The sequence below is a fragment of the Nocardioides asiaticus genome (genome assembly GCF_040049175.1).
Taxonomy (GTDB): Bacteria; Actinomycetota; Actinomycetes; order Propionibacteriales; family Nocardioidaceae; genus Nocardioides; species Nocardioides cheoyonin.
Genome location: NZ_JBDZDM010000009.1, coordinates 1 through 56968 on the forward strand (window position 1 = coordinate 1; position 56968 = coordinate 56968).

The 56968-nt window shown below is 69.5% G+C and carries 56 protein-coding genes; 14 read left to right on the forward strand and 42 right to left on the reverse strand.

Annotated features, from left to right (window positions below):
* Positions 1–112 precede the first annotated feature (112 nt).
* From ABLE53_RS24240 to ABLE53_RS24255, 4 genes are all read right to left on the reverse strand, one after another.
* Complete coding sequence (locus ABLE53_RS24240; RefSeq protein WP_348861760.1) at positions 113–397, reverse strand: FHA domain-containing protein; 285 nt, start codon at positions 395–397, stop codon at positions 113–115.
* A 278-nt stretch (positions 398–675) separates the two neighbouring features.
* A complete protein-coding gene (locus ABLE53_RS24245; RefSeq protein ID WP_348861761.1) occupies positions 676–1296 on the reverse strand; it encodes a 4Fe-4S single cluster domain-containing protein in 621 nt (206 codons plus the stop codon).
* Positions 1293–3173, reverse strand: coding sequence for an AAA family ATPase (locus ABLE53_RS24250; RefSeq protein WP_348861762.1), 1881 nt, complete (start codon positions 3171–3173; stop codon positions 1293–1295). The genes ABLE53_RS24245 and ABLE53_RS24250 overlap by 4 nt, the downstream gene beginning before the upstream one ends.
* Positions 3173–4336: a hypothetical protein gene (locus ABLE53_RS24255; protein WP_348861763.1), complete on the reverse strand. Its 1164-nt coding sequence runs from the start codon at positions 4334–4336 to the stop codon at positions 3173–3175. Before ABLE53_RS24255 ends, ABLE53_RS24250 begins: the two co-directional genes overlap by 1 nt.
* A gap of 156 nt (positions 4337–4492) precedes the next feature.
* On the opposite strand from ABLE53_RS24255, the gene ABLE53_RS24260 reads away from it, so the two are divergent.
* From ABLE53_RS24260 to ABLE53_RS24295, 8 genes are all read left to right on the forward strand, one after another.
* Positions 4493–4780 (forward strand): hypothetical protein, encoded by a 288-nt coding sequence (locus ABLE53_RS24260; protein WP_348861764.1) that lies wholly within the window; start codon positions 4493–4495, stop codon positions 4778–4780.
* An 875-nt stretch (positions 4781–5655) separates the two neighbouring features.
* Complete coding sequence (locus ABLE53_RS24265; RefSeq protein ID WP_348861766.1) at positions 5656–5874, forward strand: hypothetical protein; 219 nt, start codon at positions 5656–5658, stop codon at positions 5872–5874.
* Positions 5871–6266: a hypothetical protein gene (locus ABLE53_RS24270; protein ID WP_348861767.1), complete on the forward strand. Its 396-nt coding sequence runs from the start codon at positions 5871–5873 to the stop codon at positions 6264–6266. Before ABLE53_RS24265 ends, ABLE53_RS24270 begins: the two co-directional genes overlap by 4 nt.
* Positions 6259–7308 (forward strand): tyrosine-type recombinase/integrase, encoded by a 1050-nt coding sequence (locus ABLE53_RS24275; RefSeq protein WP_348861768.1) that lies wholly within the window; start codon positions 6259–6261, stop codon positions 7306–7308. Before ABLE53_RS24270 ends, ABLE53_RS24275 begins: the two co-directional genes overlap by 8 nt.
* Positions 7305–7985 carry a hypothetical protein gene (locus tag ABLE53_RS24280; RefSeq protein WP_348861769.1) on the forward strand — a complete coding sequence of 227 codons (681 nt, stop codon included), beginning with the start codon at positions 7305–7307 and terminating at the stop codon, positions 7983–7985. Before ABLE53_RS24275 ends, ABLE53_RS24280 begins: the two co-directional genes overlap by 4 nt.
* Positions 7986–8035: 50 nt before the next feature.
* Complete coding sequence (locus ABLE53_RS24285; protein WP_348861770.1) at positions 8036–9349, forward strand: hypothetical protein; 1314 nt, start codon at positions 8036–8038, stop codon at positions 9347–9349.
* A gap of 85 nt (positions 9350–9434) precedes the next feature.
* Complete coding sequence (locus ABLE53_RS24290) at positions 9435–9689, forward strand: hypothetical protein (RefSeq protein WP_348861771.1); 255 nt, start codon at positions 9435–9437, stop codon at positions 9687–9689.
* Positions 9690–10373 carry a hypothetical protein gene (locus ABLE53_RS24295; RefSeq protein ID WP_348861772.1) on the forward strand — a complete coding sequence of 228 codons (684 nt, stop codon included), beginning with the start codon at positions 9690–9692 and terminating at the stop codon, positions 10371–10373.
* On the opposite strand, the gene ABLE53_RS24300 is transcribed toward ABLE53_RS24295, so the two are convergent.
* A complete protein-coding gene (locus ABLE53_RS24300) occupies positions 10370–11020 on the reverse strand; it encodes a hypothetical protein (RefSeq protein WP_348861773.1) in 651 nt (216 codons plus the stop codon). The two genes, ABLE53_RS24295 and ABLE53_RS24300, sit on opposite strands and share 4 nt — an antisense overlap.
* Before the next feature lie 38 nt (positions 11021–11058).
* Positions 11059–11820, reverse strand: coding sequence for a hypothetical protein (locus ABLE53_RS24305; RefSeq protein ID WP_348861774.1), 762 nt, complete (start codon positions 11818–11820; stop codon positions 11059–11061).
* A gap of 79 nt (positions 11821–11899) precedes the next feature.
* Here ABLE53_RS24305 and ABLE53_RS24310 point away from each other — a divergent pair, with 79 nt between their 5' ends.
* The 3 genes from ABLE53_RS24310 (at position 11900) to ABLE53_RS24320 (ending at position 13906) form a co-directional block, all read left to right on the forward strand.
* Positions 11900–12094 (forward strand): hypothetical protein, encoded by a 195-nt coding sequence (locus ABLE53_RS24310; RefSeq protein ID WP_348861775.1) that lies wholly within the window; start codon positions 11900–11902, stop codon positions 12092–12094.
* A gap of 125 nt (positions 12095–12219) precedes the next feature.
* The gene (locus ABLE53_RS24315; RefSeq protein WP_348861776.1) at positions 12220–12618 is read left to right on the forward strand and encodes a LexA family protein; all 399 of its coding nucleotides are present in this window, start codon (positions 12220–12222) and stop codon (positions 12616–12618) included.
* 7 nt (positions 12619–12625) lie between these two features.
* Complete coding sequence (locus ABLE53_RS24320; RefSeq protein WP_348861777.1) at positions 12626–13906, forward strand: Y-family DNA polymerase; 1281 nt, start codon at positions 12626–12628, stop codon at positions 13904–13906.
* A gap of 15 nt (positions 13907–13921) precedes the next feature.
* Here the strand turns inward: ABLE53_RS24320 and ABLE53_RS24325 are convergent, their stop codons facing one another.
* From ABLE53_RS24325 to ABLE53_RS24375, 11 genes are all read right to left on the reverse strand, one after another.
* Positions 13922–14236 carry a hypothetical protein gene (locus tag ABLE53_RS24325; RefSeq protein WP_348861779.1) on the reverse strand — a complete coding sequence of 105 codons (315 nt, stop codon included), beginning with the start codon at positions 14234–14236 and terminating at the stop codon, positions 13922–13924.
* A gap of 93 nt (positions 14237–14329) precedes the next feature.
* Positions 14330–15022: a prepilin peptidase gene (locus tag ABLE53_RS24330; protein ID WP_348861780.1), complete on the reverse strand. Its 693-nt coding sequence runs from the start codon at positions 15020–15022 to the stop codon at positions 14330–14332.
* A gap of 29 nt (positions 15023–15051) precedes the next feature.
* The gene (locus ABLE53_RS24335) at positions 15052–15429 is read right to left on the reverse strand and encodes a hypothetical protein (protein ID WP_348861781.1); all 378 of its coding nucleotides are present in this window, start codon (positions 15427–15429) and stop codon (positions 15052–15054) included.
* Between the two features lie 109 nt (positions 15430–15538).
* Entirely contained in the window at positions 15539–15874 is a 336-nt protein-coding gene (locus tag ABLE53_RS24340) for a hypothetical protein (protein WP_348861782.1), read from the reverse strand.
* Entirely contained in the window at positions 15874–16104 is a 231-nt protein-coding gene (locus ABLE53_RS24345; RefSeq protein WP_348861783.1) for a hypothetical protein, read from the reverse strand. The genes ABLE53_RS24340 and ABLE53_RS24345 overlap by 1 nt, the downstream gene beginning before the upstream one ends.
* Entirely contained in the window at positions 16104–17954 is a 1851-nt protein-coding gene (locus ABLE53_RS24350) for a DNA cytosine methyltransferase (protein WP_348861784.1), read from the reverse strand. The genes ABLE53_RS24345 and ABLE53_RS24350 overlap by 1 nt, the downstream gene beginning before the upstream one ends.
* The gene (locus ABLE53_RS24355; RefSeq protein ID WP_348861785.1) at positions 17951–18214 is read right to left on the reverse strand and encodes a hypothetical protein; all 264 of its coding nucleotides are present in this window, start codon (positions 18212–18214) and stop codon (positions 17951–17953) included. The genes ABLE53_RS24350 and ABLE53_RS24355 overlap by 4 nt, the downstream gene beginning before the upstream one ends.
* Positions 18211–18570 (reverse strand): hypothetical protein, encoded by a 360-nt coding sequence (locus ABLE53_RS24360; protein WP_348861786.1) that lies wholly within the window; start codon positions 18568–18570, stop codon positions 18211–18213. The genes ABLE53_RS24355 and ABLE53_RS24360 overlap by 4 nt, the downstream gene beginning before the upstream one ends.
* Before the next feature lie 276 nt (positions 18571–18846).
* On the reverse strand, positions 18847–19422 hold the full coding sequence (locus tag ABLE53_RS24365) for a thermonuclease family protein (protein WP_348861787.1): 576 nt from the start codon (positions 19420–19422) through the stop codon (positions 18847–18849).
* Complete coding sequence (locus ABLE53_RS24370; RefSeq protein WP_348861788.1) at positions 19419–20264, reverse strand: hypothetical protein; 846 nt, start codon at positions 20262–20264, stop codon at positions 19419–19421. Before ABLE53_RS24370 ends, ABLE53_RS24365 begins: the two co-directional genes overlap by 4 nt.
* A gap of 187 nt (positions 20265–20451) precedes the next feature.
* Entirely contained in the window at positions 20452–20856 is a 405-nt protein-coding gene (locus tag ABLE53_RS24375) for a hypothetical protein (RefSeq protein WP_348861789.1), read from the reverse strand.
* 255 nt (positions 20857–21111) lie between these two features.
* On the opposite strand from ABLE53_RS24375, the gene mobF reads away from it, so the two are divergent.
* The 3 genes from mobF (at position 21112) to ABLE53_RS24390 (ending at position 31426) form a co-directional block, all read left to right on the forward strand.
* Complete coding sequence (mobF, locus tag ABLE53_RS24380) at positions 21112–27039, forward strand: MobF family relaxase (protein WP_348861790.1); 5928 nt, start codon at positions 21112–21114, stop codon at positions 27037–27039.
* Positions 27040–27254: 215 nt separating this feature from the next.
* On the forward strand, positions 27255–28727 hold the full coding sequence (locus ABLE53_RS24385) for a hypothetical protein (RefSeq protein ID WP_348861791.1): 1473 nt from the start codon (positions 27255–27257) through the stop codon (positions 28725–28727).
* The gene (locus tag ABLE53_RS24390; protein ID WP_348861792.1) at positions 28724–31426 is read left to right on the forward strand and encodes a hypothetical protein; all 2703 of its coding nucleotides are present in this window, start codon (positions 28724–28726) and stop codon (positions 31424–31426) included. The genes ABLE53_RS24385 and ABLE53_RS24390 overlap by 4 nt, the downstream gene beginning before the upstream one ends.
* A gap of 90 nt (positions 31427–31516) precedes the next feature.
* Here the strand turns inward: ABLE53_RS24390 and ABLE53_RS24395 are convergent, their stop codons facing one another.
* From ABLE53_RS24395 to ABLE53_RS24515, 25 genes are all read right to left on the reverse strand, one after another.
* Positions 31517–32014, reverse strand: a complete 498-nt coding sequence (locus tag ABLE53_RS24395) for a hypothetical protein (RefSeq protein WP_348861793.1) — start codon at positions 32012–32014, stop codon at positions 31517–31519.
* Positions 32015–32062: 48 nt separating this feature from the next.
* Positions 32063–32779, reverse strand: a complete 717-nt coding sequence (locus ABLE53_RS24400; protein WP_348861794.1) for a hypothetical protein — start codon at positions 32777–32779, stop codon at positions 32063–32065.
* Between the two features lie 13 nt (positions 32780–32792).
* Complete coding sequence (locus ABLE53_RS24405) at positions 32793–33527, reverse strand: helix-turn-helix domain-containing protein (protein WP_348861795.1); 735 nt, start codon at positions 33525–33527, stop codon at positions 32793–32795.
* 6 nt (positions 33528–33533) lie between these two features.
* Positions 33534–34223, reverse strand: coding sequence for a hypothetical protein (locus ABLE53_RS24410; protein WP_348861796.1), 690 nt, complete (start codon positions 34221–34223; stop codon positions 33534–33536).
* A gap of 28 nt (positions 34224–34251) precedes the next feature.
* Positions 34252–35730 carry a type IV secretory system conjugative DNA transfer family protein gene (locus ABLE53_RS24415; RefSeq protein ID WP_348861797.1) on the reverse strand — a complete coding sequence of 493 codons (1479 nt, stop codon included), beginning with the start codon at positions 35728–35730 and terminating at the stop codon, positions 34252–34254.
* Positions 35727–36209: a hypothetical protein gene (locus ABLE53_RS24420; RefSeq protein ID WP_348861798.1), complete on the reverse strand. Its 483-nt coding sequence runs from the start codon at positions 36207–36209 to the stop codon at positions 35727–35729. The genes ABLE53_RS24415 and ABLE53_RS24420 overlap by 4 nt, the downstream gene beginning before the upstream one ends.
* Positions 36206–36796 (reverse strand): ATP-binding protein, encoded by a 591-nt coding sequence (locus ABLE53_RS24425; protein ID WP_348861799.1) that lies wholly within the window; start codon positions 36794–36796, stop codon positions 36206–36208. The genes ABLE53_RS24420 and ABLE53_RS24425 overlap by 4 nt, the downstream gene beginning before the upstream one ends.
* A gap of 114 nt (positions 36797–36910) precedes the next feature.
* Positions 36911–39628: an endonuclease/exonuclease/phosphatase family protein gene (locus ABLE53_RS24430; protein ID WP_348861800.1), complete on the reverse strand. Its 2718-nt coding sequence runs from the start codon at positions 39626–39628 to the stop codon at positions 36911–36913.
* 15 nt (positions 39629–39643) lie between these two features.
* Complete coding sequence (locus ABLE53_RS24435) at positions 39644–41179, reverse strand: ATP-binding protein (protein WP_348861801.1); 1536 nt, start codon at positions 41177–41179, stop codon at positions 39644–39646.
* Positions 41180–41265: 86 nt separating this feature from the next.
* Positions 41266–42801 carry an SCO6880 family protein gene (locus tag ABLE53_RS24440; protein ID WP_348861802.1) on the reverse strand — a complete coding sequence of 512 codons (1536 nt, stop codon included), beginning with the start codon at positions 42799–42801 and terminating at the stop codon, positions 41266–41268.
* Positions 42798–44174: a TrbL/VirB6 family protein gene (locus ABLE53_RS24445; RefSeq protein WP_348861803.1), complete on the reverse strand. Its 1377-nt coding sequence runs from the start codon at positions 44172–44174 to the stop codon at positions 42798–42800. Before ABLE53_RS24445 ends, ABLE53_RS24440 begins: the two co-directional genes overlap by 4 nt.
* Positions 44171–45013, reverse strand: a complete 843-nt coding sequence (locus ABLE53_RS24450; protein WP_348861804.1) for a hypothetical protein — start codon at positions 45011–45013, stop codon at positions 44171–44173. The genes ABLE53_RS24445 and ABLE53_RS24450 overlap by 4 nt, the downstream gene beginning before the upstream one ends.
* Position 45014: 1 nt before the next feature.
* Complete coding sequence (locus ABLE53_RS24455; RefSeq protein ID WP_348861805.1) at positions 45015–45347, reverse strand: hypothetical protein; 333 nt, start codon at positions 45345–45347, stop codon at positions 45015–45017.
* 20 nt (positions 45348–45367) lie between these two features.
* A complete protein-coding gene (locus ABLE53_RS24460; RefSeq protein ID WP_348861806.1) occupies positions 45368–46261 on the reverse strand; it encodes a hypothetical protein in 894 nt (297 codons plus the stop codon).
* The gene (locus tag ABLE53_RS24465; RefSeq protein ID WP_348861807.1) at positions 46258–46506 is read right to left on the reverse strand and encodes a hypothetical protein; all 249 of its coding nucleotides are present in this window, start codon (positions 46504–46506) and stop codon (positions 46258–46260) included. Before ABLE53_RS24465 ends, ABLE53_RS24460 begins: the two co-directional genes overlap by 4 nt.
* Before the next feature lie 75 nt (positions 46507–46581).
* Positions 46582–47475, reverse strand: a complete 894-nt coding sequence (locus ABLE53_RS24470; protein ID WP_348861808.1) for a hypothetical protein — start codon at positions 47473–47475, stop codon at positions 46582–46584.
* Between the two features lie 302 nt (positions 47476–47777).
* A complete protein-coding gene (locus tag ABLE53_RS24475; RefSeq protein ID WP_348861809.1) occupies positions 47778–51035 on the reverse strand; it encodes a LysM peptidoglycan-binding domain-containing protein in 3258 nt (1085 codons plus the stop codon).
* 21 nt (positions 51036–51056) lie between these two features.
* Entirely contained in the window at positions 51057–51434 is a 378-nt protein-coding gene (locus ABLE53_RS24480; RefSeq protein ID WP_348861811.1) for a hypothetical protein, read from the reverse strand.
* Between the two features lie 110 nt (positions 51435–51544).
* The gene (locus ABLE53_RS24485) at positions 51545–52018 is read right to left on the reverse strand and encodes a TadE family protein (RefSeq protein ID WP_348861812.1); all 474 of its coding nucleotides are present in this window, start codon (positions 52016–52018) and stop codon (positions 51545–51547) included.
* Positions 52015–52440, reverse strand: a complete 426-nt coding sequence (locus ABLE53_RS24490; protein WP_348861813.1) for a TadE/TadG family type IV pilus assembly protein — start codon at positions 52438–52440, stop codon at positions 52015–52017. Before ABLE53_RS24490 ends, ABLE53_RS24485 begins: the two co-directional genes overlap by 4 nt.
* An 86-nt stretch (positions 52441–52526) precedes the next feature.
* A complete protein-coding gene (locus tag ABLE53_RS24495; RefSeq protein WP_348861814.1) occupies positions 52527–52721 on the reverse strand; it encodes a hypothetical protein in 195 nt (64 codons plus the stop codon).
* Between the two features lie 63 nt (positions 52722–52784).
* Positions 52785–53732 carry a hypothetical protein gene (locus tag ABLE53_RS24500; protein ID WP_348861815.1) on the reverse strand — a complete coding sequence of 316 codons (948 nt, stop codon included), beginning with the start codon at positions 53730–53732 and terminating at the stop codon, positions 52785–52787.
* On the reverse strand, positions 53729–54625 hold the full coding sequence (locus ABLE53_RS24505) for a type II secretion system F family protein (RefSeq protein ID WP_348861816.1): 897 nt from the start codon (positions 54623–54625) through the stop codon (positions 53729–53731). The genes ABLE53_RS24500 and ABLE53_RS24505 overlap by 4 nt, the downstream gene beginning before the upstream one ends.
* A complete protein-coding gene (locus tag ABLE53_RS24510; RefSeq protein ID WP_348861817.1) occupies positions 54625–55989 on the reverse strand; it encodes a TadA family conjugal transfer-associated ATPase in 1365 nt (454 codons plus the stop codon). The genes ABLE53_RS24505 and ABLE53_RS24510 overlap by 1 nt, the downstream gene beginning before the upstream one ends.
* Entirely contained in the window at positions 55989–56837 is an 849-nt protein-coding gene (locus ABLE53_RS24515; RefSeq protein ID WP_348861818.1) for a hypothetical protein, read from the reverse strand. The genes ABLE53_RS24510 and ABLE53_RS24515 overlap by 1 nt, the downstream gene beginning before the upstream one ends.
* Between the last annotated feature and the right edge of the window lie 131 nt (positions 56838–56968).

Genomic DNA, 56968 nt, shown 5'->3' on the forward strand with positions numbered 1-56968 from the left:
CGCCGGGTACCCGGTGCGCCGGGGACCTCGCGACGCGTGGCCTCGGCCCCGAGCGGCGTCGATGACTCGCGCCGCGTCGCGTCATCGTGGCCTTCCCGGCGTGTCGGATCAGTCATGACAGACCTCCCGCGATTAGTGCGAGTTCTAGTTCTTTGCCGAAGCGCAGCCGGACGCCTTCGCCGATTGGGATGGTGGTTTCGGGGCTGACGGGGATGTCGTTGACAAAGGTCCCGTTGGCTGAGCCGAGGTCGCGGATTCGCGCGGCTGTGCCGGTGATCAGGAGCTCGGCGTGGCGTCGGCTGACCTGGTCGTAGGGCGCAAGGGCTCCCCTGATGGCCGGGTCTGGTGCGTGACGGCCGAGCAGGATGGTTTGGTCGCGGGGAAGCAGGACGACCACGTTTCCTGGAAGGACGAGCCGAACATCCGGTGCCGCGGTAGAGATTGCGGGGAGTGGGTCGTTGCACCGGAAACAGCTGGTGGCGCCGGGTGTGTTGGCCCTTCCGCATCCGGGGCAAGTAACGTCAGAGCCGACGTTCGGCGGCGCAGCCCCTGCATCAGCGGGGTTGTAGCTGGGTCGCTCCTCGGCGGTCGGGGCGGTTTCGGGGCGGGGTATTCCGTCGAGTTCGCACACGGTCACGTCGTTGGGGTAGGTGGTGCCGCATAGGCACACCCAGGTCATGCCCGCCATGACACCCCTTCGAGGTGGATGCCGGTGGTTCTGAGTTCGTCTTCGAGCCGTTGCAGGTCTCCGGCCTCTGGGAGGCCGAGAATGAAAACTTGGTCTTCGGTCGCTGTGACCTGGAGACGCGGCCCGCTCAGTTGGGTGAACCGCTGGCGGCCCAGCTCGGTGAGGAGTGTGACTTCCTGATTGTCGGAGGCGAGCAGCGGTCCGCCTGAAGGCCTCGTCTGGTCGTAGCGGCCGGCGATGAGAATGTCGAGCCGGTTGATGAGTTCCGGCGATCGACGGCGAGCAACTGCCGTCGTGTAACCGGTGAAGGCAAGGACGTCGGTGTTGGGCGCCGCTTCCTTCACGGCGTCGATTACCACTGTGAGGGCGTCAGGTTGCTGGAATGGCTCGCCACCGGAGATGGTGAGTCCGGTCAGATTGTGGGCGCGGACGTGGCTGAGGACCTGGTTGGCGACGTCAGTTTCATGGATCTCGGTCCCCGCGTAAGGGTTCCAGGTATCGGTCGAAGCGCATCCCGGGCAGGCGAGGTCGCAGCCCTGGACCCAGAGGCCGACACGGCGACCGGGGCCGAGGGCGGTGACCGGAGCGAGGATGCGGCTGATTCTCATCCCAAGATGACCTCGTAGCGGCCGTCGCGTTCGGTTATGGCGGTGATTTTGGCGTTCTGTCGGGTCTCGATGGCGAGCGCGCGGGCGAGGGGGTTGACCAAGTGGGTGTCGAGCTCCTGCCCAACGCCGCGCCCGCCGAGGGTCATGTCATGCGTGCATGCGTCGGCGAGCTGGGCGAGGACAGGTTCGGCGATAGTCAGCTCGATGTCGTGCTCGGCCTGCACCCGGCTCAGGACGTTGGGGACGTAGCGGTCGCGGACGAGGGCGCGGCCGATGTCGCGCGTGAGAAAGTCAAAGACGACGATGTTGTCACCGATCCGGCCGAGGAGTTCGGGCCGGTTGAGGTCATCTCGAAAAGAGCGTTCGACCGATTGGAGAACCTGGCTGTTGTACTCAGGTGAGGCTGGGTCGACGCCGGCAACGCCGAGGTTGGACGTGAAGATGACGATCGTGTCGGTGAAGTAGACGGTGGCGCCGCTGCCGTCGGTGAGCCGTCCGTCGCTGAGGATCTGCAGGAACTTGTCGAGGATGCGGGGCGCGGCCTTCTCAATTTCGTCGAATAGGACGACGGACATGGGTTTGCGCCGTACGGCGTCGGTGAGTTCCCCCCCATGGCCGTGACCGATGTAGCCGGGTGGTGCGCCGATCAGCCGTGCCTCGGTGTGCTCACTGGCGAACTCGCTCATGTCGAAGCGGATATAGGCATCTGGGTCGCCGAAGACGAGCTCAGTGATCGCTTTGGCGAGTTCGGTTTTGCCGACGCCAGTAGGGCCAGCGAAGAACATTACGCCGCGGGGGCCGGAGGAGCGAGGACCTTGCCACGCCCCGGAGAGTGCCATCGTGGAGCGGATGAGCACGGCGGCGGCGTGCGCGACGGCGCGGGGTTGACCGAGCACCTTGGCTGCCAGGGTTTGTTCGGCTTTGGCGACTCGGCGGCGCAGTGCGTCTTGCTTCCACTTGTTCTCGATGAGGCCGAGCTTGTAGGCACGGGCAGCGTCGTCGACATGGGCTGCGTCGAGGCCGGCGTCCTGAGAGAGCCGATTGATGACGCTCATGGCCCGGAGGCTGAGACCCTCTGTGCTCTCTGCATAGACCGTGGCCAATTGGTCGAACTCATTTAGCACCTTGGCAGCAGCCGGAGTGAGGTCGGGGCGGGGGCTAGCAAAACGTGCGGCGAGGGCTTCGCGCCTGGCGTCGGGGCTGTCGGCCCCCGGCGACCCGGGCAGGGCGGGCCCGAATAGCAGCGCGGCGCGGCGTCTCAGGTCGAGGTCGGGGGCGGGAATTGATATCTGCCGGATGCCATCGCTGCCTCCCACCAGCCACGTTGGGAGGTCTGAGGGTCGGTCTACCAGCCAGACGACGGGGTTGTAGATAGGGGAGGGGCTGCTTTGGTGAACGCTGGCGAGGGCACAGAGCATGAACTCGTGCAGGTCGTGGTCGGGCGGATCGCCGGCGGGGCGCTGTTGTGATTGGTAATCGAGGATCAACGCAGCCGATCCGGGTGCGGTTGTCGCGCCGTGTCCTCTGCGGGTTAGCCGCGTGAGGACAGTGCCGAGTTCTGTCCAGCTGATCGGCTCGCCGAGGGCGACTCCGCACTGCTTGAGGAAGTCGACCGCGGCCGCCTCTGCCTCTGGGTTACCGGCTGGCTCGACGCACAGTCCAGTAGGAGGGGAGTGGTACAGCGCAAAGGTGAAGCCTCGTTCGGCGAGACCCGCCCAGAGGCTCTCGACAGTCGTACGTGGTTGGGGCAGCGGTTGACCTGCGGGCTGGATCAGGTGGAGGTCGCGGATGTTGCCGTGGACGACATACTGCGGGGTAACGACAAGGTTTGCGTCGATGTCTCGCAGCCAGTGCGGCCAGTCGCCGGTCAGCGCCATCAGAGGTGGCGCTCCTGCTGAAGCGGGCGCCGCCGCCGGCGTGCTGCCTCTCGGGCGTTGACCTCTTTCCTGACCTCTCGCTGCATGGGCATCTGGCCAGGACGTGCGGTGTAATACCGGTCGAGTCGGACCCCGGCCGCGGCAAGTTCGGCGCTCAGCTGGTCGACAACATCGCAACCGGCGGCTTGAGCGTCGAGGTCACCCCGGGTGTCGGCAGTCAGTGCAATGGTCTCGGTCAGAAGGCGCCTGCGGCCGTCTTGAAGCTGGAGTTCGATGCCGTAGCCAGGCAGGTCCGGTGGCTCGATGATCGTTCGGCCGGAAGTGAGTGCATCCTCGAACTCCTCGCCGATCTCATAACCCATGCGGGTCAGTGCTGCCGTCAGTTCCCGAATGGCGACCCGACGATCCTCCTGCGCCATGTCCAGTTTGCGTTCACTGTCTATCGCCGCCTGGATCGCGGCCAGGTCAGCTGGCGTGCGCGCCGAGGCCGCCATGGCTGCGACGCGTGAGCTCGCTTCGGAGGGGAGACCTGACGCGTCGAAGAGTAGCTCCTGCACCTTGGCTTCGAGCTTCTCCCGACGGGCCTGTTCGGCGAGGTCCCTGTGGATCTCGGTGCGAAGGATCGCAAGTCTGCCGCGAGCGGCTCGGAGATCGGTGGCCAGAAGCCGGAGGGCGTCTTCGGCAATGGTGACCAGACGCGATCGACATTGCGCGTCGGTGATGAACGCCGCTTGCGCGAGGGCGGCCTCCAAGCTGGACTTGAGTTCATCTGCGGGCGATGCGAACGCACCAACTTGGCTCGATGCGTGATCGCCCGCGGATTCGGCCGGCCGGATGTCGAGAGTGATGCCGGCCGCGATTCCAGCCAGGTGGTTACTGATCTCCTCGACCCAGGTGACTCGTTGAGCGTGCTGGACCGCGGCCTGGGCGATGGATACCTGTGCAGCTAGGTGGCTCGCATGAGCGGTCCACTCCTCGAGGTCGTCGGTGACGGGGGCTCGAAGCTCGGCAGGTACCGGCGCACCAAGCGCGGCAGCTTCTGCCTTGGCCCGTGCAAGCCGTTCACCTAGTGCGCTGCAGCGTCGTCGTTGCTCGGTGAGGGCTCGCCGTCGAAGCTCCTCCGGTGAGACCACCACGAAGTAGGACCCGGTGCCGTGACTCATCCGCCCCCCTTGCCCTGATTCTCGTCGCCACAAAGCGGCACTATCCTGTCAGGGGCCGATCGGTCCTGTCCCGCGATTCGGGGATGGGGGGACGGTCTGCTCCGCCCCGGGGAGGAGGGGACAGACCGGCCGCTCCACGCGTAGGAAGGCAACTCATTGGCCATCGAGTACATGTTCGTGAGAATCGTGAAGAGCGGAGGCTCCGGACAGGAGCGCATGGAAGCGAGTGGACTGGTTGCCGGTGTGGAGACGTTCGCCCGCAGCGATGACCAAGCACCGCAGGACTACAACTCCCGCGATGGATGGGTCCGCGCCTTCGTCAGCCGCGTCGTGAGCGAACTCGGCGACGATGACTGGACGGTGGTCACCACGAGCGACCTCCGCCAGGCGCGTGCATTCCAGTCCGTTTGCGAGCTGGAACTCGTGATGAGTCGGACCCGATGACCTCAGGTAGCCGCGCCAGCCAAGTGGAGCACATGGTTGCCGGGCTGGTTCTGAGTTCTCCCACCAACTTCAACGCATACGTTGATGGCGAGCACATGATCACCCGTGAGGCCCCCGACTTGTGGCAGGGACTCGCCATGCTGAGCAGCACGCTCGCCGATCTCGGCCGAGACGGTTGGAGGGTCGACGCCGTCATCGACACTGGCTACGTAAAGACACTCTTCCTCAGCCGAGAGAGCAGTTGGTAGGGAAGATCCGGCCCTACTTCCAGTGACCGCCGTGCTCGTTGCAGACCGAACCGGTGTTGTTGCACTTACTGCAGGTGAGCTTGCCAAACGCTCCACTGGCTCGGCCGCCGTTGCAGGCCTGGCAGTCGTGGACGGGCCGGCTGCACTTCTTGCACTTCATCGGTTTGCTCCGTTCGCGAAATGTGGGCGAGGGTCCCGAGTAGCGCTAACACTACTTCAGCCATACACAAACCGGCGGGGCTCTGATCAAGTTTGAGGGGCTACGATGGTCCGCTTGCGACGGGCTCGTTCATCAGCCGCCAGCCTCGCTCGGATCTTGACCGTTGGGAACAGGATGCAGTTCGGGCCGAACCGGTTCGCCGCCGTGCTCCCGGCAGGGGAAGCCGCAGGCCGTTGACCCTGCGTCACGCCCTTGTGTCAAGCGCGCGACTGTCGTAGCGGCTTGTGGTGCGCGGGTCTGCTGTCGTCGTCCTGTCGCACCACCCGATCTGACTGACTTCGACGACGACAGATGGCTGGGTCGTCGCAATCAGTCGGCCCCACACATAGCCCACGAGAATGCCCATTCCCACAGACTATGAGCGTGTCGCGGGCCGAAGTGTCGCCCCCGTCGCCTACCGTCGAAGGGTGGACACGCTGCCGACCGGACCCATCGAGTCCGACCCGATCGACTACTACCGCGGCCGGGACTTCGCTGACCTGCGCGCGCTGCTCGACGAGGCCCTCGACGGTGTCGAGTTGGGTGCGTACGACCGCCGCATCGTCGACTGGGCCAAGCAGACGTGGGACCAGCCCACCATGGTCACCATCGCGAGCCTGATCCAACGAGCCCGGGCACTTCGATGACCGCAGCAGGGGCGACGGCCGAGCCGAACATCGCTGCCCTGCTCACCGGGCCGGGCTGCGACCCGGCCTGCGACCTACACACCGAGCACGTCTACGTGCTCTGCTACGGCGAGCCGACCTTGATCACCGACCGCGACTGGGCCGCCTACGACCCGCGCGGAGAGGATGCCAACTACCCGATCAGCCACTACGTCGGCTGGACCCGCCGCCGGCCCCCGGTCGCCCGGGTCCGCCAGCACGGCGCGCGATCGGGGCACTTCATCGCCAAGATCGTTCCGGGCGACAGGCACGACGAGGTCCTGGTCAAGGCGACCGGGCGGTGCCCACGCTGCTCCGGGTCGCTGGACTACCACGCCGAGAGCCCGCACCGGCCCGCCAGCGCGCATGGCTGACCCGACCACGCCCGCCGGTCGGGACCGTGGTGCGGCCATCGCTGACCCTCGGCTGCCGCTACTTGTCCTCGAGCCAGATCAGCAGCCCGCGGACCGCGACCCCTACGCCGTCTACCTCGGCCAGCTGACCGGCGAAACGCTGCGCACGATGCGCGGCTGCCTGGATCGCATGGCCCGAATCCTCGCCGGGGTACGCCTCGAAGAGCCGGCTGCTGAGGAGGTCGAGCGCGGAGTGCCGGTCGTCACTGGCGCGTGGGTCCCGTGGTGGGAACTTCGCTACGAGGGCACCGCGGCGCTGCGTGCGGTGATGCTCGACATCGGCTGGTCGCCCAGCCACATCAACAAGCACCTCTCCGCCTTGCGCCGGGTGCTCAAGGAGTCCTGGCGACTCGGGTTGATGAGCGCCGAGGACTACCACCGGGCGATCGACCTGGAGCCCGTCAAGGGCACCCGCGAGCCCGCTGGCCGCGACGTCGGTGACAACGAGCTCGCCGCCCTGCTCGCGGCCTGCGATGACAGCCCGCTCGGCATCCGCGACGGAGCGGTCATCGCTGTCGTGTACGCGAGCGGCATCCGACGGGCCGAGGCCGCCGCCCTCACCCTTTCCTCGTACTCCGCGGCCACCCGATCGATCCGCTTGGTCGGCAAGGGCAACAAGGAGCGGATCGTCCCGCTCGGACAGGCAGCACTGCCCTGGCTCGAGGCCTGGCTGCGCCTCCGCGGTGGCAAACCTGGTCCGCTGTTCTGCCCGTTGCGGAAGGGCGGCAAGATCGAGTTGCGCCACATGAGCTCCCAGACCATCGCGGATCTCCTCGAGCGGCGACGGCTCCAGGCGGGCGTAGCGCTCCCGGTGAAGCCACACGACCTCCGGCGCACCGTGATCGGCGACCTCCTCGACGGCGGCACCGACCTCGCGACCGCCCAGGCGATCGCCGGACACGCAGACCCGCGCACCACGAGCCGCTACGACCGGCGAGCGCTCGACACCAAGCGAGACGCAGTCAACGGCCTGCGGCTTCCCCCGCCGGGAGCCCGGCCATGACGAACCGGTTCGGCCCGAACGTCATCCTGTTCCCAACGGCCCAGATCCGAGCGAGGCTGGCGGCTGATGAACGTGCCCGGCGCAAGCGGACCATCGTCGTCGGACAGCCTTGGGGCTGGCTGTGGTGGCCCGGCGATCGCAACCCGGTCGCCACCGACCCGGACATCGACGATGGACGGCGCACATCTCGCGCGATCAGCACGATGCATGTCGACTGGCTCCTCGTCCTCCATGCCGCCCGCTATGCCGTCGGCCGACTTCCAACGGACGCCGCAAGCCTGCTCGCGCTATCCGAAGTCGAGGTCAGGGTGCCCATTCCGTTGACAGACGAGGAGCACATCCTCGCCCAGAGCTGGGTGGGACCGGCGTCTCCGGTGACCTACTGGTACGAACAGGACATCGTCCAGGACGGACGTCACCGACTCTGGCTGACCCGCGATCAGGCGCCCCGGTATCAGCTGCCCGTCTTCTCAACAAACCTCGCCTACCTTGCCGACGCACGCGCTGGCCATATCCCGGCCCGTGTCACCCTCGAAGAAGTCCGGTCCGCCCAGGAATGGTGGAGCGGTCAAGAAGACCACTTACGCGAGACCGCCTCCACACACCTCCGTGTCCTCACCGAGGTCGAGACGGAGCTGGCGGGAGAAGCACCGAGCACTGCTCCAGAACCAGCGTAATCCGTCGGGCCTGGCGGATATCGTTGGGCTCCAACTCACCAGGGAGACCCATGAGCCGCAGCGAGACCGCAGTCGTGCCCGTCTGGACACTGTCCACCGCACACGACGCCGTCATTCCCACCTTCACTCACGAAGGCCCACTCACCCCCGAACGGCTCACCGAACTCCGCTCGGCCCTCGCGGCATTCGCCTCCTCTCCCGTGGTGACCCTCGAGGCTCACCCGCTACCCGCCAAGCGCGACCGCGCGACCGGCCTCCCTCTGGACGCACTTAGCCCGCTCGCACAGGAGCTCTCCCGGCTTGTCGCCGCCAACGCGCAGAAGGTGCCCGCCGTCGCACAGGTGGCGGAGTCCAGCGAAGTCCTCTACCGAATGGTCGTCCCTGCCAAGGTCGCGTCCCAGGTCGGCAAGGGCCTGGTAAAGCCCATGGCGTCGAAGGCCGTCAACGGCGGGATTTACGGCGACCTCGTCGCCGACGCCGGTAAGAAGCTGATCACGGCCAAAGCCTCCTTCGTCCCAGTGGAAACTGCAGCCGCCGGCGCGACCGGGACAGCCGTGGGCGCCGCAGCCGGAACCGCAGCCGCAGGCACCGCCATGACCGTCGCCGCTCCCTTGGTGCTGATGGCTGTCGCCGTCGGCGCGAGCGCTTATGCCGACCACGAACGCCAGAAGGCGATCGCGAACATCACCGAGCTCCTCGAAAAGCTGCACGACGACAAGCTCGACAAGGAACGTAGCGAGCTCGACGGTTGTCGCGATGCGATCGACAAGGCCACCGCGCTGCTGCTCGACCGCGGAAGGGTCGGCGCATCACTCGGCCTCGACTCGGCCGTGCATGCCATCAGCACCGCCACTGAGAACGCGGCCCGCCGCGTCCAGAAGTGGGAAGACGCACTCGACCACATCGCCGACAACAAGGTCGAACTCTCCGAGCTCGAAGCCGCATTCCAAGGCATCGCCGGAGACGGAGGAGAGTTCCGCACCCACCTCGAGTTGGCCGCTCTCGCCATCGCACTCAAGCGTCGAGTGGTCGTACTTCAAGGTGTCGAGGCCGGCCAGAGCGATCCCGATAACCCCTTCGAGCACTTCGTCCGCAGCCTCAGGGCCGACCAGCAACGGATCGATGACCTGGAGTCCCGCATCGCCCGGGTGTTGATGCGAGTCTCCACCCTCGAGCTGCGCCCGCCGGCCCGGCTCATCGACAAGGTCATGACCCGCAAGCAAGTAGACAGCCTCCTAGAAACCTCCTACCGGCTGCGCGAATTCGGCGCCGGCATCAGCGCCGGGCCCGCTGCGGACGTGGTCATCGAAATCGAGAAGCACAGCGACGGCACACTGCTGGTGCTGCCAGCCCGGGCGTCCTGACCGAGCCCGCATCACCCGGTGCCGATGCCCTTCTCGTCACCCTGATCGGGGCTACATGAGGTTTCAGGCGTGCCACGATGCAGGTGTGGGATTGTTCAAGCGCAGCGAGACCGTCCGGGCCAAGAAGATCGGTGCTCACGCCCGCTACGTCGACGAGGACGTCCAACGGGTCGACCTCAAGATCACAAGCAGCGACGGCGAGGTCGTCACCGTCGACCTCAGCCTTGACCAAACCCGGCAACTCGTCATCGACCTGACCAACGCCTACGGAGCGTGTCGGCCAGCCCTACTCGACCAGAAGAAGGTCGACCGCATCACTGCGTTCTTCGGGATGCGGTGAATGACGGCACCACGAGTCGTCGCCGTCGACGTCGGATCAGTCCGGACCAACTTCGCCTGGGCGGGCCTCGATCTACCCGGCCGCCACCCGGTTGGCGAGGGCGGCACCCATCCCGAGGGCGCGGCCCTCGCGGTGCTCAAGGCGATCGACGCCGGCCGCCCAGTCGCGCTCGGCTTCGAAGCGCCGCTGATGGTCCCGGTCAGTCCGGTGAGCCCCGTCGAGGGCTGGAGGACCCTGGGCCAAGCCCGCCAGGGCGAAACCGTCGACGGTCGCTCCAGACCGTGGTCCGCGGGCGCCGGCAGCGGCGCCCTCGCCACCGGGCTCGTGCAGATGGCATGGATCCTCGAACGCGTCGGAGGACAACGCACGCTGCGGTGCACGACCCAGCCGGACGCGTGGCTGGCCGGCGACGCCGAGCTGTTCGTGTGGGAGGCGTTCGTGTCCGGCACTGGCAAACCCGTCCCTACGGGGATCACCCAGCACGCTGCGGACGCGGCCGCGGCCGCTGACACCTTCGCCGACCGCCTGGAGGAGGGCACCCTGAGCAGCTCCGACGTCTTCTGCGCACCCTCCTCGTCGTTCAACCTCGCGGCTGCCGCCGCGGCGTACGCCGGCCTGTCGATCGCCATCAGCGAACTGCGCGACCAGGTCCAGGTCTACCGAACTCGGCCCGCCCTCGTTTAGGTCACCGCAGCCGGCGCCGCGGCGATGCTGATCTGCACGTCGTGACCGAGCGTTGGGTCGACGGCAACGTGCAGGCCGAGGTCGGTGATCCGGCCGTCTTGGGGGTGCCAGTCGCGGTCGGCGCGGGTTCGGCCCAGGAGCGGGTCGAGGGCGTCGATCGTCGGCTTCCACAGCGTCAGCCAGTTGCGTTGCGGGCCGACGACGAATGCCAGCTGCAGTTGCACGGGGCCGGCGGGGATCGCAGCAGCGTCTACGACGGCCGACCGGACCTGCTCCTTGTACGCCGTTGTCGCGACCGACGCGGTGGTGCGGACCGCGTAGGTGGACCTTGGCCCATGGGTCTCGGTCGCGGGAGCGATGTGGACTCGTGAGGAATCGGCGTGCCGCTTGGTGCACCACACCGCCACCAGGTCCTCGTTGCGGAGCCGGCTGGCCAGCGGAAAGGCGTAGTTGTCCAGGTCAGCCATGTCGACCAGGTCGCGGCCTGCCGGCAGACCGACCTCAAGCCACATCGTCCAGGGACGGCCGGGCACCAGCTGAGGCGCCACCAGCCGCGCTGTGTCGTCGAGGTACTCCCGAAGGCGGACCTGGTCCGCGTCGGTCGCCTTGTTCCAGCTGGCCAGGCGCGGCACCTTGCGGAGTACCACGCCATCCCCGTCCGGGCGGCGGTACCACCTCGGGGCCGTCACGGACGGTGCACCCTTCCGGCCTGGTCGACCCACCAAACCTCGATCTGCGCCGCTGCGAGGGATCCGGCTGTCTCGGCATGGAGATCGCGATAGCGGGGGAAGTCCGGCAGAGCGATCACGCTGCCCCAGCCCGGCTCCTTGCCCCGCAGCCGCATCGCGGCGAGCACTGCCTGGGCGTACCAATGGCCAGCCTGGGTGCTCGGGCTGGTGCGCTTGGCCTCACCGGCGCGTGCCGGATCGGCGTAGTTCCGACTAGGGAACCCCTTCACCTCTACACCGATCGTCTGGCCGTCGCGGGAGGCGATCACGTCGATGCCGTGCTCCTTGGTCGCGGTATTGGCGACAGAGAGGATGCGCCAGCCCTCACCGGCGAGGGCGGTGACGAGGGCTGCCTGGACGTTGGCCTCGGTGTGCCACTCCCCTCCCAACTCGTCCGAGGTGGCAACAGGCCTCACGGCGGCCGACGCGTCCCGCACGGTCGGTGGTGTCGTCCGGGACTCGACGTCGCCGGCGACCTCGAACCCAAGCGCGGCCAGGTGCCGCCGGGCGGTGTGGGAGATGAACTCGGACCGAGGAATTCCCGTGGCAACTTCGAACGCCTGAATGGCCGGGTACCAGGTGCCGTTGATCCTCACGGCGTGCTTACGGATCGCGTCGGGGGCCACGTCAGTCAGCCGGGCCTCGACGTCGTCACGCACCAGTTCGTAGCGCTGACCGTTCAACGTGAACCGGATCGCCACACGGCCCTGACTCTCCATGGCCAGAAGCTACGGCAACCTGCGCGACGCGACGACAACCTTCGCTCAGCTCTGCGGCGGCCGGCCCTAGCCTCAGCTCGTGCTGACCGTGCGCCTGACCATCCGCCAACTGCCACCGAACGCTGACACCGTCGAGGGGTACAACCGGGTCGGAGAGATGCCCACCCGTGAAGTCACCGCAACTGGTGAGAATTACCACGAGGTGCTCGCAGAGTGCCGGGCTCACGTGCCCGAGGGCTGGCAGTCACTCGGGATCATGGTCGATCGTCCGTGACCGCGCGGCCGGTGCCCCCGGCCGGACCTTCCCAACTGCCCGCGGCGCCGACTTGGAGCCATGCCTGGGAGCGGCGCTAACCTTGCCTCATGTCGAACACATGTTCGACCGGGCCGGGTTGCAGGGTGCCGGTCGAGACGACCGCATCCTTTCCCAACCCTGCCCAGGACTACTTCGAAGGCCACCTGTCCCTAGACCGCCACCTGATCGCCCGGCCGACCTCGACATTCGTCTTACGCGTCAGCGGCGACGCACTGGCCAGCATGGGCATCCGCGACGGCGACGAGCTCCTCGTCGACCGCGCCCTGGACCCCGCGCCCGGCCGGGTGCTGGTGGTGGTTGTCGAAGCCGAGCGGCGCCTCGGCCGCTTCGACGTCGTCGACGGCCAGGCGGTGCTGGCCACCGACCTCGAGCAGATCCCGCTCACCGCCGAAGTCGAGCCCTGGGGCGTGGCCACGGTCCTGCTGCATCACCTTCCACTCGGCCCCGCTGGTGACCGCCAGCGACGCCACGCTGCCAGATGACACCCCGATGACACGCTGCCAGTGGGGCACCCAGAACCCAGCCCCGCCGATCGCCCTTGTCGACGTCCGCTCCATGTTCGTGAGCGTGGAGCGGGTGCTCGACCCGACCCTGGTCGGCCGGGCCTGCATCGTGCTGTCCAACAACGACGGCTGCGCCGTCGCGCGGTCAGATGAGGCCAAGGCGCTCGGCGTGCAGATGGGCGATCCCTGGTTCCAGCTGCGCGAGAAGCCGCACCTGCTCGACCTGGTGGCCAAGTCGAGCAACTACGAGGAGTACGGCGCGTTCAGCTCCCGGTTCCACGAGACCGTCGCGACCATCTCGGCACACACCGAGACCTATTCCGTCGACGAGGCCTTCGTGGGTCTCCCCCGCGCCGACCCAGCAGCCACGGCCGGCGATCTTCAGGCGCGGGTTCGGCAATGGACCGGGCTGCCGACAGCGGCCGGCATCGGGCCGACCAAGACCCTGGCCAAGGTCGCCCAACGCCACGCGAAGGGCACCGGACAGCCGCTGGTTGACATGACCACCTGGACGCATGAAGAGGTCGGTGACCTGCTCGCCGCAACGCCTGTCTCCGAGGTCTGGGGCATAGGTGCACGCCTGACGGCAGGTCTTGCCGGTCTCGGAATCCACACCGCTGCGGACCTCGCGCGGGCCGACGCCGGCGTCCTGCGCCGCCGCTGGTCGGTGGTCCTCGAGCGCACCGCACGCGAGCTCGCCGGCGTGCCGTGCATGCCCGTCGGGTTCACCCCCAAGGACCGCCAGCAGCTGATGTACTCCCGCATGCTCGGCGCCACCGTCAGCAGCCCCAGCGAGATGCGCGGCGTGCTCACCCAATACGCGGCCGCGGCCGCGCGACGACTCCGCTCCCACAGCCTGGAGACCGCGCTGATGCAGGTCTGGCTCAGCAGTAGCCGGTTCCGTGACGACGTCGCCCATCACAGCGCCTCTGTGGCCTTCGACCCACCGACCAGCGACCCGCTGCGCCTCATCGCGGCATCCCACGCCGTACTGACGAAGATGCGCCCCAACTGGCCGTACAACCGGGCCGGGATCCTCCTCACCGGGCTGTCCCGGGCAGGCGCCTCCCCCCAGCTCTGGCCGGGCGAAACGGCCTCTCGCCTACGGCTCGCCGACACCGTCGACGAGATCTCAGCCCGTTACGGCCGAGACGCGATCGGCTGGGGACCAACCGGGCTTCGCGGCTCCCGACGCTGGGACATGCGCCGCGACCGCCTCTCCCCCGCCGGCACCACCAGATGGAACGAACTGCTCACCGTGCGATGAACCGAGCACACAGGGTCAGCGGCCGGTCCGTAGGAACTCGGCGTACCGGTGTCGGTCACACCACCTGAGCCCCGTCACGACGATCGCGACGGCAATCAGCACCGGGGTGATCACCGCGAGGGTGCCGACGAACCGAGGCGGGTGGGCACCCGCCGCGGCCATGAGCATCCAGCCGACGAACTCCGCGGCCGCGATGACGAGCCCCATGCGAACTCCGGACCAGGTCCAGCTGCGCCGCTGCTCGTCAAGGAACCCGCGCATGTACGACACGTCGGCACGACCGGTGTCGGTGACCGGGATACCGGCCGGAGGACGATGGTTGTACGGCATCACCCTTGCTCCCTTCCGACGAGCCCGCCCTGAGAAACGCGCCCATGTCCCGGACCATACGCCGACGCGCCGACACCCTCGATCGATCGCGCGTCAGGCGGTGACCCCGATCAGCCCGATCCACGCACCGAGGATCAGGAACGGCCCCAGCGGGATGCTCTGCCCGCGCACCGACCGCCGCGTCAACACGGCGCGCAGCAGGGCGAAGCCGGTGGCCAACAGAAGCGCCGTGCAGAGCCCGACCACGAACGCGCTCCAGCCGATGCGAGCCGTCACCAGACCCGTGAGAGCGGCGAGACGCACGTCGCCGAATCCCACCCCGCCCAGTAGCCACAACACCCAGAGCGACGTCCGTGCCAGCAGAAGGCCCCCGCCCGCCCGGGCAAGGACACCAAGGTCGCCTGTGACGGCCCACTCGGTGATGAACCCCGCAGCCGCTGCGCAGGTCGCTGCCACGACGACACGTCGAGGCAGCCGACGCGTCCTCGCGTCGACAACCGCCAAGGCGTAGCCCACCGGCACCAACGGCACCAGCACCAGCAGCAGCGGATGCGGCCCGACCCCGAGCGCCAATGTCGCGGCCGCGCCCGCCGACGCCAACACGCCAACGGGCAAGAACCACCGCGCGGCCACAACGTCCGCGTAGGCGACCGGCGATTCCTCCCCCGCGACCACGCTGCCGGCCTCCGTGTCGCCATCGCCGCCCGCAGCCAGAAGCCGGCGCACGACCAGCGGTGATGCGCAGACCAGCGCAGCCGAGGCGACGGCGCTGACGACAGGGATCATCCAGGCCGGCATCATGCTTTGCCCCGGGCTCAGGTAGCCCAGCCGTCGGGCGACTCCAGGCGGCTGAACGGACCGGGATCGGTCGCCTGGCCCTTGCGTCGCGATGCCAGCGAGACCGCCATGCTCGAGACCCCGAGCAGGTCGGCCAGTTTCGCCAAGGTGAGATTGGCGCCCGCCGGGTTCCGCAGGTACACCAGTGTCGCGGTCCTCAACTCTGCGTTGAGCTTCGTCAGTCGCGCGAGCTCATCGTGCAGCACGGTCGTCAGCTGGGCGACGCCCTTGGGGCCGCCATACCGAATGGCCCACCCCGGAGAGGCCTGCGCCGCGGCGTCCAAGAACCCGGCCGGATCCCGAAGCACCTCCGCCACGACGTCAGCCGGCACGGCGGTCACATCGGCGGGCTCCATACCGCTGAGCGTATCGACCCCGACGGGGCTGCCGGCCAGGTCACGCTGGTGCAGCCAGCGACCGCCCTTCACTCTTTGGGCCCCGCGCGGCCGGTGCCGTTGGTGCCGCTCATCGCCCGCCGATGCGCGACGCCTCGACTGCGATCGTGGTGCGCTGCTCCTGCCCGGCGAAACCCCGGCCGCCCTGTCCCGAACCTGGTGTCAGCGCCGGCCGTTCGCCAGGAGTACTGGCTGCGGTTGGATCGAGGAGGTCGTCCCCGGGCTCGTCGGTTGTTGCCGCGACCGCGCAGGCGGGGCACAGATGCTCGGTCATCGTCATCTCCCAACCCGCCTCCAGGGCCGCCTCGTCGGCGGTCGACGGCGTCGACCAGCCCGGACCCTCTGGGGCGGTCAGACCGCAGCGGTCGCACAGCACCAGGTAGTGCGAGGTCTGTCGGTAACACATCAGCCATGTCCTCCGTCAGCGTGGTGGTCGTCGACCCAGGACCCGTTCGACGCGATCCGGACCGTCACGTGGTAGTCGCACATCCGGGCGCCGCGCTCGGCGTGCCGATCGCAGCCAGGGAAGTCGCAGACGGCGCCCAGGTGGCGCTGCTCAGCCAGGAACACCGCGCGAGCGGACCGCTCCGGGGACTTGTTGCCGCTCTGGGTCGCGGTCAGGTGCTCAGCGGTCATCACGCAGCCACCTCCTCGCCGTGCAGGACCGCGCGCAGACGGTTGCTGATCCACCAGCCCACCTGGGGGGAAACGGCGTTGCCATAGCCGTCGACGCGATCGCGGGCCGAGCCCCAGACCTGGAAGGTTCCCTGGTATCCGGCGAAGTCGACGTCGAAGCCGCAGCCACGGCCGATCTCGTGGTCGAACATCATCCGGAAGTAGCAGTCATCCAGGGTGAGCTCCGACAGGGCCTCGTGCCACTGGGCGGTGAGGATTGCGGTGGTGTCGCGCGAGGTCAGCGTCCCGAACGAATCGGTCACCGGATGAGGAGCCGTCTCGGTGCCGGTGGAGCCGTTCTGCTTGTACCAGCCGGAGAACAGCAGCGCCTGCGTGGGCTCGGCGGTGACGGTGCCCAGCGGCTCGGAGACCGGGTGGGCCCGGTACTTCGCCTCGAGGATGGAGCCGTTGTTCTTGATCGTCCCGGCAGCCGTGAGCAGGCCGGGGATCTGCTCGGACGTCACGGTGGGCATCGCCTCAGCGTGCGACGTCGGCGTCGTATGCCTGCGGTAGGGCAGCACCCCAGCCGACAGCAAGCCCATCGTCTCCGACCCACCCTGGGTGGGCAGCGGCTCGTCGACGCCGCGAGGAGCGCCCTGGAAGTTGTCGATCGCCATCGCGACCGGCGGCGTGATGACGCCGGTGCCGTTCGTCGAGGTCTGCGAGGGCAGCGGTTGTGCGAAGTCTCGGACCCGGCAGCTGGAACCCGGCCACTCGAAGGTGTTCCCGGCGGCCGCCATGAGCGCGCCGGTCGACAGCACTGCGGTCTCCTGCTGGCTGGTCTGGGTGGCCATCGGCTGCCACGGGTGCCGTTCGGAGCCCCGCTGGGCTTTGGCGGGCATCAGGACCGCAGGGAACTCCGCGAAGCGCTGCCGGCATCGCTCGGCCCGAGCCATCGTCGCCGGCGCCAGCGGCCGGGCGCGGTCCCCGATGCGGGTGCCCAGGTCCGACAGGTCCAGGGCCGCCAGCGAGGGCGTGAACGGCGGCACCACCTCCCGGTAGCACGCCGGGCAGCGGTAGTTGTACTGCTTGCCGTAGCGGACCGATCCGGTCGGAGGGATCCCCGTCTTCCATGACCACACCGCCTCGACCACACGCTGGCAGTGATCGCACCAGGACTCAGGGCGGTGCGCCAGGTCTGGGGCGGGGAGCTTCTTATCCCAGAACACCCAGTAGCCGCGATCGCGGGACTGGCCGACGCCGAAGAACATCGAGTTCAGGTAGAGAACCTTGTGGTTGTAGCCCAGCAGGTCGAACTGCTTGAGCCACCACCGATAGGTCGACCCGTCGCCCACCTTCCGCTTCCCGGGAACCAGCTGACCCCACGAGGCGAGCTCGGTCGTGCACTCCACCAGGATGAGCCGAGGGTGATGCGTCGCGGCGTAGTGGAGGACGCAGTTCGCCGTCGCCCGGTCCCGCTCGGATCGCGTCACGCGCGCTTCGTAGTCCGGGTCCTCGAGGTCGAACAGCGACAGTCCCTGCTCGTAGGCCTTCTTGGTGTTCGCGGGCGAGTGGTTGACGCAGCTGACCCCCGCGGCCAGGAGGTCGCCCGCCGGCAGCTCGCGAACGGAGTGGTACGCCGCGGACTCCGTGTCGACGAGATCGGCGATCCAGTGCTCGGTCGTGGGGTGGTTCGCCTCGTGGACCCTGACCTTGTACTCGTTGTGATTGGCGGCGGTGATCACGTCGAAGCCCGCGTGCGTGATCCCCTGCGTGAGGCCACCGAAACCGGAGAACAGGTCGACGGCAACGAGGGTGTCGTGCTTGAAGCGGCGCTTCTGGAGGGCCGGCCGGTGCTGGGCGATGGTCATGAGGCACTCCCCGCGAATGTGAGTGCCGAGACATGGCCATCCTTGGGCACGCGGCCCGCGTGGTCGGCGCACAGGTGCCCGCCTCCCGAGCGGACCCAGCCCCTCGGCAGCTCGACGGTCGACGGGTCGAGCCACAGCGCGTCCTGGTCCGGCTGTGCCCAGGTGCTCGCGCGACACGCGGACCGGTGCCCGGGCCTGCCCCCGATGAAGTCACAGTCGAACTTCGCGGCCTGGTGCTCCGGGATGATGTAGACGCTCACGGCTGCACCCCCAGCAGGCGGCCCAGCTGCTCCCACAAGTCGAGCACGTCGAGGCTGTCAGTGTCCTGGTCGCCCCAGGTGCGGTGAAACTCGCGTACCTGGTTGAGTCGCTCGGCATCGGCCACGAGCTCGGCCAGGTCGCTCGGTGCGTTGGCGATGAGCTCGACGTCGGCAGCCATCCCGGAGGTCTTGAGGCCGAGCCGGTGATCGTGGCCTGTGTAGTAGGCGACGAGGATGTTGTCCTCGATGAGTGCGTCGGCCGAGGTCGCGCGGACCTTGTCGCCTACCCCGTGCCACGGACCAGGGGTGGCGGCCTCAAGCCGACGGCGGACTGCGGCGATGCCTTCGGGGTTCATGCGTTCGCGCCTTTCGTAGGAGGAGCGGCGGCCGTCCAATACGGCGCCGGGTCGGGCTCCGGGGCGCCGTGGCGGCACGTGCACGTCCGAGCGCACATCGGCAGTTCGTGGTTCTCGCACTCCCCCGGGCCGTGGCCCGGCCTCATGCATCCCGCACAAGTGCTCATCTCGCGACCTCCAACGCCTAACGGATGCGCCCCTTCATGGCACCCAGTCTAAAGCCCCCCTTTAGCCATGTAAAGACCCCCTTTAGGTCAATCTTCGGAGCGTCACGCCTCAACTGCATGCCGACCACATTCCGAGGCGCTGGCCACGCGCCCGGTTCTCAAGCCGGGCGTACCTGAGGTGGCGCAAGACCGGGCGTGCACTGTCCCGCGCGGCCGCTGAGCCTGCGCTGATCTGTGCTGCTCCGACGTCGCGGCCGCCCGCTTCGACGTAGCGCAGGACACGGCCGTAGACGTCGGCGTTCTCCTGAGTCGGGTCACTCATGAGCACCACGTGGGTGCCGACCGGAAGCAGCTGCTTGAGATGGCGGGTGGCCGGATAGCCGTAGCACTCCCCCGCCTTGCCGGGATGCGGGATCTCGGGAGCACTGATCCCGAGAAACCGCACCCGAACCGATCGCCCAGACCGTGTGGTGACCTGGATGGTGTCCCCGTCGAGCACGTACGCGACTGTCCCCCGAGTGCGGTGTGCATCGACCGCCGTCGCGTCCCGAGGAGCGCCGCCGTGGTGGCGGTCGAGGGGGTCTCCGTCGAAGGAGAGCCCGTTGAGGATTCCACGGATACCGACGACGACCACGACGGCCACGATCACCACCGAGAGCAGCCGGACCGGCTGAGTCGCGCTCATCGCGTCACTCCCGGCGGCACCCTGGCCGGCGCCGGGCCGACCACCCCCTCGCTCCGCGGCCGCGGCGCGGGCGGCCGCAGACCCGGACGCCCGACCGTGGGCCGTTGGTCAGGCTGGTCCGGGGTCGCCACGGGGTGCTCGGGCGCTCGAAGCCCGGCGAGTGGCGACCCGATAGGTCCCTGGTCGGCCGAGTGGCGGATCGGCTGCTCCTCGAGGAGCTCGAGCAGGTCGGCCGGCTCCTGACTCGCGCAGGATGCCAGCGCTCGCGCATGGAGCTCCAGCCGCGCAGCGTCGAGCTTGGCCATCTCCTCTTCCCAGGCATCGAGCACGCCGCTGGCCTCGAAGGCCTCGAGTTCACCCAGGTAGGCCTCCTGTCGTGAGGTGAGCGGCCGGCCCTCGACGATCGGCCCACACCCGACCGCCTCAGCGCTCGCGGCGAACCGCGGGTACCTCCCTCGGTGCTCTCGTAGCCGCTCCGCCAAGTCACCGAGCTGTCGGCGCACTTCGGCCGGCACCGCGGTGGCGATCGCCTCGAGATCCCGCCACGCAATGACCTCGCGCGGGATCTGCCACGACTCGTCCACACCGAAGCCCAAGCCGCCGGCGGTGCCCACGATCCGCTCCCCGGTCGCCGGATCGGTGTGATGCGTGCCCGACCAACCCGACTCGCGGACCCGGCCGACCTCGGCAGGGTCAAGAAGGATCGACGTCAGCGACCAGGTCGACCACGAACGCAGCAGCTCGCACTGCCGCCGCCGGCTCACCACCGCGATCGGCTCGACCCTTCCAGCAGCACCCCCGTGCCAGGTCTCCCGGCTGCCGTCGTCACGACCCGTGCTCATCACACCTCGCCCGGGTAGTGCTCGTGCGCCGGGCACGAGCAGTCCTCACAGGGTAGGAAGTGATGCGAATGACCACACCACGGACAGGGCAGGTCGTGCCCCATGAGGATCGGTGTCTCGCACCGCTCCACCCGCCCGGCGGTAGTGATCGGCGTCGACACGCGCCTGCCGACCACCCCGACGGCCATCACGCCACCCGGACGCCCGCGGCCTCAGCAGCCCCGCCCGCGCCCTTCCCGTCGTCCTGACTGCCGGGATCCGCAGCGTCGGTGGCGGCAGTCATGTCCAGCTGACGCAGCCGCCGTACCGTGGCCTGGTCGAGCCCGGTCAGCTGCACGATCTCCTTGATCGCGAGCTTCTCAGCGATGAGCCGCTCGATCGCTGACGCGGCGGCCACCTCCGCGTCCCTCACGGCCTGTTCGGCCAGGGTCCGCTCCTCCCACGCGACCTCGACGTCGACCGCGGCCTCGTCGATGCGCCGCTCCCGGGCCAGCTGATCCGGGTCCAGTCGCAGCCTGCGCTCCCTCGCCGCCTTCAGCCGGGCATCCCGAGCCCGGTCCCGACCGGCCTGTGCCTGCGCCGCCTTGCCCACTGGGGACCACCTTCTTCCTTGCTCGTCACGTCGCGGCCAACTCCGCGAACCCTTCAACCGGGACAAGCAACAGCCCGACCAACGGATCGGACGTCCGACATCGACCGGATTTCGAAGCCCCCCTAACCCGCTCGACGCACACGACAACCCCACGCTCACCAGCAACCCCAGAGCCCTAGGACCTCATGCACTTCCGGAAATGGTGGGCGGCGCCGCGTCCGATCCGGACGGTTCGTGGTTGCTACTCCCGACGTGATGGGTCTGCACAAGCTGACGGCCGGGGACGGGTACACGTACCTGACTCGGCAGGTCGCCGTGCACGACGCGACCGACCGCGGACACGCCGGACTGGCCGACTACTACGCCGAGAAGGGTGAGTCCCCGGGGCGGTGGTTCGGGGCCGGGCTCGGCGCTCTTGACCTCGAGGCCGGCTCAGAAGTCACCGAAGCGCAGATGCGAAACCTGTTCGGGGAGGGCCGGCATCCCAATGCGGAGCGGCTCGAAGACGCCGCCCTGGACGCCGGGCAGACGATCCGGCAGGCCAAGAAGGCCTCCCAGATCGGTCGGGTCTTCGCGATCTACGCGGGCAACCAGCCTGAGTTCATCCAAGAGACCGCGAAGCGGTACACCGCCTACAACCTGGAGCGCGGCAACCACTGGAAGACCCCGGTTCCCGCCGAGGAACGTGCCCGGATCCGCAGCGAGCTAGCCAATGAGCTGTTCCAACGCGAGCACGGCCGCGCACCGCTCGATGACCGGGAGCGGGGCTCGTTCATGGCCAAGGCAACCCGCCAGCAGACCACAGCCGTGGCCGGATACGACCTGAGCTTCATGCCGGTCAAGAGCGTCTCGACGCTCTGGGCTCTGGCCGACAAGGACGTGGCCAAGCAGATCGAAGACGCCCACCACGAGGCCGTCGAAGCCACGTTGAGGTGGCTCGAACAGGACGTCCTGTTCACTCGCCGCGGCCGCGGAGGCGTCCAGCAAGTCAAAGCCCGAGGGCTCGTCGCCGGCATGTTCACCCACCGTGACGCCCGCTCGTCCGACCCGCACCTGCACACGCACGTCGCGATCAGCAACAAGGTCCAAGACATCGACGGCAAGTGGCTCGCCGTCGACGGACGGGTGCTCTACAAGGCCAACGTGACTCTCTCGGAGATGTACAACACCCGGCTCGAAGCCCTGCTGATCGCCCGTCTGGGGGTGCAGTTCGAGAACCGTCGAGAGGGTCTGACCAAGGGCGTGAACAAGCGTGCCGTGCGCGAGATCGTCGGCATCGACGCCCGTCTGGCCAAGGCTTGGTCCAAGCGCGACACCCTGATCGAGGCCCGGCGACGCGAGCTGGCCGCTGCGTTCCAGACCGAGCACGGTCGCCCCCCGACCGAGGGCGAGGCCGTCACCATCAAGGAGCAGGCGTGGGAGCAGACCCGCCAGGCCAAGCACGAGCCCCGCGCCGAGGCCGATCAGCGGCTCGCGTGGCTGGCTGAGGCTGCCTCCATTCTCGGCGACGAGCAGGCCGTCCACGACATGATCGAACGCTGCCTCGGGCACCTTCCCGCCACCAAGAGCGCCACCGACGAATGGGTCGCGGAGACCGCCCGCAGCGTCGTCGACCGTGTCGCGGAGGACCGTGCAACCTGGCAGGTCTGGCACCTGCGGGCCGAGGCGCACCGACAGGCACGCCTCCACGGCATCCGCGCGACCGAGCTCGACGACGCCGTCGACCGCGTCGTCGCGGTAGCGATCAGCGACCATTCGATCACCTTCGACGATCCTGACCCGCTCAGCCGGGCCACCACCGCCGCCCAGCGGGGGGCGACGATCCCCGCTGGCCTGCAGCGCACCGAGAGCGCCGCGGAAGGCGGCGACGTCGTCAGCGTCTACAGCCTCGCCGGCGCCCGCCAGTACACCTCCCCAGCGGTCGTCGATGCCGAACGCCGCATCGTCGAAGCCGCCCGACGCACCGGCGGCCGCACCATCAGCGAAGTCCGGGTCGGCATCGCGATCGCAGAAGCCGCCGCCAACGAGCTCCAGCTCAACGCCGCCCAGCAGTCCCTGGTCCGCGAGATGGCCACCAGCGGCCGCGCCGTCCAGCTGGCGCTCGCACCAGCCGGAACCGGCAAGACCACCGCCATGCGGGTCCTCACCCGCGCCTGGCAGGACTCCGGCGGCACCGTCATCGGACTCGCCCCCTCCGCGGTCGCCGCCCAAGAACTCGGTGCCTCCATCAACCCCGAACCCAGCACCGCCGATGCAACCGCGAAGGCCACGAGGCTCCGGCACGGCCCGTGGCGGCCCGGCCGCAGCAAGGTCCGCGCCGACACCCTGGCCAAACTCGTGTGGCACGCCAAGCACGGTGGCGCACCCAAGTGGATGGAGAAGATCGACGCCAAGACCCTCGTCCTCATCGACGAAGCCGGCATGGCCGCCACCACCGACCTCGCTGCCGCGATCGACTACATCACCTCACGCGGCGGTCAGGTCCGGCTTGTCGGCGACGACCGGCAACTCGCCTCGGTCGCGGCCGGCGGCGTGCTCCGCGACATCGCCCACCAGGTCGGCGCCGTCACCCTCAGCGAGGTGCACCGCTTCCGCAACCGCGACGGCAGCCTGAACCACGCCGAAGCCGCCGCAACTCTCGCACTGCGTGACGGCGACCCCTCGGCCATCGCGTTCTACGCCGACCGGGGCCGCATCCACGTCGGCGACCTCGGCGCCTGCGCCGACCAGGCCTACGCCGCCTGGGCCGCGGACCGCGCCGACGGCATCGACTCCGTGCTGATCGCACCGACCCGCGAGCTCGTCTCCGAACTCAACACCCGCGCCCGCAACGACCGCCTCGCGGGCATGTCGGAGAAGGACATCGGCCCTGTCATCACCCTCGCCGACGGCACCAAGGTCTCCGCAGGTGACCGGATCATCACCCGCGAGAACAACCGGCTCTTGCCGATCACGCGCACGGACTGGGTCAAGAACGGCGACCGCTGGCAGGTGGTGAAGGTCAACGACGATGGCTCACTGAAGGTCAAGCACGACAAGCTCGGCAAGACCATCACCCTGCCGCCGGAGTACGTGGCCGACACCGTCCAACTCGGGTACGCCACCACCGTCCACGGCGCCCAAGGCATCACCACCGGCACCTGCCACGTCGTCCTCACCGGCGAGGAAGACCGCAACCTTCTCTACGTCGCGCTCTCCCGCGGCCGGTTCGCCAACCACCTCTACCTCAACGTCGCCAGCGACGGTGACCCGCACAACCTGATCCGCCCCGAGGCCCTCATCCCGCCAACCGCGATCGACCGGATCGCCGAGATGCTGCGTCGCGACGGCTCCCCGGTCTCCGCTACGACTGCGCTCCGCGACCAACGCAACCCCCACCAGATCCTCGGCGACCTGGCCGCCCGCTACCACGACGCCGTCACCGCGGGCGCCGAGAGCCTCATCGGTCCCGTCGGCATGGACAAGATCGACGCGCACGCCGAATCACTCCTGGCCGGGCTCACCGACGCAGCCGCGTGGCCGACCCTGCGGTCCCACCTGGCGCTGATCGCCCTCGACGAGCACAGTCCACTCAAGCTGCTCACCGCAGCAGTCCAGGCCGGGTCGCTTGCCGATGCCCGCGATCCCGCCGCCGTCCTGGACGCCCGCGTCGACGACCTCGTTGCCGAGCTCACGGCAGCGCGCCCGCACGACCCCGACACCCCTCGCCCCACCGCCGGTCCGCTGCCCTGGCTGCCCGGCATCCCCGCCCGGTTGGCCGACAACCACGACTGGGGCCCCTTCACTGCCGCCTACCACCAGCTCGTACGCGAGCAGATCGACGCTGTCCGCGAAGAGGCCCGCGGCTGGACCGGCGCCACCGCCCCCGCCTGGGCGCAGCCCTTCCTCGAAGACGCTGACGTCGAACTGCGCGCCGACCTCGCGGTCTGGCGTGCAGTCGCAGGCACCGACGAGAACGACCTGCGCCCCACGGGCGATCGCACCATCGGCGCCCCCGGTGCCCACCAGGCGAAGCTCAACCGTGCCGTGCGCGACGCCCGGCCGAGCTACCCCTTCTCCCAACGCAGCTGGTACCAGGCCCTGCCCGAGGCCGTCCGCCACGATCCGTGGATCACGCCCCTGTGTCAGCGGCTTACCCGCCTCGAGCGCGCCGGCCTTCCCGTGGCCGACTACATCGCCAAGGCACTCCAGACCGACCCCGCTGCAACCGGCGGCGCGACCGACACTCCCCCAGCAGGTCGCAGTGAACCGCGGCCACTGCCCGAGGAGTACCAGGCTGCGGCGCTGTGGTGGCGACTCGTCCCGCATCTGGGCCCCGCCGCGCTCAGCGCCGACGAGCACTCCGCGAACCTTCTCCAGCCCGGCTGGCGCAGCACGCTCGCCGACCTTGTCGGCACCACCAAGGCCGACTACCTCCAGACGGCACCGGCCTGGCCGGCACTCGTGGCCGCCGTCGACGAGGCGTGTGAACACCACGGCTGGAGTGCCCGCGACATCCTCTCCAGCGCACTGGCCGGCATCCCGCAAGACGGCACCCTCACCGGCGTCGAGGTGGCCGACGCTCTCGTGCTGCGCATCGCCATGCTCACCGACCAGCCCACAGAGCAGCCGACCCTCGGCGCCGCGCCCTACGACCGGTTCGACGCCGAGATCCCCCAGGACCCCGACCTCCTCCCGCCCGAGGATGCCGACGAGTTCATGGCTGCCTACTACCGGGACCACCTCGACGGCACCGACGCCCCTGTCAGCTCCTCCCCCACCCCCGACGAGTACGTCGACCTCATCGACCCGCCCGACCCCAACGACTGGCCGCTCCCGGGCGACGACTACCGCCCGACGCCCTACGCCGACAGTGCCGCGTACGGCTACCCCTATGTCGAGGACCCGTACTCGCCGGCCCCGCCGTGGCAGGAGGAGACCGTCGACAGCGAGCACGCCTTCCCCGACCCGGACCAGGTCCCCGCCGCACGGATCCACGAACTTAACCAGCAGGCACTCGCCTACTTCGAGACCTGCTACCCGCGCTCCTGGGCGCCCGCGTATCTTCGCGAACGACTCGGCACCGACCTGATCGACCACGACCGGTACTCCGTCGGTTACGCCCCGGGCGGCGGCCGCAGCCTGATGCGGCACCTGACCAACAACGGCGCCACGCTCGACGAGCTCGAGCAGGCCGGACTCATCTCCCGCCGCGAACGCGACGACGGCAGCGTCTACTACACCGACTTCTTCAAGGACCGGCTCGTCATGCCGATCCGAGACCCGCGCGACCCGACCGGGCAGGCGATCATCGGCTTCGTCGGCCGCCGCAACCCCACCAAGACCGACGATGACTACGCCGGACCGAAGTACCTGAACACCCGCACCACCCCGGTCTTCACCAAGGGCGAAGCGCTCTTCGGGTACGCCGAAACCCGCAGCCTCCTCGAGAACGGAGCCCTGCCGGTCATCGTCGAAGGACCCATGGACGCTCTGGCCATCACCCTGGGCAGCAGCGGCACCGCCGCCGGAATTGCCCCCATGGGAACCGCTCTCACCATCGACCAGATCAAGCTGCTCCGCAGCCACATCGACCTGGTCAACGGTCGCGACCACATCGCCGTCGCCACCGACTCCGACCCCGCCGGCTGGACCTCAGCGCGCAAGGCGTTCTGGCACCTGACCGCCGCCGACCTCGACCCCACTCACCTGGACCTCCCCGACGGGCTCGACCCCGCCAAACTCTTCGAGACCGAAGGCCCCGCCGCGATCGCCGCGGCCATCGAGCACCGTGGGCCCTTGGGCGACGCGATGGTTGACCACCTGCTCCGCACCGCCGGCCACTGGTCCGACACCGACGTGAGGCAAAAGATCATCCACCAGGCTGCCCGCATCCTCGGCTCCCGCGGATCCGAACGCTGGCTCGACGGCTTCGAACGACTCCGGAACAAGCTCCACCTCGCCCCCGGGATCATCGAGCACCAGACCGTCACCGAGAGCATGGAACGCGATCGCAACCGGCAGGCCTACGCCCGCGCCCGGATCGACGAGATCAACGACGAAGCGCGCAAGAAGCCCCCCAAGGCAACGTCCGCCGGCCGCCGTCGGGTCACCGAGCAGCACCTCGCAGCCACAACGGCTCCGCCCCGTCTGGCACCTCAGCGCCCGCGCACCGGACCCGATCCGGAAGGCCCGCCGCGCTAGCCGCGGGCCGCTCAGAATCCGTCTGACACAACTTCTTGCCGCCGACCCCCCTCACCGGCCTGATTTCCGGGGCGCGACCTTCGCCAGGACGCGATCTGAGCGGCTCTCCGGGCGCTACAGGCGAGCGAGCGACCCGAAAAGCCACGGCAGGCACTCATCCTGCTGCGACGCGGGAATCCCGGTTGGGGTTAGATGCCCTGAGGAAGGGAGGCGACGTGCCGGATGTGGCTGGTCCACTATGGACCGACGGTGACGGGGGCAGATACGCCGGCCGGTTCCCGCTTGCGGTCGAACGCCACGCCATGGCCCAGGTCGGGCACCTGCTCCCCGGCATCACGACCGTCACACCGCACGCTCGCTACTACACGCTGCACGCCACAGTCTTCGCAGAGGCGAGGGCACGTGGTCTCGACGAGGCCGCCACCCGGCGACTGCTGCGACGGGCCGAGGTGGTCGTCGGGGCAGTCTCGATGGTGCATGGCCGCGCCGACCCCGCGGCACACGCCGGAATGCGGTCCCCCCACGGCTCGGACCACCTGGGCCCCCGCTTGGATCACGGCGCCGACATCGACGCACTCTCCGCCGACGGCGCGTACGCGCAAGCCGGGTGGGGGTTCTGGGGGCCCTACGTCGCATCCGAGTTCGCCATGGGACTCCTTGCGACCGAGGGCAAGAAGACCATCGAGGGACCGAACGCCGACCATGCCGCGCTCCGCGCCGGGTTTGACGGCCTGTTCGACCTGGCCTCCCGCCCGGCGTTGACGACCGATCAGCTGACTGGGGCGTCACACCTGTGCATCTGCCAGACACGGAACTCGGCCGACGGGCTGATGCTCCAGCGAGTGCTCATCCCTGAGTCCGCCACGGCGATGCACCACGACGACCGACGGGCCCAGACCCTCCGGATGCTGCTCCGGTTGACCGACCTGACCGCTCACGAGACGACACCGAAGCTGGATCACGCGCTCGCGTTCAGCGAAGTCCGCGAGGACCCGGATCTCCGCGCCTTCGACGTGTTCCCCGCCTGGACCGGTGTCGTGTTGAGGACCTTCACCGTCGCCGGCTGGAGGAACCTCTGGCAGCACCTCGTCGCTTCCATCGAGGGGTTCATGAAGGTCGACGCGCTTGGAGATCTGTTCGCAGACGCCTTGCCGTCCGGCTCGGTGCGCGACTTCGTCGATTCACGGCCACCCGGGATGGACGGTGCCCGTTTGCTCGGCGCGGAGTTCGCCCCGGAGGTGGAGGCGTTGGGCGTGGCGGAACGGGCACTGTCTCGGCTCGTCATTGGCGCCGGCCGATCCGGGCGGCTCGATGAACGGACCCAGGCCTACTTCCAGGGTCAACGTGACGAGCAGTACCAGCAGCTCACGCCGAGCTGGCTCCAAGACCGACTGACCGAATGGTCCGACCGACCCCTTCGCGACTTCGCTATCTGGCTCACCCACCAGCTCGTGGCACGCGCCGAGCGCATCGCGTTGATGAAGGCCTCCTTCGATTACAAGGCCGGCCGCTTCCGCATCCCCACCCGCGTGTTCGTGCGCGACGGATATCTATTCAAGGACTCCGACGAGGCCGGCGGCGGCGTCGCCTTGCGGTGGGGCTCCGCGTTTGACGTCATGTCCGGCGTCGGCTTCGTCGCCCGCGCTGATGGGCGGTGGGTCGTGACGGACGCCGGGAGAGCCGCATGACCGTCACACGGACCACGAACCTGTTCCCCTACTTGGTCGCTGAGGAGCAGCACCGCGACAACCAGGCCGAAGAGGCGCTTTTCCTCACGTTCAACGTCGACCTCGGCTACTTCGAGGCCCGCCTGCTGGGCCTCCTTCGGGCGACCGGCGCGCGGGTCACGGTGATCGCCGACGCTGGCGTGTGGGCGCCCGACCCACGTTCGGTCAAGCACGCGGGCCGCTCCTACCAGCTCGGCCTCGTTGACCAACCCACTGCGTTCCACCCGAAGCTGATGGTGCTCGTCGGACCAAAGCGCGCCATCGCCGCCGTCGGCTCCGGCAACCTGACCATGGGCGGGTGGCAATACAACCGCGAACTCCTGACGGTCTTCACCGGCGACGGCGGCGGCATGCCGGCCGCCTTCGGCGACATTCGCGATGCGCTCATGGCGTTCGGCGCGGGCGGGATCCTGGACTCGGTGACCGCGCAAGGCGTTGCGCGCACCATCCGGCACCTCGACACGCTCCTCGAGTCCGCGCCGACGCTCAACACCGGGCACCGCGTCCACGCCTCCTGGATCGGCCCACTCATCGACCACCTGCCGGCAGAACCGGTAGTTGACCTCTACCTATCGGCCGCGTTCCATGACCCAAACGCGCATGCCGTCCGCAGCCTTCTCACCAGGCTGCAGCCGCGGCGCGTGCACGTCGCCGTCCAACCGGGGTGGACTCACCTCGATGCCACGGCGCTCAGTCAGGTTCTCTCGACCTACGCGAGGGAGGCCAGCGCCGACACTGCACTGCTGCAGGACCCGGAATCGCCAGGAACCAAGAAGGCGCGCTACCGCCACGGCAAGCTCATCGAATGGGTCACCGTCGACGGCGACCGTCACGCCATGACGGGCAGCCCCAACCTCTCCACCGTCGCGCTCCTCAGGCGTGGCGGCGACGGCGGCAACCACGAGCTCGCCGTCACCGGCCCCGTTGACGCGACCCTCTTCCCCGGGGGCCAGCCCATCGATCCGGCTAGCGTTCCTCGGCTTGTCGGCGCTGAGGAGGACGAGGCTTCGCTGGCCGCCGCGCCAGCCCTCGTGCGGGTGCTTTCCGCGGTCACCAAGGACGACCGGCTGACCGTGACCCTCAGCCGTGCCGCCGACGAGCTCGTGACGGTCGAGGCCTCGCATCGCAACGACCATCCGGACCACTGGACCGCCCTCGGTACCGCCCCCGCAGGCGTGGTGGCGGTCCACTTTGATGCCGCCCTCCCCGGAGGGTCACGAGTCCGAGCGGTCACGGACGCGGGAGGCCCGACGGCCCCGATGTTCGTCACCGACGAGCTCCGAGTCCTCGTGCGCAGCATTCCCGAGAGGCACGCCTCGAAGACCCACTCCTCGAACGCCAACGACCTGTTCGGCCAGGATCTCGACCTGCTCAACCTCCTGCAAGGCGAGCTCACCGCCTATGCCCAAGATGTGAGCAACGCCCGGCGCCCGACCGCCGCTCGTGACGGTGACGGCGAGCGAGCCGATGTGGAGCGGGGACGCGACGCTGATCCGATGGAGCCATGGCTGTGGCTCCAGGAGGACACGGTCCGCCGCTACGGCCCGGGTATAGCGTCCTGGCTTCTCGCGCTCCCGCGACTCACCGACACCGAATCCACCGCCGTGCCCTGGATCGACATCATCACCGACGAACAAGCAGTCGGCCTGGACAGCGATGAAGAGGCCACCGACGTCGACGAGAAACTCACCGCCGGCGAGGTCGACGCCAACACACGCGACCTCATCGACCACACCACCGACGCCGAACGCCTCAAGACCGCACGCCGACGCTGGGCGGCCAAGGCAACGGCGGTTGCGCCCAGCCTGTCGGTGCCGTCTCGCCTCCTCATCTTGCGCATCACGCTCGCCTTCTGGACCGCGGGAAACTGGACCGACGGTGATCCCGAACCCTTCACGCTGACCCGCAACCTCGTCCGGACCTTGACTTTCGTGGACGAGGCGCCTGTCGAGATCGCTCAGCGGGCCGCGTCTCTGGCTGCGATCGCCCTGACGGTGATGCGGCAACACACCGACGTCACCGTCGGCACCGAGCAGACGCTCCGATATCGAGAGACACGGGAGGCCGCGAGCCCTCTCTTGCAGTACGCGGCTGAGGACACCGTCGAGTCCTACGTGGCCGGCCTCCGCACGGTCAACGGCGGAACCCTCACCAGCGGCCACGTCACCGACACCCTCGATGACCTCTCGGGCGACGACCCGCTCGCCGAGCTCGAGGCTGCGATGGAGACCAAGGGCTTCGAGGTCCATCGCCCCTCGCCGAAGTCCATGCACATCCACAAGACCGGCGGTAACGCCGAGCTCTCGGCGCTCGAAGCCGTCGGCTTCGCACAAGACCACGACGGCATCGTTGTGTGGGCGACGACCGACCAGGGCCGCTGGGCCTGCGTGGCATGGCGAGCGCCCGACCTCGTCAGTGTGTTCAACGTCGGAGCACAAGAGCGGTGGCGTCATCAACGCCTGCAGTCAGCGGGACCGGCTGCCGCAGCCAATGCCCTGAGCAACGCCATCCGCAGCAACGAGGGCACCTCCGGATTGCCCGGCGTCATCAACAAGCCGAAGCATCGCAAGACCGCAGACGCGGAAGCGGTGCTCGCTGCTCTCGGCATCGGCTCGCCACCCGAGTCGCCGCCGTGCTGCACAGAGAACAAAGCCGATTGACGGGACAGCGCCGGCGCCGTCGATGTGCCCGCGTCGGCCCTGACCGTCACGGGCGACCATGGCGCCGCCCGCGAAACCGAGCGGGCGAAATCAGAACAGTGCCATCTGTGCTTCATCGATCGACGCCAGGGCGCGGGCAATCCGCTCGTCATCCCACCCGTCTGCGACGGCGGCCCGGAGCGCGAGGGAGCGCTGGTACGTCGCCTCACGGCCGAGCAGTCGGCTGCGGTAGCCCCGCGAGCCTCGGCGGCCGTGTTGAGCGATCCGCGACAGGTTCGCGGCCTGGGTGGAGCCCTCGAGGTGGTCGAGAAGAGTGCCATCGGCCCGCACGCAAATCGGGTTGTCGCACACCACGTGCTCGACCACCGGAGGCAAGTCGACCGACTCCCCTTCGGCAAGCGCCCACGCAACCCGATGCGGCCGCAGCACACGTTGCTGCGTCTGCTCCGCATACCGCTCCGAACCGACCCAGAAGCGTCCGTAGCCGTCATCGCCGATGGCGCCGGTCCAGAGCCAGCAGTCGGTCGGCCGCGGCCCCTTCACGACGTACGACCAGAACCGGTCGATGTCGTCGGCGTTGAGCTGCACGAGGCCAACCTAGGCCTGGGCACCGACAGTATCGGTTGCCGCCGAGTCTCAGCGACGGACACCTTGGTCGACCGTGAGCGGCACCGGAGATCGCCCTTCGTCGTGTGGCTGGCGCTGTGCCTGTGGTGCTGCCCGGAGGGCGGCCGCCTGTAGCCCGGAACGGCCCGCCTGGGAGGGATCCGGTGCTGTCTGCTGGTCGAGGAGCTCCAGCAGGTCCACCGGTTCATCGTCGACGGTCAGCGGCAGGGCACGCGCGATCGCGACCTTCCGCCGATCCCAGACGTCGCGGAGGGCAGCGAGGTGCTTGCCGTACGTCTGATCCCATTCCGCCTGTGCCGCTTGGTGTTCCTCGTCGCTGGTGAATCGTCGCCGCCAGGGCCACCCGCCGCGCGCGTCGCTGAACTCGCGCCACCTGCGCTGTTCGGTCCGCTCCGTGCGCCGCAGCGTGTCGAGCTCTTCACGCAACGATGCCGGGAGGCTCGCGCCGTGCGCGGCGGCCTCGGCCCAGGTCACCTTCACCAGGATGGTCGGCCTGATCCTTCGCCATGCGTCGCTGTCGACGCCGGCCGAAGCCATCGCTGCGACGAGGCTGGTGTGGTCTTCGAGCCAGATCGCCTTCCGGTTGTAGCTGATCCAGCAATGGTCCTGCGGCGCGGACGAGCCGCCCTCGAACGTGGTGCTAGCGCGCAGGTCGTCGAGGAGGGCCGAGGCGGCGAGCCCGTGCCCGGCCGCCGCCAGCAGCTGCTGCTGATCCCGGGTGAGCATCGTCTTCGCGCCGCTACCGGGTCGGCGCGGCCGCGACGGTGACCCGATGGGTGTCTTCGTCGTGGCGGCGACGGGTGCTGTCGTTCCGGGCCTGTTCGAGCGCGGCGAGCTGCAGGGTGCTGGATCGGGGATCGGTTGTGGCCGAGTTCCCGGCGAGTGCAGCGTCTTCGGAAGGAACGCTGGCCGGCGTCGCGTAGTGGTCCTCAAGCTGGTCGACGATCCTGGTGCATACCGCCTCCAGGCGTGGGTTGTTCGCGACCTTCGTCAGGTTGTACATGACCGTTGTGTGGTCCTTCCCGAAGAAGCTGGCGATCGCCGTGGTGGTCAGTCCGCCGCGGCGGGCAGCGGTCATGGCCACGGCCCGCGCATCGGTGACGGCGCGGTGCCGGTCGGCGCCGATCACGGCGTCCCGGGTGGTGCCGAATGCCTGGGCGGCGGCCGCGACCGCGATCGAGCACACCCCCTCTGGGCCGACGTCGGCGACCTCGCCCGCTGCGGTCTCGGCGGCGTTGACTTGGGTGGCCAGCGCGACCGCGAGGGCCCGAAGCTGGTCGGCCGACATCTGCTCCAGCGTGTAGCTGATCGCGGACTGGTTCTCCTCGGCGACCAGGGCGGCGAACGCGGCCGCCTGCTTGGCGGTGAGTTCAGCCTCCGGAGTGGCGAGACCCTCCAGCCGATCGTCGTCGTGATCGCGCTGGTTGTCGTCGACCAGGTGGAGTCGCCTGCTGCTGTTGTCTGGCGTGATCACTGGTCATCACCACCTCTCGTGGTAGTCGTCGGGATCGGGCGTCTCGGAGCGAGCGGGCGGCGCGGGCGGGGAGGCGACGGCGGCCAGTTCGCCGGCGCGGTCGACGTCGTCGCGGTAGCGCTGCTTGCGGCCGCGGCGTACCGGGTTGGAGGCATGGGATTCGTCGCGTTCACGGCGCGGGCGCGGCTGATGCTTGCCGGGCTGGCAGCCGTCGCCGAGCCGGTCCTTGAGCCGTTCGAGAAAGCCTGGGAGCCCGTAGCGGTGCCAGTCCTCCAACGCTGCGGGGTTGACCGCGAAGGAGGTGTAGTAGCGGCTGCACGCCAGCACCGCGAGGTCGTGCACGAGGTGGGGGTGAGCGGGCCAGCACTCGGGGATCCCGGGCCGGGTCACGTTCCACAGATGCTGCTCGTTGATCCACATTGCAACGAGGTCCAGCCAGGTCCACAGCTCGGCGCGCATCAGCCCGGTGCATGTGCCCGGGTCCCACGGACGGGGCATCTGCGCGAGCTCGCGCAGGGCCTCCTCGTCGGCGGGCGGCTCGACGGTGGCCTGCTGCAGCTGCTCCATCGCGGTGCGGATCGTCGGCCCTGGCTCGGGAAAGGGCCGCACCATGAGCCCTGCGAGCGGCATCATTCCGTTCCCGTTCGGTGCCGCGTTCCCGGCCGCGGCGCGGGTGGCGATCTGGGATGGGTGCATCGTCGTCATCGCAGCTGGTTCTCCCCGCCTACTTGGGCATCCCGAGCCGTTGCCGGGTCCGGGACACGGTCTCGGTGGGGGCGACCGGCTCGATGGTCTTGATGGGCCTGATGGTTTCGGTGTCGGCCTGGTCGAGGCCGCGGGCGTTGAGCCGCGCGCGCTGCTGCGCGGCCAAGAGCTCCTTGCCGCGCTTGCCGTCGATGCAGCGGTTCAGATTCGCGATGATGGGGTCGTACATCTCGGCGAGCACCAGTGCCGTGCGGGGCTCGATGCGGCGCAGCTCGGCAGGTTCAAGGATCGGCACCCGCCGCGGGTCCCAGGAGTGGTCCTTGGGCCCGATCCAGTCATTGCCACGTTGGGACGTGCGGCGTTCCAGATGGGTTGTCTGCCCGATCAGGTCGGAGAGCTCCTGGTAGAACCTGATGTCCTTGCCGCCACCGAAGACCACCAGATTGTTGGACAGCCCGTAGATGGTGCGGGCCTCGTCCTCGCCGTAGCAGACCACGAACTGGCGCCACGTCTGTGCAGCCAGGATGAAGGAGAGCCCGAGCGCCCGCTCGTTGGCCATCCGTGTCGACAGCGTCGGGATCGGTGCGGTGGAGGGCAGCTCATCGAGGCACGCCAGGAAGGAGGGGCATAGCCGGCCGTGCGGGGAGGTCTCCCCCAGCCGCTTCGCAGTGTCGAGAATCTGCTCGGTGACCGCGGTCATCAGCGGCGAGGCGCTCGCGTACGGATCGTCGCGCCCGAGCAGATAGACGGTCCCGCCCTCCCGGATCAGGGCTTCGAGGTCGGTCGCCGGCCGGGTGGCGGAGGGAACACAGCGCTCGCGGATCGAGCGCTGGAAGAACAAGCTCATCGCCTGCTGGACGGTGGTGATCGTGTTGCCCGCGGTCCGCTCGTCGCCGTACAGGGCGCCCCGCAGCAGTCCGTCCCACAGCGGCTCGGCCGCGGGATGGGTGCGCAGGATCTCCTCGGCCTGCGGGTACTCGCGCGGGCTCGAGACCCACATCAGCACCTCGTCGAGGCTGATCCCGGCGATCGCTGCTGCGTGGAAGTACGCCTGCAGGACCTTCGCGCACTCCCCGGCGTAGAACCGGGCTGCCTGGTCGGAGGATTGGGCGGTGGCCCCCTTGATGGTCCCGGCTGCGAATGCCTTCGCCCGGCGCTCGGCGAGCATCGCGTCCTCGCAGCCCGCGATGCAGTCCCAGACCAGCTCAGGGGTCCCGGGAGCCGCGTTGAACGGGTCAAGGACCGCGACCGGTCCCTTCTTCTCGCGCGCCTCCAGGGTGAGGAACAGGTCCTCGGGTTTGGTCAGGGTCACCAGCGCGCCGCCGGGTGCATCCAGCAGAGCCGGCACCAACAGGTCGAGCGTCTTGCCGGACCCCTGGGGGCCGATCACGCACGTGGTGCGGTCGAAGGGCACCCACAGCTCAGGACCGTGGCGCCCGGCCCGCCCGAGCCTCCAGCCGACCTCGTAGGGGTTCACATGCTTCAAGGCGGTGGTCATCGCAGCAGTGCCTTTCGCTTCGAGCGGGCGTAGAGGTCCGGCCGGATCTGACCGGCGCGCTTGCGCAACGGCCCAACGCCGAGGGCTTGAGCGGCCTGGGTCGCCGTCGCCAGTCCGTGACGGGAGCCGCTCCCGGTCAGGTCCCGGATCCAGATCGCCACGACGACCGTCGCGCCGAGCGAGATCGCCTCACCGACGAGCGTGAGCACCCACATCAGCGCGTCGGCCGGAAGCCCGTCCGAGCGGCCGTGGGCCAGGCCGGACCCGAAGTGCCCGTGCAGCAGACCGCCGTAGGCGTCGAGCAGGTGCTTCGTGGGCCAGGCGAAGTGGCCTTCGGCCGCCCAGCACACGGCGCCCTGGACGACGAGCGGCGTGATGATGAAGACGAAGAGTCCGACGAAGACGAACGCGATCGCGAACTCCCCCGCGGTGGGCGCCATGTTGGTGAAGCGGGCGCGCCGGGCACGCTCCATGCTCATCGGGCCCCCGCCTTCCACCGGGCAGCAGATGCCTGCCACCGATGGCACGGGAGGTCCATCGGGCCCCTAGGGTCCGGGATGACCGCGACCGTGTCGCCGGGCCAGTCCAGTCGACCCTGACCGTCCAGGGCCGCGACGTCGACAGCGTCGGGGCGGTCGGCTCGGACCAGCCCCATGCAGCTGATGTCGTGGTCGAGAACCGGCCGTCCGATGAGACCGTTGCCGCCGTGGGAGGTGAGGATCACTCGCGCTGCAACCAGGGGCACCAGGGCGAGGCGGTGATCGTCGACGGAGTCGATGTCGTCGACGACGACCAGGCAGGTGCCAGGCCGGCACTTGCCTCCGATCGGCTCCTCGAGGACGTCGGGATGGACAGGTTCGCACCGCAGGTCAGCCCACTCGCTGGGACTCTGGGAGTACACGTGCACGTGGCGCGCGGTGTCGGCCAGCCACCAGCGGGTCAGGTAGCGCGCAATGGTCGTCTTGCCGCGGCCGACGTCGCCGATCAGGAGCAGCGGTGGCCTGCCGCGGCTGGTGTCGAAGCCGGCTGGCCTGCCTTCCAGGGTGGTGCCGATGCGTACGTCCATGTCGGGAGAGGCAACCGCCGGTCGGCTGGATCGGACACCCGCCTCACCCCGATTTCGGTATCCGTCCCGACGTGCCGGGGAAGCGGTCATCGCCGGCCCTCGGCCCTTGGTCGCCTACGCCGATCCGGCGGGTGCGCCGCCCAGGTCGAAGGCCGGTTTGGGAAGGGCCCAGGTCACTGACCCGGCGGGGGTGTGGACGTCGGCGAACCCGACGCACCCGTAGACGCCGTTTGCCGAGCAGCCGTAGTCGTTGCCGAAGATCTTCCCGTTCCCGACGTAGATCGCCACGTGGCCGACGCCGTCGCCGCGGTTGTAGGACACGACCGCGCCGACGGGTGGGAGGGGGTCGAGGCCAGTGCCGTGCGCCTGGGCGAGGCCGGCATCGATGATGCCCTGGGCGACGTCCTGCCCGTTGCCGTACCCGCGGCCGACACCGGGGCCACCGTAGAGCGCGTCGACGACCTTGGGGCATTGGCCGGAGTAGGTGCACGGAGCGCCGTGGGTCCACGACAGCCCGCACAGCCCGCCCGGGGTGTGCTGCATGGCGTTGATCCGGGCCGACAGCGCGGCAGAGAGGTCCCCGGCGACCGTGATCGGTGAGGCGGTGCACGCCGCCCCCGTCGTCGTGGCCGGGGTCAGTGCGGCACTGCCGGCGGTGGCGGCGACGGCCTGGCGGGCCTGCGCGAGGTACTGGTGATAGTCGTCGTGCTCGAACGGGAGCCAGTCCGCGAACTTGGCCTCCCCCGATCCCGGCCGACCCGAGTACAGGGCGAACGCGTACCGGGCGTTGAGGAGGGGGTCGAAGATGTCCGAGGGCTTGTTCCAGCCTGGCGGCATTCCGGGCCGGTTCTGATGACCGGAGGCGATCTGCCACAGCCCGAAGTGGCTGCCGTTGCTGGCGGTGGGGTCCCAGGACGACTCAACGTGCGCGATCGCCACGGCGGTGACCAGGTCCTCTCCTCGGAACCCGGCCTGGTAGGCGGCCCTGGCTGCCACCTCGGCGCCACTGGTGCTGTCGGTGTCCGCGACGTTGGTCAGGACGACCGAGCCGAGGTTCCCGTAGGTCGAGGGGCACGGCGGGCACCCCGCGGGCGCGGCGACCCCGGTGGTCGAGCTGCTTGACGGGGTTCCGCTGCCGGGTCCGGCGCCGTTCATCTCCATCCGCGTGAACAGCGCGGGATGGTCGGAATGGACGGCGGCCTTGCTGATCTCCCAGGTCTTCGCGACGCTCACCGGGGCCGCGTAGAAGTTGTAGATCACCCCGGAGTCCTTGGTGTAGCGGTACCCGGCCGCCTGCATCTTGGCGGCGGCCGAGTTCGGGCCCTCGCCGGGGTGGGAGTTCATGTCGCCCCCGAGGAAGACCGGGCCGTACGCCGACAGCGTCGAGGCGAGCTGGATCAGGTAGTCCATGCCCTGCCCGTACTGGGTGGCGCGGCTGAACGGCTGGTTCCCCCACTGGGTGTGCGCCCAGCGGAAAGGGTTGGTCATCTGGTGGGTGGCGATGACCGAGACGACGGCACCGTCGGTGCGCTGGAACACACCCCAGATCGCCCAGCGGCCCCAGTTCTTGTTCTGTCCCTGGAAGATCACGTGGTCGTCCTGGGTGATGCGGACGCGGCCGCCGTCGAGCATCCTCCACTTGTCGGTGCGCCACATGATCGCGTTGTCCAGGGACCGCAGTCCGCCGTCCTCGGTGTGCACCGGCGTGGGGTCGCGGTAGGCGTCGTAGCCGGGTGCGCTGGAGCGCATCTGGGAGATCGGCACGTCGCCGACCTCGTTGAGGGTGATGAAGTCCGGTGACGGGGCAGCGAGAGCACGCACCCCAGGGGTGAAGCCGCTGCGGAGCTTGATGTTGGCGTTGGCGATCAAGATGCTGCCGTTGACCGGGCCGCCGGGGGTCGCGGCGATGCTGCTCGGCATCACCCCGAGGTCAGTGCCGGTGCCTTCCTGCCCGGTGCTGGTGCCGCTCGTGGTCGTCCCTGCGAGCTGTGCACTGGTGTAGACGAAGGGGTGGTCGGTGTACTTGTGCGCGCCGTCGTTGGTGGACTGGTCGACCACCGTTCCGGAGAACGTGACCGTGTCCGAGCCCATGATCCAGTCGATCTGCTTGTCGCTGGGGTTGGCGCTCGTCCAGCCGTCGCCGGCCACAGAGAGGAACAGCCTCTTAAACCGCGCCTGGTCGTTCATGTCGCCGGTCAGGAACAGCGGCGTGTTCGGCTCGGTGGCCTGCAGCTGATTCAGCGTCCTGGCTTCGGCTCGCACCGCGGCCTCCCGCATGGCGTTGGTGCCGCCAACGGCCCCGGCGGGGTTGTGGGTGTTGAGCACCCAGATGGAGCCGAGGCCCTGGGTGGAGGTGAACCGGACCAGCGGGATCTGGATGATCGGGCCGCCGTACTTGATCGAGACGTAGCGGACCTCGGCGACCGTCCACACGCCGGGCTGGTAGGCAATCGCGTTGGGCGTCGCCGGCTTGCCGCCGGCCTTGCCCTTCACGATCGCCCAGGCGCCTCGTGTCTGCTTCAAGAAGGCGGCCGCCTGGGGTGGCTCGAACTCCTGGAACCCGATGATGCTGGCTCCGGACGACCCGACCTTGGCCACCATGTTCGGCACCCGCACCGAATACGGCTGCTCACCCGGATGCGGGTTCTTCTGGTAGTGCGAGGCGCCGCGCCAGTTGAGGGTGCCGATGCCGAACGTGCCGCCGGTGCTGGTCGCCGCGGTCGTGGCGCACGCAGCCCGCACCGCCTCGATGTTGCCGTTGCCCATGCCGAGGATGAGCAGCAACATGGGTGCCAGGAGCACCAGTGGCAGGCCGAGCAGAATCTTCTTCACGACTCGAGGACCCCTTCAGGCAGGGTCGATCGCGTCGTTGGTGTAGGTCAGTCGCCGCTCAAGAGGGGTCAACAGCGTTTGGACCTTGTACCGCTGGTCCCCCACCATCCACAGCGCCCGGCCCTTCTCCTGCATCGCCCAGTTGGTGATCACGTTCTGCTGCATCTCCGAGAGCCCCATCAGGCGGCCGAGCTCGTCGGCAACCGACTCGTCCTGGCCCATGAGGATGCGAACGTCGGAGAGGTTGAGCAGGTCCTTGGCGATCTGGGCGGCCTGGCTGCCCTGATCGCCCGCCGAGAGCGGGTCGCTCGGCTTGTGGTAGGTGACGAGCTGGATGTCGCCCTCGGTGCGCGAGAGCCGCAGGTTCGCATCCAGCGCCTCCACGGCCTCCAGGGAGAGGCGGGTCTGCAACCAGGCCTCGTCGCGGAGCACGATCCTGCGATCCCCGGCCGAGGCCGTCTCGCGCATGCCTTGGCCCCAGGAGTTCAGGCACATCAGGGCAATGCCGACCGCGACCTTGTTCCCGGTCTCGTGCAGGGAGCGCAGCGACAGGGTCTGGATCGGCTTGCGCCAGTCCGGTTCGAAGGTCGATTCGGTGTCGAACATGCCCTGCAGCGAGCCCTCGCAGAGGGCACCGAGGGCGTCACGCAGCGGTCGGGTGCCGTCGTAGAAGGTCTGCGGGCTCTCGTAGCGGCAGTCGGTGACCAGCTCCGCGGTGGGGGCGTCGAGAGCAGCCCAGACCTGAGGGATCGTGACGGGCTTGAGCCGGGACGCCCCGACCGACCAGCCGGTCAGGTGCCGCAGCACCTTGTTGATGACCCGCTCCTCGGTCGGGCTGAACGTCACCCCTTGGGAGGCGACCAGACCGCGGATCAGCATGAGCCAGCGGTTGAAGATCACCGTGGCCCGCTTCTCCTGCTCCTCGGCTGTCTGCTTCTCCCAGTCCGCCCCCAGGGGTCCGAGGTCGAGCGGGTTGATCCGTCCCGGCAGGCCGGGCCCGATGCGGAACGGGTCGACGCCGAGGAACTTGGCCAGGTCCTCGTACTCGTCCTTCACATCACCCAGCACCAGGGACCGATAGCCGTACCGGATCATGCGGAGCATGAAGGCCTTAACGGTCGCCGACTTGCCGCGGCCGGGCTTGCCGAAGATGAAGATGTTGGGGTTGGTCACCGGGATGCTGTCGTCGAGCACCCAGCCCATCGGGTCGCAGTAGAACTTGCCGCCGGAGAGAACGTCGTAGCCCATCTCGGCCCCCCACGGCGGAAGCCCGTCGCCGGAGATCAGCGGCCACAGCACCGGGGTCTCCTCCGACGTCATCTGATATCCGGCCAGCGGCGGCATGGTGGGCGCCCAGCCGTGGCCGGGCCGGCGCACCCCATTGGCCTTGACCGAGTGCGGGAACAGCTTCTCCGCGGGCGGTGGCGGCGGTGGCGCCGCCTTGCGGGGCATCGTGGTCCCGAAGTCGGTCAGCAGGTCGTCGATCGTGCGCGAGGCTGGCCGCCCCTTGGCGCCGTTCCTGGTGCGGGTCTTCGTGGCCGGCATGCTCATGTCTGGAGAGGCAACAGCCCGGCCGCCAGATCGGACCTCTGGCGGCCGGGCTGTTTCAGGCCGGCCGAATCGCGGCGCTTCTCGGGTCAGCGCTTCTTCGGCAGGCCTGCCCCCAACGGGATGGCCGAGACGGCGAAGGCGGCGTCGTGGGCGCCGTCGAGCGGGAGCGGGGTGAACCCGCTGATCCGGATGGAGGCGTCGAGGCGGCGGGCATAGTCCTGCACGTTCCATGTCGCAGGGACCGTGATCGAGGCCACGGAGGCCACCTTGACCAGCGAGCGGCCGCGCTCGAGCTTCTCGTCGCGCTCGTGGAGCCGGCCGACCGACTGGCGGTCCTTGGCCCGTTCGACCTTCCCGGCCTTCTCCCGCAGTGTCCCGGCCATGACCGCCGACATCTGTGCACGACCCGTGGCCCGGTCGGCCGCCTGTTGGGAGACCGGACGGTAGAACACGGTCAGCGCCCGCCGCTCGCCGGGCTGGGAGGGCACCAGAACCCGTGCCAGCGCACCCATGCGGGCTCCCTTGCGAGGCAGCAGGATCGTCGAGGCGACCGACTCCCACTCGCCGTGCCGGTAGGACCGCATCGCGGTCGTGGCGTTGGTCGGGCCGGCGGCGCCGACGGGGACACCTGCGGCGATCGCCGGGTTCTCGCGGCGATGGATCTCCGCGTCAGCCAGCGCGGGAAGGTCGCCGGGCTCGAACCCGGTGCGGATCGCGACGGCCAGCTCGGAGGTGTCGAGCCAGTTGACCCGGGTGCAGCCGATCGAGCCCGTCAACCGTGCCTCCACCTCGGCGAGGACCGAGTACAGGATGCGGGCACGGCCGACCACGCCCCGGCCCGCACGCTTGGCGTCCTTGTTGATGACATCCTCGCGGACGACCACGGTCACGAACGCTTCGTGACGCACCGCGGCGCCCGCGGTCATGGCCTCCAGCTGCGCGTTGACCCTGGCCGAGACTTCCGGCTCGTCGGGCCGGGCGTTCTGTCGCACCCACTCGGCGCGCTCGGTGCCGTCGTCGGGAATGGTGCGCACCTGCACCACAACCAGGTCGATCTGGTTGCCGGCTGTTGCGGCCTCCATCATCTCGGTCAGCCCTGCGCCCATGCGGAAGCGGTCCGCCTCATCGCTCATCCCGATCCCGGGATGGACGATGCGGGCGGTGGCCGCCCAGGTCCGTGCGGCGTGGTTCTGGATGATCGCCGGCCGCGCGGTCTGCCCGCTCATCGGTGGACCGTCGTGGATCTGGATGCCGGCCAGGATGCCGGGCAGGTCCGCCTCGCCGGCATCACCGTTGTCCTCATCGTCGTCGGCGTCGCCGAGGTCCAGATCGCCGGCCGCGGCCTTGGACTGGAACCGCGACCAGCCGAACGCGACACCGGCCAGGTGCCGGAACACGACCCCGATCCACTGGAAGGCCGAGTGGCCGCGAATCGGCAGGCAGACCAGCAGCCCGACCACACCCCAGGCGGGCAGCAGGACCAGCAGTGCCAGCCACTGCTGCATGGCGATCGCCATCCAGGTCGGGAACCCGGCAGCCAGCACCAGGACGAACTGGGGACCGGTCATTCCGAACAGCCACGCCTGACGGTCGCGGGTTGCGGATGCTCCGTAGACGCTCATGCCAGAAACGCTCCATCTTCGAGTGCCGCCTCCGGGGCGGGCGGGGGCGAGTCGTTGGCGACGCCGTCGCCGTTGGTGTCGTTCAGGGGCCGCATCTGGTGGGCCTTCTTGCTCTTGTGCGCCGCCTGCTGGGGGTCGTGCTCCGTCGGGTAGTAGCCCTGATTGCCGATGCCGGCCTGGCCGAGCACGTCGATACCCATCGCGCCGCCGTACTGGGCGACCTTGCCGACCTTGTCCATCGCGCCCCCGACGCCGCGGCCGACCAGCGGCACGACCTTCGCGGCCTTGGACTGGAACCTGTTGGCGGTCTCGCCCTCGGCGCCGCTCTCCGAGGACGTCCGCCCATCAGCGGCCGTCTCGGTGGCGGCACCCGACCCGGAGCCGTCAGCCGCCTTGCTCTTGCCCTTGAGTAGCCCCGAGACGCCGCCGTTGGCGTTCATCGTCGACCGGAACGAGGCACCCGAGGCGGTGCCGGGGTCGACGAACGCGAGCAACCGGAACAGCACCATCGGCATGAAGCAGGCGACCAGCATGATGATCGACCCGACGACCGACATGCCGATGTTGGAGGACGTGTCGGAGAGGTGAAGCGGATTGGTAGGAGTGGCCTTCTGCTCGCCGTCGGGCATCCCGGCCCACGCGAACTGGGTGCCCATCCCCACCACGAGCGCCAGCAGCGGCTCCATCAGCACGCAGGCGAGGAACCAGCGGACGCTCTTCCACATCCACGACTTGGTGCCCTCCGACAGCGACCCGGCGGCGGTCAGCGGCATGGTCGCGGTCAGGATCAGAAGCGCGGCCGAGCGGACCATCATGATCACCATGTGCCCGAAGGCCGCCGGGATCAGGATGAACAACGCACAGATCCCGAGGGTGGCGGCCTCGGTTGTTCCTGACACGGTGTCGACGAACCCGTCGCCAGCGGCGTAGCCGGAGAAACTGTCGACGCCGAGGAGACTGTTCAAGAGCCCCTTGGTCAGGCCGGAGGCAGCCGCGATCAGGCCGCCGCACACCCCGATCCAGCAGGACAGGACCACCCCGTACTGCGCCACGCCTGCGGCGAGGGTGCCGAAGCCGCGGCCGTCTTGGCGGATCACCGCCAACCCGATCTGCCCGAACGCCACCACGAGCGCGATGACCAGCGCGATCCACAAGGTGACCGAATACAGCTTGGCCAGGCCGGGGTCGGCGACGTTGGGGGTGAAGCTGTCGATCAGGCTGAACGCGGTCTTGAGCAGCCACATGGCGCCGGACCAGATAGCCATCATCATCGAGGTGAACCCGTCGGCCAGGGTCTCCTTGGCCTTGTCGCCCAACCAGTGCAGCGGGTTGAGGTCGAGCATCGGGACGATGTTCGGAATCAGCGAGCTCATGACTGCGGCACCTCCAGCCACTGGTAGCCGGCGTCGACCGAGGCCTGGGAGCCGGGCCACAGCGACGGCGCCGGGGACGGCTCCTCGCCCGGGCCGATCACCCACCGGCCGCCGGCGGGGTCGTCCTGCCAGACCATCCGCTGGCAGTCGGCCGCGGCAACCTGCTGCGACTGCCCGCCGGGGAGGGTGGCGGTGATGATGAAGTCCACGCACGGGACGACGAAGTCGGACCCGACCGTGCCCTTGATGAACCCCATCTTCGGCTCGACGCCGATCGTGATGCCGTTGCGGGCATCGGCCGACAGGCCTGCGGACCCCAACAGATCGGCCACACCTTGGACGACCGACCAGGTCTCAGCCGTGGGGCCGCCGGGAGCCGCCCACTTGCTGATGACGTCCTGGGCGACCTGCACCGAGGCTGAGCTCAGCGCGGTCGAGTCGATCGCCGCCATCTGCGCCAGCGCCCCCTGCGGGGTGTGCGGGTATCCGGTTGCGACCCCGACGTCACCCACCTGCATCGGTGGCGGAATCTGGAGAGTGCTGGTCTTGCCGGTGGACAAGTCCCCGCCCGGCTGGGCTGCCTCGACGGGCGCCGTGGGCAGTGCCTTGTCAGCCAGCCGGTCCTCAGCTGACAGTCCCGACCCGGACCCGCTGCCCGCGCTGCTGTCGCCGCCAGGACTGCCGGTGAGCATGGAGACCACCGACCACCCCGCGCCGAAGAGCAACCCGAGCACGACGACGACCGCGCCACCCAGCAGCATCTGGAGCCGCAACCGGGTCCACTCCGTACTCGGGTCGACCAGCTTGGTCTGGTAGGCGTTTCGGGTCCGGGTGAACATCTCAGCAGCCGTTCCCGACGATCCCGTTGAGGACGGCGTAGATGGTCACGAACGCGATCGCGCCGATGACCGTCCAGAACAGGCCCGAGGCGCCGAGCTGGGCGGCCCGACCCATCTGACCGAACTTGCCCACGATCAGCGCGCCCGAGGAGGCGAACCCGGCGCCGATGATGATGGCGATGACGCCGTACTTGACCCAGCCGAGGATGTCGTGGACGTAGGGCGCGACCCCGGTCGGGGCCTTGGCGCAGACGTTGTCGACGCCCTGCGCCTTGATCTGTCCCGAGAGCGCCACCATCTGGGTGGCGACCTCGGTGATGGCGTGCATGATCATGTGTCTCTCCTGTGTTCCTTTCAGGTCCGGTTCGCCGTCAGCGGTCCGGTGATGGTGGTGATCCGCTCCAGCAGGCGCTGGGAGGGGTTCGTGAGCTGCTTGGGCAGCGGGTCGGGCCCCAGGCCGGGCAGGGCCTTGGCCGGGAGGAGAGGCGCGAACAGCACCGCCTCCTGCTCATGAACGGTCCGCAGCCGTCGTCCGGCGGTGGCGAACTCGCGCTCGCTCCAGCGGCCGGCGCCCACCACGACGACCACGACCCGTTCCGCGGCTACCTGGTCGGTGAGGGCGGCGAGTGTCGCCTCGGTCTGGGAGAGCGCCAGGCCGTGCGGGCGGGTCACCAGCACCTCGACGTGCGCAGTACTCGAGGCCACCCAGGCGGCCGGCTCGGCGGCCAGCTCGCGCGGTGTCCAGCCGGCGTCCAGCACCGTCAGGTCGATGCCGTCGACGGTGCGCGGCGCAGGCACCTGCCCGGGGAGCTGAATGGGTTCCTCGACGCGGTCGATGAGGACGTTCGACCCGCGGCGTCCGCGGCGCCAGCCTTCAGCCGCTCCGAGCTCGGTGCCCGTGGCACCCAGCAGCCCGGACCAGGCTGGCGCGGCCGCGTCAAGCACCCGCGTCCTGATGCCGGTCAGGTCGGCGGCGTCGGCCAAGGCCAGGGCGATCGTGGACGCGCCCGCGCCCGCATTGGCGGCCCGCACCCGCACCAGTGGGCCAAGCCCGTCGGGCACCGCGGCGCAGGGTGTGACCGGCCGCGGAGTCTGAGCCTGCCCCGGGGCGATCGACTCCATCTCGCTCCCGGTAGGGACCCCGGGTGCGCGGCGCGAGGACGAGGTGGCGAACCGGCCGGCGGCCAGGGCGTCGGCTGCGGCCTGGAGCTCGCGGGTGGAGAACCGAGGCACGGTGCTGGTGCTCATCGGCGGGCCTCGAGGCGGGCTGCCCGCAGTCGCAGCGCCTCACGCAGGACCGCGGCCGGGGTGTTGCGGAGGATCTCGCGGGCCTCTGCGGCCTGCTCGGCGTCGGCACGCAGCCGGGCGATCGCGTCCTCGATGCCGGACAGGGCGTGGTCGACGTTGTGGTCGGCCACGACGTCCAGCAGCTGCGCGACAACCTCAGGGGTTGGCTCGGAGACACTGACCGCGGTGTGTGCGTGTTCGCTCATGTCGGGAGTAGCAACAGCCCCCGGTCCGAATCGGACGCGGGGGCCGCAACTTCTTCGACTCGCTTCGGGTCGTGGTCAGGCGGTGGCCTCCAGGTACTGGGGAGCGGCATCACGCAGCCGTGCCGCCGTCCGGTCCCGGCGGCGCCGGATCTGTCGCATGGTCACGCCGTGGCGGGCGCCGACGATGCGCTGCGCCTCCTCGCGGGCACGCTTGGTCTCGCCGCGGGCCAGCACTTCGTGCTCGGCGGCCATGAGCTCGATCAGCAGGTCCACCTCCTCGGTGGCAATCACACCCACGTCACGCGCCCAGCTGAGCAGGTCGGCCAGGTCGTCGACCGGGTCCTCCACGGTCGGGACGGCGACGGTGAGGTCGTAGTCCTGCTTCCCCTCCCTGCCGTCGCCGTGGTCGGCACCGTCGGCCTCGAGCATCGCCTCCAGCGATGTGGTCGGGACGCGGGTGACCAGACCGGCCGCCGGACGGCACAGCCGCTGCCGGGCCCGGTCCAGCAGATAGCGGCCCGCGCGGTTGCCCAGCTGCGGCTCCGCCCCCTTGATCTCCTCCCACACCGTGGCGTGGACGTCGCCGACCTCGCACACGTCGCTGAGCTGTCCGGCAACTCGGTTCACACCCTCTGACAGCAGGACCAGCACCGCGAGCGCCGCGTCGTCGTCATCGCCGCCCCGCCGCGATCCCAGCGCGGTCAGCGCCGCCACCACCTCGTAGCAGGCGACGTCACGGCGCCGCCACGCCGCCTGCGCCTCCTCCAGGCTGCCGAACCGGGACAGCCGCGAGTCGAGCTCCTGCCAGCGCTCCCACTTCCCCGACCGGGCAAGACTGCCAGCGACCGACGCCGCCAAGGCGCTCTGACCCATGCGGCGTTCGCGCTCTCTGCGGGCCGGTGGTGCGGCGTCGACGCCGAGGGACACGACGGGCTGGTTGCTGAGGGCGGTGCTGGTGCTGGCCGACATGGCGGTCCTCCGAGACGGCAGAGGCGATCAGGACGCGCCCATGCCAGAACCGACCGCTCACCAGGCCGCTCACCAAGTTCGCCGCCACAGCCCGAAACAGCCGTGGCGACCGCTCACCAAACCCGCTCACCAACCGCAAACCCGCAGGTCAGCGCCCTGTGGCCGCTCACCAACAGCCACGGCGAAAAAGGTTCAAAAAGTTTCGCGAAGCCGGTTGCGGGCACCCCCAAATGCGGTTCGGCCCGGCCTCACCGAGTCGGTGAAGTCCGGGCCGAACCTGCAGGTACGTGGCCTCCGGCGGGCTATCCGGTGGCCCAGTTCTTCTCGTCCAGGATGGTCTCGGTGCGCTCGGGCAGGTCCTCGTCGTACCGGTCAACGACCTCCCGGCGCAGCATCTCGTCCGTCGCTTCCGGGCCCTCCTCGAGGGCCTTGACTGCGGCCTCGTCCAGCCATGCCACGTCGACGTCCGGGTTCGCCTTCCGTGCCGCAGCGCACGCCGTCCGCACCAGATCGGTGCGGCCGGCAGCAACTCCCCGGTTGGCGAGAATGTGCGCCGTGTCGGTGATCGTTCCGCGCAAGATCAGGTCGTGCCGCTGGGTCTTGGCCAGCCACGGGAACCGCCTCTCCGGGACTCCCTCGAACGGTGTGCCGGTCACCAACGAAAGCGCCGCGACCAGGTCCTCCTCACACCCCCCGGCGTCGCCCCGCCGCTCGGCCCGGTTCCGCAGACGGATGAACAGCTCCGCCGAGCTCAAAACCCCACCCGGGGCCTGATAGGGCAGCTGGTAGGTCGGCGTACCTCCCCGCCGGGCCGAGTCACTGGCTCCGGCCTCCGGCAGCCAGTCGCTGCCGTCCTCGCGCTTGCCCAGCAGATTGCGGGCATCGGTGGCCCGGTTCTCCGCGGTCTTCTTGGTGCTCCAGCCGAAGTCGGACGCGATCCGCTCCGAGGTCACCCCACGCTCCTGGCAGGCCAGGTAGGCGATCAGCGACACCGCCATGTTGCGGTTACCGATCGCCGCCGGGTCGCCGCCGTTCAGGGCACGCACGTCGACCGGCCCCAGCAGGTGCACCTTGGGTCGCGGGCAGGTCTCGTCGAACCAGTCCGCGAGGTCCTCATCCAGCGTCGGGTCCAACGCCGCGATCTCGGCACGGGTCGATTCGGGGACGCTGCGTGCCAGCGCCGCCAGGTCCTCGGCCGTGGTCGCTCCCGCAGCCAGGTACACCTCGTCTGCCTCCGGCAGCATCGAGGAGGGGTCCCCACCCTCGGTGTGCCGTGGCTCGGTGTACTCCTCGCGCAGCGACCCGTCGGCCCGCGCGTACTTGCCCAGCGGCCCGTCGTCGGTCGCCGTGTTCGGCACCGGCTCATAGCCCAGGCCCCGGAGCGTCGCCGACACCTGACCACCGAGCTCGGCCTGTTCCTTGGTCATCGAGAATGCCTCGACGCTGATCCCCCACATCGGCAGGTAGGCCGTCCCGTCGGCCCGCAGCTCGACGGCCGGGGATTCCTCCTCACCGTGAACCACCACGACACGGCACCGCGCCCGGTCCTCCAGGCCCGCGGCGAGCTCGCCCTCGGGTCGGGAGTCGACCACAACCACCACCGGGTTGGTGGAGTCCAGCACGAGGCCGTCACGGCGGCGGGTCAGCAGGTCGGCGTCCAGGTTCTGCTCAACCTCGTCGACCTCGCGGGTCACCGCGGCGGCGCGCGCCAGCGCAGCCGCGCGGTCGACCTGACGCACCCGCTCCGGGTTCAGCGCCACCATCTCGGCCCCGAACGGCTCGGCCACCAGCACCTCGCAGCCCTTGGCCCACTCGTTGAGGGCCAGCTCGGAAACCCAGAACCTGGTCAGCCCAGCGACCTGGTCGGGGCCCCCGGCGATACCGCACGTCCCGAGCGTCTCCAAGTCGAGATACCAGGTGTGCCCGCTGTCGCCCTGGCCGATCGACACCAGCGCCGGATAGGGCGCCGGCTGCTCGTCGAGCTCGTCCTCCAGGTACGTGTCACGCGACAGCATCCACGCTCGCGCGTCGTCCGAGGCCTCCCACCCGTCGGGCACCTGGGCGGCGGCGGGCTGGGTGAACAGAAGCGTCAGGTCCTCCTCGCCGAGCACGGCGGCGCCCAGCTGGGGAAGCGGGCTGCCCGCGACCTTGCAGGAGGCCGCGACGTAGCGAAGCGCACGGTCCAGGAACACGACGTCCTTCTGTGCCTCCGCGCCGTACTCGAGGGCCTCCTGCTCGACGTCGGCGACCGCGGCAGGAACCGAGGCGATCGTCTGTCCCAGGGGGCGCTGCCGCATCAGACGGCGCCGGTTGTAGACGAACAGGCCCATCATGCCGACCGCGAACGTTCCGGCCGTGGCCAGCAGCGCACTGAGCGGCGAGATCCCGCCCACCTCGGAACTGTCGGACGGCTCGACCGTCGCGGCCGACTCCTGGTCGGGGGTGCCTGCCTCTTCATGCTGCGAGGGCCTGATCGGGATGACGGGCGCCGTCGAAGTTCCCGGATCGGCCGGCTCCGGTACCTGGCTGTGCCCCGCGCCGTCTGGCTCCTCGCCGTCACGTCGCTGCTCGGGGTCGGCCGCTCCTCCGTTGGTCCCCGGCGCGGCGTCGGAGTCGTGGCCGGGCTGGTCGTCGCGGTGCCGCGGCGCACGGTCCTGGACCTGCGGGTCGGTCTGCGGCGCAGGCTGGCGGTCGCCCTGCGGAGTCGGGCTGGCGCCGGGGATGACGAGAACCTGGCCGGGATAGATCAGGTCCGGGTTGTCGCCGACGACCTCCTTGTTGGCCTCGTACAGAGCCGGCCACTGGTTGGCGTCGCCCAGATCCTGCTGCGCGATCAGGGAGAGGCTGTCGCCCGGCTCGACGACGTCCTTGACCGGGGTGCGGGATCCGGCGGGGAGGTGGATCGTGCTGCCGGCCGGGATGGTCTGGGTGCCGCTGGCCAGCGTCGTTCCGTCGGAGAGGGTGGTGCCGCGGTTGGCCTCGAGCAGCTGCCGCCACTGGCCGCCGTCGCCGAGGTGGGTGTCCGCGAGCTTCCACAGCGTGGTGGGTTCGCTGGTGGTGACACTGGGCCGCTGAGCGGTGTTCTCGCCCGGCTGCGCCTGCGCCGCCGGGGCGGCGTGGGTGCCCGTGTGGTCGACGTGCCCACCGGGGGTCGCGGCGGCGGTCGCTGCTCCAGCGGTGGCCACCGTGCTCGCGCCGATACCGAGAGCGGCCACCCAGGTCACCAGGAGCCGCGCCAGCTGCTGCGGCGGACCGGCCGAGAACCCGGCCTGCCCATCGACGGTGCTGCGGTGGATCGTGGCGGCCAGGCCCCGGACCCGGATCGACCTGATCGTCGACAGCGCCTCGACCACGATGCAGCCGGCCATCCACGCCCACGCGATCCACCCGATCACCGCCAACGCGCCGTACAGGGTGCGGTCGGTGAGAAGTTGCACCTCGGCCCACCCGCCCGGCGGCCAGGGATTGCCGAGCCAGGCGATCAGCACCAGCGGCGCCCCGACCAGGAGCGCTGCCAGCACCACGAGAGCAGCGACACCGCGCAGGAGCCTGCTGACCATTGCTTTGACCTTCTTCCGTTCTCAACCGCTAGGGGTGGAGATGGCGTCTGCAGACCCCGTTTCCTGGATCTGCACGACGCCCACCCCGAGCAGACTCAGGAACCGGGGCTCCCGGGTGCCTGTCGCCGTGACGATGACCTTGCTGCCACTGACCCGGACCGTCCCCGACCAACCCGCCTGGCGAAGCACCGTCTTGGCTCGCACGATCGCCTGTCCGGTGTTCACACGGTCGGTGGAGTCGTGCACCACTGCGGCCTGGGACAGCTCGTCGGCGCCCGCTCTGGCCGCTTGCTCGGCGGCCCGCTTCGCGGCGACGTGGTCGTTGACCAGCTCACCGCCCCCGCCGACCAGACCGAGCAGGGCCACGAACGCCGTGGAGGCCAGGATCAGCGTCCACACGGCCGCAGCGCCCTGTTCGTCACGCCCCCGACGCAGTCGGTCGAGCACGCGTCCCCACGCCCTTCTGGCTCGGTCGCATCCGGCGGCCAAGAGCGGTTGCTTCCCGGCGGTCACTGGGCGCTCGCCCCGTTCCGGTACGTCTCGATCGGCACGACCGCCTGCTCGGTGAACACCGTGCTCGGGCGCAGACCGAGCTGGCGGCCCAGCGACCCGGTATCGACCAGGGTCACCGTGCACGACACCCTGGCGATGATCTGCCCGCCAGGGTTGAAGTCGCTGCCCGCGAAGGACACCGACAGGTTCAGGCAGCTTTTGCCGCGCTCTGCCAGCGACTGCTCGGCGGCACGGCGGCCGGCCGCGATCCCCCCTGCCTGGGTCTGTTCCAAAGACGCGGCGCGCGCCGCGGCATACGCCGCATCGTTGGCCTGTGCGGATCCGTCGACGTAGCGGCCGGCGGCTACCACCACGATGACCAGGGCAACCGCGGCCGAGGCCATCATCAACGTCTCGATCGCCGTCGAGCCTCGTTCATCGCGGGGCTCCCTCAGGCGCTTCGCCCACCCCGCCAGCGTCCCGGACCTCACGGCGTCCACCTCTCGACCGGGGCCGTCGCCGTGGACGTGATCGGGCCCGAGAGGAACGGCAAGACGGTAGCGACCTGGACAGTGACCGTGACACGAGCCTGTGTCGCCGATCGCGACGCGCTGACCGAGGAGCCCTGCACGGCCGGTGAGCCGTCCTGGGTGACGTACTCCCTGGCCTTCGCGGACCCGTCGCCCGAGGTGCCATCCCAGTGGGCAGCCTCGTTGGCGCCCTCCCGGGCCGCGGCCTCAGCCACTCGGGAGGCGTACATGTTGATCCCGAACTGAACCAGGATCAGGAACAGCAGCATCAACGAGGTGATCATCATCAAGAACACGACCCCGCTGTCGCCGCGCTCGTCCCGACGTCGCCCATGACGGTCTGTGCGCGTACGCGGCGCAGGACGGGGGATGCGGATGCTCAACGGGTTCACCTCCTCGATGTGCCATGTCTCGGCCGGAGCAGTTGTTCGGTCGGGGCCCCGGGCCAGCGGTCGGAGCCGGCCGGGCGCTAGCGGCCGCCGCCCAGGTTGCCGACCAGCGACCTGGCGAAGCTCCAGACCGCGTCTCCGGCGAAGTAGGCAACGCCGATACCAACGCCGAGCACGATGAGCCACGGCACCGCGCCCTCGCCCCGCTCGTCCCTGGGCTGCGTCTGCAGGCGAACGAACAGCGTGAGCATCAGCATCTTGATCATCTGAACCATCTCGGTTCCTCCTCTCCGAGTGAGCACGGTCTTTCAGGCTTGGGGGTCTCTTCGCGATGCGATCTAACCGGGCATTCCGGCGGCGGCGCGAAGGGACAAGATGTAGGGCGCGGCGAGGTAGACGCCGGCCAGGCCTGCGGCGATCACGGTGAGCTGCCGCATCGATTCGGTGGCGTTGTTCGCCCGCTCCAGCGTCGCGGCCAGCCGGGCGGACCGCATGCTCTTGGCGAGCGAGACGATCGACTGCTTCACGCGGGCGCCGTCGTCGTTGGCCAGCTGGATGCTGGACCGCAAGGTGACCAGCTCGCGGATGCCGTACCGCTCCCCCAGCCGCCCCAGGGCACCCCAGCTCGACATCGCCATGTCCGGGGCGAGGCGGATGGTCTCGCGCAGCTCGCGGAACACCCGCGTCTCGCGGCCGCGGGCCTCGTCGACGCGGTCGGCACCCATCTTGGCGGCGGCCGGGAGTGCTTCTGCGTGGCCCTTGCCGGCCTCCATGCTCATCGCGACCATGTCGAGGTAGGTCGAGATGCCCCAGCTGAACTCGTTGCGGACCCGCGCCGCTTCGGTGCGCAGGTCTCGAACCGAGAGCACCACGGCGGCCCCGCCGAGGAGCAGGCCGATGATCGGACCCCACTGCCACGACACATCGTGCCCGCCGGCCCGCCGGGCCAGCATGAGCACGGTCGGCCCGAGTCCGAACGTCAGGGTCAGGCTCACCACCCGCGTCAGCCAGGTGTGGAGCTCGCGCTGGGTGATGGCAAGGTCGGGGGCGAGGCTGTCGAGCCACTCCGGCTTGTAGTGGTTGATGGTCTCGACCAGCCACCTGGTCAGCCGCCCCATCGGCGAGACCGGGGCGGGGCCGCCGGCCGCTCGCTGGGTGGCCAGCTCGCGGCCGCGGCGCCATTCCTCGATCTCCCCGATCAGGTCCGGTGGCGGAGGAAACGCGAGCCAGCGCAGCTGCAGCAGCGCCACGCCGAGCAGGACCCCGAGCACGATCACCGCTGTCATAGCGTCGTCACCGCCTTCGGCTTGTAGGAGGCCGCCTCGAGGACCTCCGCAGAGCTGGAGAGGAACCGGGGCTCCCGCTCCGGCTCGGCGAGCTTCTTCACGCGGCTGAACACAAACAGGTACGCGGCCGCGAGGAACAGCGGCAGCAGCGTGCCGGCCGCGCCGCTGTCGCCGTGCGGCATCGCGGGCGGCGTGAACAGGCTGGCTGCCACGATCAGCACCGCACTCAGCACCGCGACCTGGGCAGCCTCCCGGCGGATGGTGTTGCGTTCGCGCATCACCTTGGTGCGGATGTCCAGCTCCTCGCGCAGCGACTCCGCCTGAGCGGAGAGCACACGGGAGAGCTTGCCGCCCTTCTGGCGGGCAGCCAGCGAAAGGGCGGCCACGACCTGGTCGGCCTTCGCATCGTCGAGGTCCTCGGCGAACAGGCTCAGCACCGCGGGCAGTGGAACCTTGACCCGAAGACGCTGCTTCATCCGGCTCAGCGGCGCCGCCAGCACGTCGGCAGCCCCATCGACCGTCTTCGGGATCGCCGACTCGAGCCCGGCGTCCTGCTGGATCAGGTCGCGCAGCGCCTCCACCCATTGAGCCAGCCCCTCGAGCTTCGCCAGCGCCGCCCGCTCGGCCTTGCCGCCGCCGGCGATCATCGGCCACAGCACCACCGCCGAGCCGCCGATCACGGCGAACACCAGGTTGCGGGAGACCAGCAACACCACCACGCCGACCGCCAGGCCGGCTGCGATGCTCTGCTTGTCCTTCGTGGTCAGGACCCGACGCCTGCTGGTACGCCGCGGGAGCTGCGACAGTCCGTCGGGGATCAGGGGGCGGCCCCGGGCCAACCGGAGCAGGCCCAGCAGCCCGAGCGCGAGAAGTACGCCGAGGAGGACGATCATCAGGCCCACCGCCCCGGGTCGCCGCTGTCGCGGTAGCCGACCTCGCGCAGGTCGTCCAGGCAGATGATCTGCACATCCCGGTCGCGCACAGCCATGCCGTCGGGACCGGGCTTGAAGATCTCGTTGGTCTTCAACATGTCGCCGTCGTGGCCCTCGATCTCGCGAATGGAGTGCACGACGCGGCGCTGCTCGCCGTCGGAGCGGTAGCGCTTCACGAACACGATGAAGTCCAGGCCGTTGGCGATCATGCTGATCGTGCCCTCACGGGGCAGCCGCTCCTCGGCCTGGATGGCGTAGGAGACGATGTTCTCCTCGACCCCGCGCGAGGAGTTGGCGTGGATCGTGGAGAGCGAGCCGTCGTTGCCCTGCATCATGGCGTTGAGCATCACCAGAATCTCCGGGCCGAGGACCTCGCCGACGATCACCCGGTCGGGCCGCATCCGCTTGGAGATCATCAGCAGGTCCCGCATCGGCACCGCGCCTTCGCCCTCGGCGTTGGGCAGCCGCTCCTCCATCACGACGATGTCGGGGTGGGCTTCCTCGTCGTCCTCCAGGCCTAGCTCGAGAGCACGCTCGATGGTGATGAGCCGCTCCTCGGGACCAATCTCGGCGGCCATCGCACGCAGCAGGACCGTCTTCCCGGCCGCCGTCTCTCCGGCGATGATCACGTTCTTCCGTGCTCGTACCAGTGCGGTCAGGAAGTCTGCGGTCTGCTGGTCCATCGTCCCGCCCGCGACCAGGTCCTTGAGCCGGAACAGCCGCTGTGGCGGGTGAAGTCGGATCGTGAGTGACGGCGCCGTACTGGTCCCCATGTTGGCCTGGAAGCGGGCCGTGCCCGCCTGCGGGCCGTCAGGGGTGTCGATGGTGTAGGTGACACGAAAGTTGACGTGCGTGTTGACGCTGTCGAACGCGCGGCCGGACAGACCCTCGTGGGTCGCGAGGGTCTGGATCGCCTCGACCATCTCCTCGTTCGAGGCATACACCGGGGCGACCCGGGCCTTGGTGCCGTCGGTGCAATAGCAGAAGACCTTGTTCCACGCGTTCATGACGATCTCTTCGATGCGCTGATCACGCAGCAGCGCATCCAGAGACCCGGCGCCGTACAGCAGGCTCTTCAACGCATCGATGAGGTCTTCGGCGTCCTCCCACCTCATCGTGCCCTCGCCCTGCTCGGCCACCGACCGCACATGCTCGGTCACGACCTGCCGGGCGAGCTCGGCCTTCATGACCTCCTCGTCCTCGGCCGTCATCGGCGGCTTCCCGGACCGGGCGCGCTCGGTGATCTCCTTCTCCAGCTTGTCGCCGACCCGCACCTGCAGCTGCCGCAGCAGGTTGTGATCCCGGCCCCGGTTCCTGGGCTCCATCAGTGCTCCTCCCCCATCGGCGAGACCTGCCACGATCCCGGCTCACTGGCCGCGGCCTCCCGTGCCCAGGTCTGCTGCGGCGCACCGTTCGGCGCAGGCGGCGGCACCTGTGTCGGGATGGCGTGGTGGGTCGGCTGTTCGGCGGCGTCGCGGACACGCTTGCCCTTGACGTTCGGCTCGGTGTGGTCCAGGCCCGTCGCCATGCCCAGATGCCACATCGCCTTGCGGGCCGACCGCATCAGCGGCGAGTTGCGCAGCGGCTTGGCCCATGGGTCGCCGCCGTTGTCGAGGGCGGCCACCCCCGCCGGGTCCCAGGCCACCCACGCGACGCTGCGCACGGCCGCCCCGGCGGCCGAGTCGGCAAGGATCTGGGCGACCATCTGGGCGATCGCGTCGCCGTGCTTGCGGTTCGCGATCACGACCGGGACCACGGCCGGTGGCCGCTGGTTGCGCTCGGCGAACGCGTCCACCAGCAGCTCCACGCGCTTCGTCATCGTCTGCACCGAGACCTGGTCGCCGCGACAGACCGGGATGATCGCATCGGCCGCAGTAACGATCGGCATCGACGGTGAGCCCGAGTGGATCCTGCCCAGGTCGGCGAACACCGCCGTGCTCTGTGCCTTCAACGCATCGGCGAGCACCCTCCACGAGGTGGGCGCACCCTGCTCGGCGGTCATGAACCCCGGAACCACGCGGACCAGCGGAGACAGCTCGTGCGAGCCCTCGCGCCCGAGATCGTCGTACCGCGGCCCCTTCACCTGAGACGGCAGCCCGATCGGGCCGCGGCGCTGAGGCTCATCCGAAATCTGACCGGCACCGATCCCGAGGACCGTCGGAGTTGCCGGCATCGGGTGACTCCCGTCCGGACGCACGCGGAACGCCATGTCGTCGCCGTAAGGATCGGCACCGACCGCCACTGCAGGAAGGCCGCGCGCCGACGCGAGCACCCGGGCAACGGTCGAGCATCCCGGTGCACCTC

Coding starts and splice junctions, on each gene's coding strand:
- ABLE53_RS24425 (WP_348861799.1), bottom strand. CDS start 36,796: ATGGACGTACGCATCGGCACCACCCTGGAAGGCAGGCCAGCCGGCTTC.
- ABLE53_RS24325 (WP_348861779.1), bottom strand. CDS start 14,236: ATGCCGTACAACCATCGTCCTCCGGCCGGTATCCCGGTCACCGACACC.
- ABLE53_RS24435 (WP_348861801.1), bottom strand. CDS start 41,179: ATGAGCATGCCGGCCACGAAGACCCGCACCAGGAACGGCGCCAAGGGG.
- ABLE53_RS24255 (WP_348861763.1), bottom strand. CDS start 4,336: ATGAGTCACGGCACCGGGTCCTACTTCGTGGTGGTCTCACCGGAGGAG.
- mobF (WP_348861790.1), top strand. CDS start 21,112: ATGGGTCTGCACAAGCTGACGGCCGGGGACGGGTACACGTACCTGACT.
- ABLE53_RS24515 (WP_348861818.1), bottom strand. CDS start 56,837: ATGCCGGCAACTCCGACGGTCCTCGGGATCGGTGCCGGTCAGATTTCG.
- ABLE53_RS24295 (WP_348861772.1), top strand. CDS start 9,690: ATGACGGCACCACGAGTCGTCGCCGTCGACGTCGGATCAGTCCGGACC.
- ABLE53_RS24350 (WP_348861784.1), bottom strand. CDS start 17,954: ATGACCATCGCCCAGCACCGGCCGGCCCTCCAGAAGCGCCGCTTCAAG.
- ABLE53_RS24500 (WP_348861815.1), bottom strand. CDS start 53,732: ATGACAGCGGTGATCGTGCTCGGGGTCCTGCTCGGCGTGGCGCTGCTG.
- ABLE53_RS24505 (WP_348861816.1), bottom strand. CDS start 54,625: ATGATCGTCCTCCTCGGCGTACTTCTCGCGCTCGGGCTGCTGGGCCTG.
- ABLE53_RS24365 (WP_348861787.1), bottom strand. CDS start 19,422: ATGAGCGCGACTCAGCCGGTCCGGCTGCTCTCGGTGGTGATCGTGGCC.
- ABLE53_RS24390 (WP_348861792.1), top strand. CDS start 28,724: ATGACCGTCACACGGACCACGAACCTGTTCCCCTACTTGGTCGCTGAG.
- ABLE53_RS24445 (WP_348861803.1), bottom strand. CDS start 44,174: ATGAGCTCGCTGATTCCGAACATCGTCCCGATGCTCGACCTCAACCCG.
- ABLE53_RS24320 (WP_348861777.1), top strand. CDS start 12,626: ATGACACGCTGCCAGTGGGGCACCCAGAACCCAGCCCCGCCGATCGCC.
- ABLE53_RS24470 (WP_348861808.1), bottom strand. CDS start 47,475: ATGTCGGCCAGCACCAGCACCGCCCTCAGCAACCAGCCCGTCGTGTCC.
- ABLE53_RS24460 (WP_348861806.1), bottom strand. CDS start 46,261: ATGAGCACCAGCACCGTGCCTCGGTTCTCCACCCGCGAGCTCCAGGCC.
- ABLE53_RS24360 (WP_348861786.1), bottom strand. CDS start 18,570: ATGAACCCCGAAGGCATCGCCGCAGTCCGCCGTCGGCTTGAGGCCGCC.
- ABLE53_RS24285 (WP_348861770.1), top strand. CDS start 8,036: ATGAGCCGCAGCGAGACCGCAGTCGTGCCCGTCTGGACACTGTCCACC.
- ABLE53_RS24335 (WP_348861781.1), bottom strand. CDS start 15,429: ATGGAGCCCGCCGATGTGACCGCCGTGCCGGCTGACGTCGTGGCGGAG.
- ABLE53_RS24340 (WP_348861782.1), bottom strand. CDS start 15,874: ATGTGTTACCGACAGACCTCGCACTACCTGGTGCTGTGCGACCGCTGC.
- ABLE53_RS24475 (WP_348861809.1), bottom strand. CDS start 51,035: ATGGTCAGCAGGCTCCTGCGCGGTGTCGCTGCTCTCGTGGTGCTGGCA.
- ABLE53_RS24400 (WP_348861794.1), bottom strand. CDS start 32,779: ATGCTCACCCGGGATCAGCAGCAGCTGCTGGCGGCGGCCGGGCACGGG.
- ABLE53_RS24450 (WP_348861804.1), bottom strand. CDS start 45,013: ATGTTCACCCGGACCCGAAACGCCTACCAGACCAAGCTGGTCGACCCG.
- ABLE53_RS24345 (WP_348861783.1), bottom strand. CDS start 16,104: ATGACCGCTGAGCACCTGACCGCGACCCAGAGCGGCAACAAGTCCCCG.
- ABLE53_RS24280 (WP_348861769.1), top strand. CDS start 7,305: ATGACGAACCGGTTCGGCCCGAACGTCATCCTGTTCCCAACGGCCCAG.
- ABLE53_RS24495 (WP_348861814.1), bottom strand. CDS start 52,721: ATGGTTCAGATGATCAAGATGCTGATGCTCACGCTGTTCGTTCGCCTG.
- ABLE53_RS24510 (WP_348861817.1), bottom strand. CDS start 55,989: ATGGAGCCCAGGAACCGGGGCCGGGATCACAACCTGCTGCGGCAGCTG.
- ABLE53_RS24370 (WP_348861788.1), bottom strand. CDS start 20,264: ATGAGCACGGGTCGTGACGACGGCAGCCGGGAGACCTGGCACGGGGGT.
- ABLE53_RS24270 (WP_348861767.1), top strand. CDS start 5,871: ATGACCGCAGCAGGGGCGACGGCCGAGCCGAACATCGCTGCCCTGCTC.
- ABLE53_RS24420 (WP_348861798.1), bottom strand. CDS start 36,209: ATGAGCATGGAGCGTGCCCGGCGCGCCCGCTTCACCAACATGGCGCCC.
- ABLE53_RS24305 (WP_348861774.1), bottom strand. CDS start 11,820: ATGGAGAGTCAGGGCCGTGTGGCGATCCGGTTCACGTTGAACGGTCAG.
- ABLE53_RS24330 (WP_348861780.1), bottom strand. CDS start 15,022: ATGATCCCTGTCGTCAGCGCCGTCGCCTCGGCTGCGCTGGTCTGCGCA.
- ABLE53_RS24415 (WP_348861797.1), bottom strand. CDS start 35,730: ATGACCACCGCCTTGAAGCATGTGAACCCCTACGAGGTCGGCTGGAGG.
- ABLE53_RS24465 (WP_348861807.1), bottom strand. CDS start 46,506: ATGAGCGAACACGCACACACCGCGGTCAGTGTCTCCGAGCCAACCCCT.
- ABLE53_RS24250 (WP_348861762.1), bottom strand. CDS start 3,173: ATGGCGCTGACCGGCGACTGGCCGCACTGGCTGCGAGACATCGACGCA.
- ABLE53_RS24440 (WP_348861802.1), bottom strand. CDS start 42,801: ATGAGCGTCTACGGAGCATCCGCAACCCGCGACCGTCAGGCGTGGCTG.
- ABLE53_RS24410 (WP_348861796.1), bottom strand. CDS start 34,223: ATGCACCCATCCCAGATCGCCACCCGCGCCGCGGCCGGGAACGCGGCA.
- ABLE53_RS24245 (WP_348861761.1), bottom strand. CDS start 1,296: ATGAGAATCAGCCGCATCCTCGCTCCGGTCACCGCCCTCGGCCCCGGT.
- ABLE53_RS24275 (WP_348861768.1), top strand. CDS start 6,259: ATGGCTGACCCGACCACGCCCGCCGGTCGGGACCGTGGTGCGGCCATC.
- ABLE53_RS24455 (WP_348861805.1), bottom strand. CDS start 45,347: ATGATCATGCACGCCATCACCGAGGTCGCCACCCAGATGGTGGCGCTC.